Source organism: Peribacillus sp. FSL R5-0717 (assembly GCF_038002945.1).
Lineage (GTDB): Bacteria > Bacillota > Bacilli > Bacillales > DSM-1321 > Peribacillus > Peribacillus frigoritolerans.
The window spans coordinates 4780343-4838013 of the sequence record NZ_JBBOOF010000001.1 but is presented as its reverse complement, the minus strand read 5'-3'; the positions used below and the strand labels follow the sequence as shown (position 1 = coordinate 4838013).

51 protein-coding genes and 5 pseudogenes (2 of these 56 running past the window's edge) are annotated in these 57671 nt (G+C 39.0%); 15 read left to right on the top strand and 41 right to left on the bottom strand.

What is annotated here, in order from left to right; translation table 11 throughout:
- Window positions 1–893, bottom strand: the 5' portion of a protein-coding gene (locus NYE65_RS23230; RefSeq protein ID WP_095679607.1) for an alpha-ketoacid dehydrogenase subunit beta. 91 nt of this gene lie to the left of the window's left edge; the window shows 893 of its 984 coding nt (coding positions 1–893); the start codon lies at window positions 891–893; its stop codon lies off the left edge, out of view.
- A 12-nt stretch (window positions 894–905) separates the two neighbouring features.
- Window positions 906–1901, bottom strand: coding sequence for a thiamine pyrophosphate-dependent dehydrogenase E1 component subunit alpha (locus NYE65_RS23225; protein ID WP_340861815.1), 996 nt, complete (start codon window positions 1899–1901; stop codon window positions 906–908).
- A gap of 539 nt (window positions 1902–2440) precedes the next feature.
- On the opposite strand from NYE65_RS23225, the gene NYE65_RS23220 reads away from it, so the two are divergent.
- Genes NYE65_RS23220 through NYE65_RS23210 form a run of 3 tightly spaced genes read left to right on the top strand, consistent with a single transcriptional unit; the run spans window position 2441 to window position 6497 of the window.
- Window positions 2441–2920 carry a MarR family winged helix-turn-helix transcriptional regulator gene (locus tag NYE65_RS23220; protein WP_057275992.1) on the top strand — a complete coding sequence of 160 codons (480 nt, stop codon included), beginning with the start codon at window positions 2441–2443 and terminating at the stop codon, window positions 2918–2920.
- Window positions 2917–4641, top strand: a complete 1725-nt coding sequence (locus NYE65_RS23215) for an ABC transporter ATP-binding protein (RefSeq protein ID WP_340861814.1) — start codon at window positions 2917–2919, stop codon at window positions 4639–4641. The genes NYE65_RS23220 and NYE65_RS23215 overlap by 4 nt, the downstream gene beginning before the upstream one ends.
- Entirely contained in the window at window positions 4638–6497 is a 1860-nt protein-coding gene (locus NYE65_RS23210; RefSeq protein ID WP_340861813.1) for an ABC transporter ATP-binding protein, read from the top strand. Before NYE65_RS23215 ends, NYE65_RS23210 begins: the two co-directional genes overlap by 4 nt.
- Before the next feature lie 52 nt (window positions 6498–6549).
- Here the strand turns inward: NYE65_RS23210 and NYE65_RS23205 are convergent, their stop codons facing one another.
- On the bottom strand, window positions 6550–6975 hold the full coding sequence (locus NYE65_RS23205) for a MarR family winged helix-turn-helix transcriptional regulator (protein WP_340861812.1): 426 nt from the start codon (window positions 6973–6975) through the stop codon (window positions 6550–6552).
- Window positions 6976–7617: 642 nt separating this feature from the next.
- Between NYE65_RS23205 and NYE65_RS23200 the strand changes: the two genes are divergently transcribed.
- From NYE65_RS23200 to NYE65_RS23185, 4 genes are all read left to right on the top strand, one after another.
- Complete coding sequence (locus NYE65_RS23200; RefSeq protein ID WP_340861811.1) at window positions 7618–7782, top strand: hypothetical protein; 165 nt, start codon at window positions 7618–7620, stop codon at window positions 7780–7782.
- Window positions 7779–7979, top strand: coding sequence for a hypothetical protein (locus NYE65_RS23195; protein ID WP_340861810.1), 201 nt, complete (start codon window positions 7779–7781; stop codon window positions 7977–7979). The genes NYE65_RS23200 and NYE65_RS23195 overlap by 4 nt, the downstream gene beginning before the upstream one ends.
- Window positions 7980–8162: 183 nt before the next feature.
- Window positions 8163–8354: a hypothetical protein gene (locus NYE65_RS23190; protein ID WP_340861809.1), complete on the top strand. Its 192-nt coding sequence runs from the start codon at window positions 8163–8165 to the stop codon at window positions 8352–8354.
- Between the two features lie 857 nt (window positions 8355–9211).
- Window positions 9212–9364 carry a hypothetical protein gene (locus tag NYE65_RS23185; RefSeq protein ID WP_328177275.1) on the top strand — a complete coding sequence of 51 codons (153 nt, stop codon included), beginning with the start codon at window positions 9212–9214 and terminating at the stop codon, window positions 9362–9364.
- A gap of 172 nt (window positions 9365–9536) precedes the next feature.
- Here NYE65_RS23185 and NYE65_RS23180 read toward each other — a convergent pair.
- The 4 genes and pseudogenes from NYE65_RS23180 to NYE65_RS23165 form a co-directional block, all read right to left on the bottom strand.
- Window positions 9537–10220, bottom strand: a pseudogene (locus tag NYE65_RS23180) (IS110 family transposase); the annotation flags it as partial.
- Window positions 10221–10434: 214 nt separating this feature from the next.
- On the bottom strand, window positions 10435–11376 hold the full coding sequence (locus NYE65_RS23175; RefSeq protein WP_340861808.1) for an SMI1/KNR4 family protein: 942 nt from the start codon (window positions 11374–11376) through the stop codon (window positions 10435–10437).
- A 632-nt stretch (window positions 11377–12008) separates the two neighbouring features.
- Complete coding sequence (locus NYE65_RS23170; protein ID WP_340862174.1) at window positions 12009–13244, bottom strand: chloride channel protein; 1236 nt, start codon at window positions 13242–13244, stop codon at window positions 12009–12011.
- Window positions 13245–13801: 557 nt separating this feature from the next.
- Window positions 13802–14170, bottom strand: coding sequence for a DUF2750 domain-containing protein (locus NYE65_RS23165; RefSeq protein ID WP_340861807.1), 369 nt, complete (start codon window positions 14168–14170; stop codon window positions 13802–13804).
- A gap of 506 nt (window positions 14171–14676) precedes the next feature.
- Here NYE65_RS23165 and NYE65_RS23160 point away from each other — a divergent pair.
- A complete protein-coding gene (locus NYE65_RS23160) occupies window positions 14677–15000 on the top strand; it encodes a hypothetical protein (protein WP_340861806.1) in 324 nt (107 codons plus the stop codon).
- 127 nt (window positions 15001–15127) lie between these two features.
- The gene (locus NYE65_RS23155) at window positions 15128–15424 is read left to right on the top strand and encodes a hypothetical protein (RefSeq protein ID WP_340861805.1); all 297 of its coding nucleotides are present in this window, start codon (window positions 15128–15130) and stop codon (window positions 15422–15424) included.
- 288 nt (window positions 15425–15712) lie between these two features.
- Here the strand turns inward: NYE65_RS23155 and NYE65_RS23150 are convergent, their stop codons facing one another.
- The 11 genes and pseudogenes from NYE65_RS23150 to NYE65_RS23100 form a co-directional block, all read right to left on the bottom strand.
- The gene (locus NYE65_RS23150) at window positions 15713–15883 is read right to left on the bottom strand and encodes a hypothetical protein (protein WP_340861804.1); all 171 of its coding nucleotides are present in this window, start codon (window positions 15881–15883) and stop codon (window positions 15713–15715) included.
- Window positions 15884–16225: 342 nt separating this feature from the next.
- Window positions 16226–17896 (bottom strand): amidohydrolase, encoded by a 1671-nt coding sequence (locus tag NYE65_RS23145; RefSeq protein WP_340861803.1) that lies wholly within the window; start codon window positions 17894–17896, stop codon window positions 16226–16228.
- 59 nt (window positions 17897–17955) lie between these two features.
- On the bottom strand, window positions 17956–19368 hold the full coding sequence (locus tag NYE65_RS23140) for an MATE family efflux transporter (RefSeq protein WP_340861802.1): 1413 nt from the start codon (window positions 19366–19368) through the stop codon (window positions 17956–17958).
- Between the two features lie 154 nt (window positions 19369–19522).
- A pseudogene (locus tag NYE65_RS23135) lies at window positions 19523–19855 on the bottom strand (amidohydrolase family protein); the annotation flags it as partial.
- 103 nt (window positions 19856–19958) lie between these two features.
- A complete protein-coding gene (locus NYE65_RS23130; protein WP_340861801.1) occupies window positions 19959–21578 on the bottom strand; it encodes an amidohydrolase in 1620 nt (539 codons plus the stop codon).
- Between the two features lie 93 nt (window positions 21579–21671).
- Window positions 21672–21845 (bottom strand): annotated as a pseudogene (locus tag NYE65_RS23125) (aspartate aminotransferase family protein); the annotation flags it as partial.
- Window positions 21846–21850: 5 nt separating this feature from the next.
- Window positions 21851–22152, bottom strand: a pseudogene (locus NYE65_RS23120) (aldehyde dehydrogenase family protein); the annotation flags it as partial.
- 185 nt (window positions 22153–22337) lie between these two features.
- Window positions 22338–22619: a cupin domain-containing protein gene (locus tag NYE65_RS23115; protein ID WP_340861800.1), complete on the bottom strand. Its 282-nt coding sequence runs from the start codon at window positions 22617–22619 to the stop codon at window positions 22338–22340.
- Window positions 22620–22664: 45 nt separating this feature from the next.
- Window positions 22665–24083, bottom strand: a complete 1419-nt coding sequence (locus NYE65_RS23110) for an MATE family efflux transporter (protein WP_340861799.1) — start codon at window positions 24081–24083, stop codon at window positions 22665–22667.
- Between the two features lie 42 nt (window positions 24084–24125).
- Entirely contained in the window at window positions 24126–25598 is a 1473-nt protein-coding gene (locus tag NYE65_RS23105) for an aldehyde dehydrogenase family protein (protein ID WP_340861798.1), read from the bottom strand.
- Between the two features lie 13 nt (window positions 25599–25611).
- Window positions 25612–26898: an NAD(P)/FAD-dependent oxidoreductase gene (locus NYE65_RS23100; RefSeq protein ID WP_340861797.1), complete on the bottom strand. Its 1287-nt coding sequence runs from the start codon at window positions 26896–26898 to the stop codon at window positions 25612–25614.
- 187 nt (window positions 26899–27085) lie between these two features.
- Here NYE65_RS23100 and NYE65_RS23095 point away from each other — a divergent pair, with 187 nt between their 5' ends.
- Both NYE65_RS23095 and NYE65_RS23090 read left to right on the top strand, forming a co-directional pair.
- On the top strand, window positions 27086–28318 hold the full coding sequence (locus NYE65_RS23095) for a MerR family transcriptional regulator (protein WP_340861796.1): 1233 nt from the start codon (window positions 27086–27088) through the stop codon (window positions 28316–28318).
- 159 nt (window positions 28319–28477) lie between these two features.
- Window positions 28478–28761 (top strand): annotated as a pseudogene (locus tag NYE65_RS23090) (DDE-type integrase/transposase/recombinase); the annotation flags it as partial.
- 763 nt (window positions 28762–29524) lie between these two features.
- Here NYE65_RS23090 and NYE65_RS23085 read toward each other — a convergent pair.
- Together NYE65_RS23085 and NYE65_RS23080 are read right to left on the bottom strand one after the other, a co-directional pair.
- Window positions 29525–29839, bottom strand: coding sequence for an oxidoreductase (locus NYE65_RS23085; RefSeq protein WP_340861795.1), 315 nt, complete (start codon window positions 29837–29839; stop codon window positions 29525–29527).
- Window positions 29824–30033: an oxidoreductase gene (locus NYE65_RS23080; RefSeq protein WP_412762736.1), complete on the bottom strand. Its 210-nt coding sequence runs from the start codon at window positions 30031–30033 to the stop codon at window positions 29824–29826. The genes NYE65_RS23085 and NYE65_RS23080 overlap by 16 nt, the downstream gene beginning before the upstream one ends.
- A gap of 159 nt (window positions 30034–30192) precedes the next feature.
- Here NYE65_RS23080 and NYE65_RS23075 point away from each other — a divergent pair, with 159 nt between their 5' ends.
- Complete coding sequence (locus NYE65_RS23075) at window positions 30193–30633, top strand: GNAT family N-acetyltransferase (protein ID WP_328177815.1); 441 nt, start codon at window positions 30193–30195, stop codon at window positions 30631–30633.
- Between the two features lie 697 nt (window positions 30634–31330).
- Here NYE65_RS23075 and NYE65_RS23070 read toward each other — a convergent pair.
- Both NYE65_RS23070 and NYE65_RS23065 read right to left on the bottom strand, forming a co-directional pair.
- Window positions 31331–32599, bottom strand: coding sequence for an erythromycin esterase family protein (locus NYE65_RS23070; protein WP_328177816.1), 1269 nt, complete (start codon window positions 32597–32599; stop codon window positions 31331–31333).
- A gap of 28 nt (window positions 32600–32627) precedes the next feature.
- Window positions 32628–32981, bottom strand: a complete 354-nt coding sequence (locus tag NYE65_RS23065) for a hypothetical protein (RefSeq protein WP_095679613.1) — start codon at window positions 32979–32981, stop codon at window positions 32628–32630.
- 305 nt (window positions 32982–33286) lie between these two features.
- Between NYE65_RS23065 and NYE65_RS23060 the strand changes: the two genes are divergently transcribed.
- The gene (locus tag NYE65_RS23060; RefSeq protein ID WP_328177817.1) at window positions 33287–33775 is read left to right on the top strand and encodes a divergent PAP2 family protein; all 489 of its coding nucleotides are present in this window, start codon (window positions 33287–33289) and stop codon (window positions 33773–33775) included.
- A gap of 201 nt (window positions 33776–33976) precedes the next feature.
- Here NYE65_RS23060 and NYE65_RS23055 read toward each other — a convergent pair whose 3' ends face one another.
- The 12 genes from NYE65_RS23055 to NYE65_RS23000 all read right to left on the bottom strand — a co-directional run bounded on the left by NYE65_RS23055 (window position 33977) and on the right by NYE65_RS23000 (window position 47711).
- Entirely contained in the window at window positions 33977–34684 is a 708-nt protein-coding gene (locus NYE65_RS23055) for a GntR family transcriptional regulator (protein WP_328177818.1), read from the bottom strand.
- 250 nt (window positions 34685–34934) lie between these two features.
- On the bottom strand, window positions 34935–35987 hold the full coding sequence (locus NYE65_RS23050) for a YeiH family protein (RefSeq protein WP_340861794.1): 1053 nt from the start codon (window positions 35985–35987) through the stop codon (window positions 34935–34937).
- Between the two features lie 31 nt (window positions 35988–36018).
- Window positions 36019–36768, bottom strand: coding sequence for a PIG-L deacetylase family protein (locus tag NYE65_RS23045; protein ID WP_328177820.1), 750 nt, complete (start codon window positions 36766–36768; stop codon window positions 36019–36021).
- Window positions 36769–36920: 152 nt separating this feature from the next.
- Complete coding sequence (locus tag NYE65_RS23040; RefSeq protein WP_340862173.1) at window positions 36921–38273, bottom strand: aminotransferase; 1353 nt, start codon at window positions 38271–38273, stop codon at window positions 36921–36923.
- A gap of 144 nt (window positions 38274–38417) precedes the next feature.
- Window positions 38418–40181, bottom strand: coding sequence for a sulfoacetaldehyde acetyltransferase (xsc, locus tag NYE65_RS23035; protein WP_340861793.1), 1764 nt, complete (start codon window positions 40179–40181; stop codon window positions 38418–38420).
- A 175-nt stretch (window positions 40182–40356) separates the two neighbouring features.
- Window positions 40357–41187 (bottom strand): phosphonoacetaldehyde hydrolase, encoded by an 831-nt coding sequence (gene phnX / locus NYE65_RS23030; protein ID WP_264640961.1) that lies wholly within the window; start codon window positions 41185–41187, stop codon window positions 40357–40359.
- 70 nt (window positions 41188–41257) lie between these two features.
- Window positions 41258–41713 carry a hypothetical protein gene (locus NYE65_RS23025; protein WP_340861792.1) on the bottom strand — a complete coding sequence of 152 codons (456 nt, stop codon included), beginning with the start codon at window positions 41711–41713 and terminating at the stop codon, window positions 41258–41260.
- A 167-nt stretch (window positions 41714–41880) separates the two neighbouring features.
- Window positions 41881–43293, bottom strand: coding sequence for an amino acid permease (locus NYE65_RS23020; RefSeq protein WP_057276002.1), 1413 nt, complete (start codon window positions 43291–43293; stop codon window positions 41881–41883).
- Window positions 43294–43662: 369 nt separating this feature from the next.
- Entirely contained in the window at window positions 43663–44295 is a 633-nt protein-coding gene (locus tag NYE65_RS23015; protein ID WP_340861791.1) for a YitT family protein, read from the bottom strand.
- Between the two features lie 542 nt (window positions 44296–44837).
- A complete protein-coding gene (tatC, locus tag NYE65_RS23010) occupies window positions 44838–45539 on the bottom strand; it encodes a twin-arginine translocase subunit TatC (RefSeq protein ID WP_412762738.1) in 702 nt (233 codons plus the stop codon).
- A gap of 146 nt (window positions 45540–45685) precedes the next feature.
- Entirely contained in the window at window positions 45686–45898 is a 213-nt protein-coding gene (locus NYE65_RS23005; protein ID WP_034312740.1) for a twin-arginine translocase TatA/TatE family subunit, read from the bottom strand.
- A gap of 70 nt (window positions 45899–45968) precedes the next feature.
- Complete coding sequence (locus tag NYE65_RS23000; protein WP_057276004.1) at window positions 45969–47711, bottom strand: alkaline phosphatase D family protein; 1743 nt, start codon at window positions 47709–47711, stop codon at window positions 45969–45971.
- A 542-nt stretch (window positions 47712–48253) separates the two neighbouring features.
- Here NYE65_RS23000 and NYE65_RS22995 point away from each other — a divergent pair.
- Entirely contained in the window at window positions 48254–48421 is a 168-nt protein-coding gene (locus NYE65_RS22995; protein WP_082352106.1) for an aspartyl-phosphate phosphatase Spo0E family protein, read from the top strand.
- Window positions 48422–48680: 259 nt separating this feature from the next.
- On the opposite strand, the gene NYE65_RS22990 is transcribed toward NYE65_RS22995, so the two are convergent.
- From NYE65_RS22990 to NYE65_RS22980, 3 genes are all read right to left on the bottom strand, one after another.
- A complete protein-coding gene (locus tag NYE65_RS22990; protein WP_340861789.1) occupies window positions 48681–49667 on the bottom strand; it encodes a 2-hydroxyacid dehydrogenase in 987 nt (328 codons plus the stop codon).
- 21 nt (window positions 49668–49688) lie between these two features.
- A complete protein-coding gene (locus tag NYE65_RS22985) occupies window positions 49689–50987 on the bottom strand; it encodes an MFS transporter (protein ID WP_340861788.1) in 1299 nt (432 codons plus the stop codon).
- A 930-nt stretch (window positions 50988–51917) separates the two neighbouring features.
- Window positions 51918–52838: a patatin-like phospholipase family protein gene (locus NYE65_RS22980; protein WP_262868697.1), complete on the bottom strand. Its 921-nt coding sequence runs from the start codon at window positions 52836–52838 to the stop codon at window positions 51918–51920.
- 248 nt (window positions 52839–53086) lie between these two features.
- On the opposite strand from NYE65_RS22980, the gene NYE65_RS22975 reads away from it, so the two are divergent.
- Window positions 53087–53590: a DinB family protein gene (locus NYE65_RS22975; RefSeq protein WP_328177827.1), complete on the top strand. Its 504-nt coding sequence runs from the start codon at window positions 53087–53089 to the stop codon at window positions 53588–53590.
- A gap of 171 nt (window positions 53591–53761) precedes the next feature.
- Here the strand turns inward: NYE65_RS22975 and NYE65_RS22970 are convergent, their stop codons facing one another.
- The 4 genes from NYE65_RS22970 to NYE65_RS22955 all read right to left on the bottom strand — a co-directional run.
- On the bottom strand, window positions 53762–56176 hold the full coding sequence (locus NYE65_RS22970; protein ID WP_328177828.1) for a heavy metal translocating P-type ATPase: 2415 nt from the start codon (window positions 56174–56176) through the stop codon (window positions 53762–53764).
- Window positions 56177–56250: 74 nt separating this feature from the next.
- A complete protein-coding gene (gene copZ, locus NYE65_RS22965; RefSeq protein WP_340861787.1) occupies window positions 56251–56457 on the bottom strand; it encodes a copper chaperone CopZ in 207 nt (68 codons plus the stop codon).
- 16 nt (window positions 56458–56473) lie between these two features.
- On the bottom strand, window positions 56474–56812 hold the full coding sequence (locus tag NYE65_RS22960) for a metal-sensitive transcriptional regulator (protein WP_231892270.1): 339 nt from the start codon (window positions 56810–56812) through the stop codon (window positions 56474–56476).
- Between the two features lie 771 nt (window positions 56813–57583).
- Window positions 57584–57671, bottom strand: the final stretch of a protein-coding gene (locus NYE65_RS22955; RefSeq protein ID WP_063591383.1) for a LysR family transcriptional regulator. 809 nt of this gene lie beyond the right edge of the window; only the last 88 of its 897 coding nucleotides appear in the window; its start codon lies beyond the right edge, outside the window — the gene reads right to left on this strand; the stop codon is at window positions 57584–57586.

Sequence of the window (57671 nt, the reverse complement as noted above, 5' to 3'; positions counted from 1 at the left end):
GGAACATCCGGGCCAGCGAGTCTCATGATTGGGGCATCAAGATCGAAGAGGCAGTTTTCTGCAATGATCGCCGATACTTCACTAATGATGCTTCCTTCCTTATTATCTTCAGTAATCAATAGGACTTTTCCTGTTTTAGATGCAGCTTCCATTATGGCTTCTTGATCTAATGGATAAACGGTACGTAAATCAAGTATATGAACGGATATGCCATCACTGGCAAGCCTTTCAGCTGCCTGAAGCGCAAAATGAACACAAAGGCCATAAGTGATCACTGTAACGTCCTCGCCTTCACGTTTTACATCCGCTTTACCAATCGGTAAAACATAATCATCATCCGGCACTTCTTCTTTAATTAGGCGATAGGCTCTTTTATGTTCAAAGAAAAGGACCGGGTCATCATCGCGAATGGCAGCTTTCAATAATCCTTTCACGTCATAGGGTGTAGAGGGCATGACAATTTTAAGTCCCGGTTGATTCGCAAAAATGGCTTCAACGGATTGTGAATGGTATAACGCCCCATGTACACCTCCGCCGTATGGAGCTCTGATGACGATAGGACAATGCCAGTCATTATTGGAGCGATAACGGATTTTTGCAGCTTCCGAAATGATTTGGTTGATGGCTGGCATGATGAAATCAGCGAATTGCATTTCCGCAATCGGCCTCATTCCATACATGGCCGCGCCGATGCCGACTCCTGCGATTGCGGATTCAGCAAGCGGTGTATCAATGACACGCTGTTCACCGAATTGTTCGTATAACCCTGAAGTCGCTTTAAATACGCCGCCCTTTACCCCTACGTCCTCACCTAATACAAATACACGGGAATCACGTTCCATTTCTTCCCGCATCGCCATTATCACGGCATCTATATAAGATATCACTGCCATCTTCTTTCCTCCTTACCTTTCTGCATAAACGTATTTTGAGAGCGTGTCTTCATTTGCAAATGGAGCATTTTCCGCATAATCCGTCGCTTCGTTCACAACTTGCATTATTTCCTCGTTCAATTTTTTCTCCATTTGATCATCCATGATTCCCACTGCTTTTAAATAGGCACCAAAAGTAATGATTGAATCTATTTTTTTTGCCTCCGATACTTCCTCAGGCGACCTGTATTGACTATCATCATCATCGCTTGAATGTGGTGTAAGCCTGTATGAAACCGTTTCGATTAAGCTTGGGCCCTCACCACGCCTTCCTCTCTCAGCAGCTTCTTTCACCACCCGGTATACTTCGATCGGATCATTTCCATCAACCGTCACCCCTGGCATGCCGTAACCAATGGCCCGGTCGGACACTTTCCCGCAAGCCAATTGCTTTTCAATAGGGACGGAAATGGCATACTGATTATTTTCGCACATCAAGATGACCGGAAGTTTATGTACACCTGCGAAATTCGCTCCTTCATGAAAATCACCTTGGTTTGATGAACCCTCACCGAATGTAACGAATGAAACAATATCTTTTCCTTCCATTTTTGCAGCGAGTGCAATCCCCACTGCATGTGGCACTTGAGTCGTAACCGGGGAAGATCCCGTCACGATTCGATTCTTTTTTTGCCCAAAATGCCCAGGCATTTGACGTCCGCCTGAATTTGGATCTTCTGCCTTGGCAAAACTGGATAACATTAAATCCCTGGCGGTCATCCCAAACGCGAGCACCACTCCTAGATCCCTATAATAAGGAAGGACATAATCATTTTCACGATTCAACGCAAATGCTGCACCCACTTGAGCTGCTTCTTGCCCTTGACAAGAAACGACAAATGGAATTTTTCCAGATCTGTTCAACAGCCACATCCGTTCATCCACTCTTCTTGCCAACAACATAATTCTATACATCTCAAGCACCTGCTCATCACTCAGACCTGCCTGTAGATGGCGGTTTTCAACCATATGTCATCATCCCTCCTAATAATTAAAACGGTTTTCTGTTAAAACCAGAATGTTCTCCTCACGCTGTCACCCAATATAAATATGGGTCTTTATATCACAAATTACTAACCTTTCTTATTAGCTGTTTGTTTGTCTCGCAAACTTATATCCTTATGTATCTAAGGAAGGGAAAGCTCTTTTATGTATGCATGCTTGCCATTTAACACCCTCAAATGCGTTATCATCTACTATTATTACCTGGTACTAACTCAATGCAATATTATCCTACCACTTTTCATCTCACATTTTCAAGTTAATTTCACTTTGTATCGTTGTTTTCACGAGAAAACCTTTCTTTAACAAAAACACTATGGGTTTATCAGTTTTGGCCTGACCTGACTTTAACTCATTTCCATATAAGCACCAAAACTAGATAAAAGCCGGGGTGTTGAAGTTATTTATTTGTTGACTAAGCGGAAGAATAGCTGTAAATTAAAATGATTCATAAAATTAAATGTTCGAAATGGAACAGTTCAATACAGAAAGAATGGTGATGTTGAGTGGAGAATGAAAAACAATTAATGCGTTCCGTACAACTATTGCGTTCATTTTGGAACGTACAGAAAAATATCATGCGGTTCGTTCAAAAGACAGCCGCAGAAAATGGATTAACAGTTCCTCAATATTCCATTTTGATGACCATTACCCTTTACAAAGAGACCTCCCAGAAAAATGTCGGGGAGAAAACATTTCTTCCAAAAAGCACCTTGAGCCAAGCGGTCGATGGTCTGGTTCGCGGAGGTTTGCTCCATCGTGAGCCTGTGGAGGGCAACCGGCGTGAGATTCAATTGTCAATCACCGATAAGGGCGAAAATTTATTAAAAACGATTCATTTTCACGAAGGAAGCATTCACCAAGTCTTTCAAACCGCCATTGAAATGCTTTCCGAAGAACAGTTTGAGGAGTTGCTAAAAACACATCTTCAAATTACAAACTTTTTAGAAGCACAAGCAACCGAACAGGGAGAGTGTACAAAATGATAAAAATACTGAAAAATTTATCCGTTTATAAGTGGATTATTTTAGCAGTTATCGGTCTGGTTTTTATTCAGTCCATGTCGGACCTCTTTTTGCCTACATTAATGGCTGATATTATTGACAAAGGCGTTGTTCGAGGAGACACTTCTTATATTTGGAAAATCGGCGGTTTTATGCTGTTGGTTTCCGCACTTGGCGCTTGTGCATCCATAATCGCAAGTTACTATTCGTCCAAAGCGGCAATGGGAATGGGACGCGACCTCCGCCTGAAGGTCTTTAATCACGTTGAAAAATTTTCGTTACAAGAATTTGATGAAGTCGGTACGGCGTCATTGATTACACGTACGACCAATGATATAACACAAGTCCAGCAAGTGGTTATCATGATGCTTCGTATGGTTATCAGTGCACCTATCATGTTAATCGGCGGAGTAATCATGGCTGTATCCATGGATGCAAAATTATCACTTGTCATTGTTGTCACAATGCCTTTTTTGATTGGGTCAATCTTGCTTATTCTATATAAAGGTGTGCCGCTCTTTCAAACGGTTCAAAAACGATTAGACCGGTTGAACCTTGTATTACGAGAAAATTTAACTGGCATTCGCGTCATTCGTGCCTTCAATCGTGAAATACAAGAGAAAGAACGTCTAAAGAAAGCGAATAAAGAATTAACGGATGTCTCAATCAAAGTCAATAAAATCATGGCCTTCATGATGCCTGTAATGATGCTTGTCATGAACTTGACGGTTGTTGGTATCATTTGGTTTGGTGGAGTCCGTATTGATAACGGCGGTATGCAGATCGGGGACTTAATGGCATTTATCCAATATGTTATGCAAATTATGTTCGCTCTCGTTATGGCTTCCATGATGTTCGTTATGGTTCCACGAGCTTCCGTGTCGGCAACAAGGATAAACGAAGTCCTTGACATGAAACCTTCATTCCTGGATGAGGGGACAGAAAAGGCAGATCGTGTACACGGTACCCTTGAATTTGAACATGTTACGTTCAGTTACCCAGGAGCAGAAGAACCTGCATTATCGGATATTAGTTTTTCTGCAAATCCTGGTGAAATAACCGCAATAATCGGTGGAACAGGTTCCGGGAAAACGACTCTTGTCAATTTGATCCCTCGCTTCTATGATATTTCAAGCGGAACGATTCGCGTCAATGGTGTTGATATTCGTAAGTCATCACAAGATGAAGTCCGTTCAAAAATTGGCTTTGTACCACAAAAGGCCTCCCTCTTTACAGGTACTATCTCTGAAAACATTCGCTTTGGAAAACAAACAGCCACACAAGATGAAGTTGAGCATGCGGCTCGGATCGCACAGGCGGAGGATTTTATCAGCAATATGAAAGGCGGCTATGAGTCAGAAATCGATCAAGGCGGTTCAAACCTATCAGGAGGGCAAAAACAACGGCTTTCGATTGCAAGGGCACTCATTCGAAAACCGGATATTTATATATTCGATGATAGTTTTTCTGCACTGGACTACAAGACGGATGCCAACCTTCGCGCAGCCCTGAAAGATGAAACGAAAAATTCGACGGTACTACTCGTTGCACAGCGTGTCAGTACCGTCGTTGACGCTGACCGAATCATTGTGCTAGACGAAGGCCGCATTGTAGGCATAGGAACACACCAAGAGTTGCTTAGCACAAACCACATTTACCGTGAAATTGCCTTATCACAGCTCACAGAGGAGGAAATTGCATGAGTAATCAAAAAAAACCTCAAGGCGGCGGTCAGGTCGGGCATGGCCCTGGTGGCGGTAACATGATGATGATGGGTCAAAAAGCAAAAGATTTTAAAGGAACACTAAAACGTCTATTGACCTATCTAAAACCGAGGCGCAACAGATTGATTTCCGTGTTCTTAGCTGCAATCATGAGTACGATTTTTATGATTGTAGGACCGAAGATCATGGGAAATGCAATTACAGAATTATTCGAAGGAGCTTACGGGAAATTCCAGGGAATACCAGGAGCAGCTATTAACTTTGATAAAATTGGCCAGATTCTTCTACTCCTTGCCGGACTTTATGCTTTAAGCAGCCTTTTCAGCTATGTACAACAATACATTATGTCAAGTGTTGCACAAGACACGGTTTATGACCTTCGAGAAGATGTGAACAAAAAGCTCGAGAAACTCCCACTCAAATATTTTGAAGGACGTCCAAACGGTGAAACACTTAGCCGAATGACAAATGATATTGATACAATCGGGAGCACCCTTCAGCAAAGCTTAACGCAATTCATCACATCAATCGTAACGATTGTGGGAATTATCATCATGATGCTTTCGATAAGCCCATTATTGACATTAATCTCGATAATCAGCTTACCTTTGTCAATATTTGCAATCCGGCCTATTTTAAAAAGATCCCAAAAACATTTTGCCGATCAACAGCGTAAACTCGGACAATTAAATGGTCACATTGAAGAAATATATACCGGCCATCAAGTCATTAAAGCATTCGGATATGAAAAAAAGGCGAGTGCCCAGTTTACTGAAGTTAATGAAGAATTGTATAAAGCGGGAAGCAAAGCCCAGTTTATATCGGGTATCATCATGCCCGTAATGTTCTTTATCGGAAATTTGAGCTATGTCCTCATCAGCGTTGTCGGCGGAATATTGGTAACGCAACGTTCGATTTCAATTGGTGACATTCAAGCATTCATCACATATTCAAAGCAGTTCACCCAGCCAATCACACAAACGGCTAACATCGCTAACATTATTCAGTCGACGGTTGCAGCCGCTGAGCGTGTTTTTGAACTACTTGATGAAGAAGAGGAAATGAAAGAACAAACCACAGTTAATATAAAAAGGGCAAATGGTGCTGTCTCTTTTGAACATGTGGACTTTGGATATGGGGAAGGAATGTTAATTGAAGATATGAACATCGATGTCTTGCCTGGACAGACGGTCGCAATTGTTGGACCGACTGGTGCTGGAAAAACGACCATGATAAATCTCTTGATGAGATTTTATGAACTCAATGGCGGAAAGATTACGATTGATGGTCTTGATACACGGAATATGTCACGTAATGATCTTCGAAAGAATTTTGGTATGGTACTTCAAGATACCTGGCTCTTTAATGGTACGATTAAAGAAAATATCGCTTATGGCAAAAATGGAGCAACTGATGAAGAAATTTTTGCAGCTGCTCGGACGGCACATGCCGACCATTTCATTCGGACACTGCCAGATGGTTATGAGACAATCTTAAACGAAGAAGCTTCGAACATCTCACAAGGCCAAAAGCAGCTTTTGACAATCGCCCGGGCTGTTCTAGCAGATCCGCCAATCATGATATTGGATGAAGCGACGTCTAGTGTGGACACTCGGACAGAAGTCTTTATCCAAAAGGCCATGAGCCGACTGATGGAAGGACGAACCAGCTTTGTCATTGCCCATCGTCTCTCAACAATTAAGGATGCAGATTTGATTCTTGTTATGGAACAAGGAAAAGTAATAGAGAAAGGAACGCATTCAGACCTTTTAAGGGAGAATGGTTTCTACGCAGAGCTATACAATAGTCAGTTCACTGAAAATGTAGCTGGATAATTAGAAAGAGGCTCGATTCCGAAACGGAATCGAGCCTCTTTCTTATAATGTATCAATACCCCCTTTTATTTCCCTTTTTCACAAATTCCCAATCTACCTCAATATTTTTTCTGACTCTTTGAAGAAGATGAAGCATCGTTTCCGCTTCGTCCAAAGAAAATCCAGATAACGCAACCTTGTCAGTATACTCCCCTTCTTTTTTCAAAAAAGGATAGACCTTTTCACCTTTATCGGTTGCATATAGCTTTTTAATTTTTTTGTTTTCCTCATCATTTTTCTTCTCGATTAACCCTTGTATTTCAAGTTTTTTAATGGCACGAGCTGCTGTCGTTCGGTCAACCTTTATCATTTCTGCTAACTTTTCCTGAATGATACCTGGGTTTTCACATATTCGAACAAGATACAAATACTGCCCTTTTGTAAGGTCAAATTCTTTAAATTCGATATTACTTATAGAGTCCAATGCCCTTGCTATCATTCCAATTTCACGGAGTATTCCCTTCTTACAAAAAGCCCCTGACTTTTTTGTTGTATTTACAACAAAAATTATTTTATCGGAGGATCAACAATTGGATTAGTGGAGCTTAGGAATAACATTCACAGGATCTCCTATTCTGGATGACGCCACAAAGGATGTTGAAGATTTTGGAAATCGCTTAGGGCAATTCAAAGAAAACGAAGGAACATTTAAAGAGAAGATTAATGAACTAAAAAATAATGCTAATCATGAAATAGGATTAGCAAATGCTTCAATATCTGATCTAGAAGCTCCAAAAGTAGCACTAAACAATAAAATTACTGAACTAAATAATCAAATGTCAGATTTAAGTAAATAAATCGTCGCCATATAAACAAAATTAAATACTGAAACAGCTAACCACCAGGCTACAAAGGATCAGCTGGCATTTATGTAGTTTTTATTAGAAGGTAAACGAGTATTCAACCAGGAAATTGATGAAGTGCGGTATAACTTTTTACCAATCGGATTCAAAAGTACCGTTGTTTTTATAATGCTATCCTCATTAAAAAAGGTGACCTCCTTTTCCCTAGTAGATGGATTAATCATAAAGAGACTGTTTTAATTCCTTTAGAAACCTTTAATATAGAAGATTATGAATGTTTGTTCTTTCCTAATCTGCTTGTTAAGGACATGCAAAAGGCACTTGATCCAATTATAAATGTACGGGTGGACGAAGAATATACTAGCATACTAGCACTTAAGGAACTTCCTGCAGTTGCAGAACCAAGTACCAGAGAAGCATTAAAGAAAATGAGGGACCTATGATTATAGAAACATACATGCAGCCCGACGGCAGCTCTATTATATTAAACTACATAATGTCTGAACACGATATAGCAGAAGAATGTACAGATGATTTTGCGAAGATTCAAATTTCTAAAAGCTATGACCTGGAATCTAATAGCAAACAGCATATTTATAAAGGTATACCGATTGATGGTGAGGATCGAATACCTTTTTAATACCTCTTCTCTTCAGTGGTATCATAGTCAGTTTGATGAATCCACTGAGATTACTACATTAAAGGAACTTGATGATATAGAAGATATATTGCCTTTTACAAGATTTCAATTAGCTAAAATATAGTATGAGTATGGTCCATAATCATAGAAAAACAGCTTAGAATAAGGAGAAAAAGATACTTTATGAGTTATGTAGTCATTGCATTTTTATTATTGGTTTTTACTTCAATTCGGGCTTTTGTTTTAACAGGGAATTCCCAGCTTAAAGAGATAGAAATGAAACAAGAAATTGTTACTGGTACCCTTGATAAGGTGGTACTTGGCGGGTTTTTAGGTTTGTTAATTGCAGTGGTTTTCATTGGTTTAGTTTTCTAATTCCCGAAAAAGAGCCTTACCAAAGTGAAAGTGGGCTGGATGATGGTTCGCCTGGAAAATGTGTTCATTATGGTGGGGTTTGGGAAGATGGTAAGTGTCATTATGATGAATAATACATACCAAATAAAAAGGAGCATAACCATAATGGTTTGCTCCCTTCTTTTTTGCCTCAATTTAATTGGCCAGTTCTCTGTATCGGACCATCTTCCAGATGATTTATTATAGGTGAAGCCAATACTGAATTATTAAAAGTCACATCTGATATTGATGTTTCGTTATATGTGTGACCATATCTTGAAGTGGCTTCAACAGTGTCTCCTACACCTGTACCTTTGGCTTCAAATCTAACGGACATGGTAGCAATACCATAACCAGAGCTAAATGTCTCTATACTTTTTCCTGTTTTAGTTTGATCCCAGCGAATTCTGTCTTGCCATTTTTCAACCTACCACTCCTTAATAACGCATTATATTTCACCATTTGTTCACATATACCCCTACTAATTCCCCCCATTTTTTTATGTATTTCACCCTGGAATATTTGACAAAAAGTTACATAATAACCCATGGCCTCATGTTAGAATAAAATAAAATAATTAAGGGGGAGTTTAGATGCCAATAGATAAACACACGGAAATGCAAACTGAATTACATTCTGCACAAAATAAAAAATACGTCATACATGTGGAAGAAATATTTTGATACCTTTAGATGAACGATTTTTTATACTTAAAGTAGCTCTCATTGTAATTGCTGTATTGGTTGTCATTCCTGCCAAATGGATTCGTAAATGGTTCCGGAAGGACTAAAAATTTTATAGCAACAGTTTATGGCATATACATTTAAGGGGAGTTTTAAATGCCTATAGGATTAGCGATATTTTTATGGTTAATTGGAATGCTTATTCTTTATATTGTTATTGAAACTGCAGTTCGCAGAGGAATAGATAGTTCTAAGCTAAGTGAAAAAATTGAAATAATGAAGAGAGATAATTTTAATAAAAATAAATAGCAGAACCATTACGGCCTGCTCCTACTTTTTATATGATTTCTAATTCTTCATGACGATATGGTAATTCAATCTCGCGTAAGATTGGTACCTGATCCCCTGCTGTTTTTAAAAGTGTTTTTACATATACAGCTTGGATCGGCTGGAAGATGTCAGTTGAGAAATCAAATTGTTCCGGTTGTCGTTTCATTAAAGACTTCCAACCCCTCATGACATCTATTGTTTCTAGTGAAGATATTTCATCCGGTGTAGTAAATAAACGAAGGGTTGAGATCGCCCCTTTGCACGTTACATCTTTAAACACTTGTCTGAGTTCAGGAAAGACCACATCCACCCATCGATTTACTTGATTAATAGACATCACGAGACGTTTAACAATCACATCACGATTAGACATTAGAACTCTAAGCTTCTCAAAGGATTCTGATGATGGTGAATAAGGAATAGTAGCCGTTTTTGACCATATCCGCGATAATGAGCGCATCTTTTTTTATCACTCTTAGATTGGGTATTATCACGATTCTTTTTAGTCCTTTTTACTAAGTGGGGATTGACTGTTACAACCTCAATGTTTTGGTTATATAACCATTTTGAAAGGTTAATCCAGTAATGGCCTGTAGGCTCCATACCTACTATTCTGCATCTAAGTTTTTTAACCTTTTTAAAGATTGAATCCATGTTAATAGTTTAAGGAACCCTTCTTCATTTTCAAATGTAAGAGGGTCTCCAACTACAATTCCACGGAAGTTAACTGTCTTGCAACGTGTAGTTGCTGAGCGATATCCACACCAACAATAAGGTGTGGATCGGAAATTCTTCCTATTAGTTGATTTTGTTTGTCTTGCATTTTAAAATTCATAGTAGGGCTTCCTCCTTAAGACTCTGAGTTAGATTGGACTCTATACTCGTATCTTACTGAGAGGCTCTATTTTTTTTTAATAATCTACAGGAATGCTAAACTGCCCCGTTAGTTGCATAAAGAAAAAGCTGCCTTAAAGACAGCTCCATTTTCAGCTAAAGCACCCGTTAGTTGATTAAGAACAAGTGTACTTACTGTTTGTTGGTGAATAGCATTATTCCTCATCTCCAAAGTCAATCATCACTCCAACAACCTCTTTTGAAATGTTATATTTTACTTTCACTTTGTACATTCCGTCACCATAACCAGACATTGAAACCGCACCGCCTGGGACAACTCCCCCCTGTGCATCTGAAGCAACCATATCAGAACATGCAACATAATATTTTAATCCAACTTCATCAATCTCTATGTCATGGACATTTTCCACTTCAAATTGGATGGCATCGTCTCTACCAAATGTTTTAAGATCAAAAATTCCAGCTTGTGCAGAGTCAACTCCAATCAGCTTTTCGAAACAATGCCATTTTCCACTTGGTTTCTTTTCTCCATAAAATACGAGTAAACTTTCAACCACTTCTTCAGGGGTAAAAGATATGCAAGCTGTCCATTTCCCATTTTTCACATTTGTAAGTATGATTTGCAGGTCTTCTTCCTCATCTACCTGATAACATGGATCAGAAACAATTAACTTTCCACTTTCTACTGTAAAAGTACCAACTGTTTTGGGCTTATTAGTATTCACTTTCGGCACATACCAATCAATAAATTGGCTTAATGTGGATGCTTTACAATCGCTTATCCCAGTTTTATCATTCCAAAGAAAGATTAGTTCCTGCATAAATCTTTTTCTAATACGGTAGCAAAGTTTAGTACCATTGATATTTTCACCAATACAAATCATATCACTCGGTACATTTTTCGGTCTTTTCTCTCGATTTTGTTTTACAATATCAATTGTTAATGATGATTGTTGATTGGTTTGAATAGGGAACAACGTCCAATCACCAAATTTTACTCCATTCGCTTCTAAAAAAAGTTCCTTGTATTCATCTGGAAAAATAGCACCAAGTGCTTTTTCTGTTTTTTTCAATTCAAGTAACGATACTCCATCCATTCTCGAACTTGGATTAATCATGTTTATTACTTTCTTCATCTCTTCCTCCATGATCCATTCAGATATTATGACATCCTAAATTGCAAATTTACTAAGAGGGTTTTCGAGATTTATTATAAAAAAACCTTTATTTATTCAATAAAATAATGCCCCTTCTTATTCAACTAATGCTGCCCCGTTAGCCATCATGAATCGCAAAGAATGAAAATGGTTAGGAAGTGTCAATACTGATACTGACCTTAATCAACCCTAATTAACGCTCTCCTCTTTTTTTTTAACGATTGAGACATGGTAGTTGCATAAGAATAGGAGCTACTGATCAACTGCTGGTAATGAAGTAAAGAACCTGTTAGCTTAATAAGAATTATTTACTTAGTTGTTCATTATAAATACTAATAGAATGTACCTTCTCTTTTAATAAGTCATCTATTATTTGCTTTAGTACCCTTGGTTCACGTAGTTCTTCATTATCAAATTCCACAAGGTCATTCACCTTAATCCATCTACTGTCTAAAATTTCATCTTCTTCAAGATTTAACGAACCACTATTAACCTCACCAGTAAAATGAAATAGAATAACTTGATTGTTTGTATTGTAAGGAGAGAGTGTCCATATGACTATATTAATTTTATGTGTGTTGTTAAATTAATAGCAACTACTTTTTATCCAGCTATTCTGCATTTGCGACAGAATCGTTATTTATTCGCATATGATTAGGGAGTGGAAACGCATTACCAATGAACGCTGCGCCAAGCATTGGTAATAATAAATTAATTGGGAAGAACATCAGTAATAATACTGTAGCAGCGATTGGTTTCTGCAATGCGTAGCTTAAAATAGCGGTCGTCACAAGCGCTACAGAAGCAGTTGCATCCAGCGGTACAACAGTAGCGATGGCATATCCTATACTTGTTCCAGCAAATATAATCGGAAAAAGATGTCCACCACGCCAACCTGTAGTTAAACAAAATGCCGTTGTACATATTTTTAAAATGCCCACAATAAGCAGCAGCCAAAATGATATTTCTGTCCACTCATGCACTAATTCTTCTAATTCGTGAGCTCCTGAAAACATTGTATATGGGAATAAAGTTCCTACAATCCCTAAAAGAATACCACCTATAATCCCTAATGTCAGTTTATATTCTTTAAAAGGATGCACCACTTTTTCCAATATATATTCTATTTTGAAATAAAAATAACCAAAACCAGCTCCTATACAAACAAGGGGAAGAAAGGCAATCCACTCATTGAGTGCAAAAATCCCTTTCTCGAAATTAACAATAAAGGATCCACGATTATCTAACTTACTAAGCCATATAAAAACAAGAAAACCAGCAAAAGTAGTAGCAAGATATAAAATAGTCTTATTTCTTTTAGAAATTTCAGTAATTCGGTCTTTTTCATTTTCACTTGGGGCTAAGTAACCAAATAGCGGAGCATTAAAAATAACGCTTAAAGTAGCACCTATCCCGGCTTCTGTTAGTTCTCGTACTCCTTTTAAATTATATGTAAAGCGATCCCCGATCCACGTACAAAGTCCACCTATAATCCCAACGAGTGCTGCTTCCGGTCCTAGGCTTGCGCCAAATATTAAAGCGATCATAGCCGTTAACGTAGATTGATGCACAAAACGGTACTCAATTCTACCCGTCTTCTTATATTCAGACATTACCTCTGGCATTAAACGCGGGTATGTACCTAAGTACTTCTGTGCCAGTCCAATAAGAATACCACCAATCGTTGTTACACAAATTGTGTAATAAGTTGGTGATGCTAATTCTTCAGGCACATAGTCCCAAATAAACCAAATCCCAACATTTACCAAAGATAAAAATAACCAGGCCGTGGCACCAACTATAGAACCTAGAAACATACCATACATGATGAATAAATAGCCTCTCATAATAGTCACTCTTTATGCCTCCTTCATATTCTGTTATAAAAAAAATTAGAGATTGTTTTCATCAGCTCATCTAACCCCCCTTTTCATTTAATAACAATTATTTCAAATCCTCTAGAATTTCACATTGATTTATTCCACAATATGGCCCGTTAGCCATCCATGAATCGCAAAAATCGGCGATTCACCACAAAGAATGAAAATGGTTAGGAAGTGTCAATACTGATACTGACCTTAATCCAGTCAACCCTAACCTATAGACTAATTATTTAACGCTCTCCTCTTAAACGATTGAGCAGGGTTTTCTTAAGTATTGTCATTTTTCATTTTTAAAGAAACTTATTTTCATGGTAGTTCATTAAGAAAAGCGATTCTTATTAAAGAATCACGCCCGTTTGTTGAATAACATATTCAATTTCTACCAAAGAATTAACCTAATTATGATAGGCTTCTCTGTTATTGGTCTAAATGCGGTTTTATTCTTATAAATCATATAAAATGAATGTACGATCTTGTCTTACTTATTTATTTTCCAATTTAATGTGAGGAGCTCCTACTTACTATAAATTGCAAATCATTTCCTTAATTTCATCACGTTTTTGAATAGTTGTATCGTTTTCACTTGGGAAAATTGCTGTGGCACCACCGTCATTTTCAACATCAACTAGTAAATCGTCTAAAAAATTCGAAAGTGGCATGTTGAACGCTTCGTATGACTCATCTAAATTGGCAGCCTTCATTTCAGCAAAGCTTCGGCTTGGCCAAACAGGTAGTAAAAATGGATAGTCTCCATCATCCTCTAATAGTAATAAGTCGCCATTTTTTTCGCGTAGTAACCACACCTGTTCATCCGTTGCAACCATACCATAAAAATATGCAAGTCGCTTTTCAGCAGGACGGTTTAAAATAAATCGTTTAATTAATTTCATTTAGGTCATTCCTTTACGATAATTATTTAAAAATATACCAAATAAAATAGAGAGTTACTACATTTATTTAATTCCCAAGCATCGTTAATTGCATGATACATTCTGACTTATACAATTGAAGAACAAGTCATGATGAATGAATCCAAATTCAACTTAACTTCAGATCAAAATAAATATCCAGTTTTATTTTAAGATATTATTCAATTATTTGGCCCAATTGTTGAACAAAGTTCAAACGCACTCTTGAACTATCCTGCACCTTCGTATTATAAGGTCAGCCAGATATTTCTGGTTGAACAGTTTTTATATCGATATATGTTAACGGTAGCTGGGGTAGAACGTTCCTGCCCGTGGGGCTTAGCCCCCGTCAACTAAACAGTTCGCCCCCTACTTGCTTAAACTTGATTTGGCTGGTTGGGACCAAGATCTCGTATAACAAGCGAAGCTATGATACTGCAGGGTTACCGGCAATAATATGTTTTTGGAGGAGATAAAAAAGGAATCCAGTGGTTGGTCTGGATGTAGCGAAAGGTGAAAGTCAGGTTCAAGCGTTCTTGGATAAAAAGAAGCCTTATAAAAAACGAGGGATACAACTCTTAAATCTCTTAAATCTTCGTAATCTTTCAAGACAACATAATCGCATCCAAAAAGTGTTAGAGGGCGCAAATATTAAGCTAGGTTCTGTGGTTTCAGACATTATGGGTGTTTCAACTGGAGACCTGCTTAACGCAATTGCCGAATGTGAAGAAAATTCTGAAAAACTAGCAAACTTTGCTCGACGCACAATGAAAAAGAAGAAAGATGAACTAGAACTAGCCCTTAAAGGTTAGTTATATCAATTCGCATCAACGCCTCATGTTAATAACCATTTTAAAGCATATTGATTTTTTAACAGAGCAAATCGAGATGCTCGACCAATAGGTCGAGTTTGCCAATAGTGCAACGATGATGATTGTAATGATTTCCTTTGCTGCTATTGGATTGTATGGATTTGTAGGTGCTTTCTTCTCTTTTATGACACTGTTCTTTACAGAATCTACCGCCCCAGCCGGCATTGCAACTGTTAATGCATTTGCGAGTTTAGGAGGCTTTTTGGGCCCGATGATATTCGGACAGTTAGCCCTTTCAAACGGAATGTTCGTAATTGGTGCATTAGCGATTCTTGCTTGTGCGGTTATCCTATCGCTGAAACAAAAAGGATTAAATGTCGTAAGTGGAAAAGTGGATATAGAGAAAAATGCCATTAATCAGTAATACGGGGCGAACTGTAATCGTGACAGCAGCAACGCAAGGGAAGCAGATTTGAGATCGACAACATTACGCTGTTGCTACCAAGACCCCAATTACGAAATTGCTATTGTAAATTAAGATACAGAATTTAATGTGGATATTGACTAAATCAATAGGAATAGTTTTGAAATTCTACCAAAACATTCGAGATTAAAAGGACCACGACGTTGAGACAATGAACTCCAAAAGTCGTCCCCTAATATTGAATAGCCTTTGCTCCCTAAAGCAAAGGCTATTTTTTTGACGAATTTGTTAATCGAAATCTTCCACAACGATAGAGGCACTAATAGGATACGGCAAGCGCAAGACGTTTGTTGACTTGAATTTGAAGGAGATAGTCTTGAATCCCTCTTTTTTTAAATATTCGGTAATGGCTTCTTCTACTTCTTTGCTATCCAACTGAATTTCTTTAATTAATTCCATATCTCCGTAGCCTCCTCAGGCAAATTTAAAGTAGTCCTACACAAAAAACAATTCTAATTTCACTACAACTCGTCTCGGCAACATGAATTATACTTGAATGCTTCATACCCCCCTTGTATCTGTCACTATAATGTCGTTCTCTTTTCTATAATGTTTTTTACAAGACTTTCATTTCATTAGAATACTCCTTACCTATATAGAATACCCCACCTTAAAGGTGGGGCTTGGGTCATGATATTAGAAAATCTTTTTACGTTTTTAATAAATTACAATGCTTCTTTTTAAAATATCTGGGTTTGAGGCAAACTTGTTCGATGGCTGCATAGTCTTTTTTATAGCTGTCTACTTGACAGAGGTAAGTCCATCTTCATTCAGAAAGTAGTCTTTTTTAAATTTTTGTTCAAAAACGATGTTTCCGTTTATAATAGTCATTCCTACTTTGGCCTCTAAAATTTCCTTCTCTGGTACTTCGAATAAATTTCTATCTAACACTATAATATCTGCAAGTTTACCAACTTCTAATGTGCCAAGCTCTTTCTCTCTAAACGCTCCATACGCTGGACCATACGTATAAGCCTTTATAGCATCTGAAAGCGAAATTCGTTCATCTATATTCCATACATTTTCCTGAGAATCCATACTACAAGATCTTGTTACAGCACCATATATTTCCAACAAAGGATTCAGTGGCACAATTGGAAAGTCGCTACCAAATGCTAATTTCGCTCCAGCATTTTTCAGAGTATTCACCGCAGCAGTAAATTCATTTCTTTCTTCCCCTAATCGGGAATTAAACAGCTCTTTTACCTCTTCCCCTCCAACAAAATGAAAAGGTTGCATTGAAGCAATGACACCTAGTTGTTGAAAACGACTAATATCGTCTGGGTGAATGGTTTCAATATGCTCAATAGTATGTCGGGAGTCTCTTACACCATTTATTTTCTTTGCATCTTCAAATGCATCTAGCGCTAAGCGAACACTTCCATCACCAATTGCATGGAATCGAATTCTAAAACCTTCATGATCAGCTTCTAATACCCACTCTTTTATCAATTCCGGTGGAAAAGCTGTACTTCCTCTTGTTTCAGGTTTGTCCGAATAAGGTTCTAGTAAAAAAGCTGTGTATCCAGAAATAACTCCATCGATAAATTGTTTTAGTCCGGAAAATTGCAGCATCTCCGATCTATAAGCCTCTCTCAACTGTTTAGCGCGTGTTATATCACCGTTTAAAGCTGGAAAAATATGAATTCGAGCTGTTAATTCTCCTGTATCCTCTAATTCTTTAAATAATTCATAATCATCAATGATATCACTAAATGGAGCATACAGATCATTTACTGATGTAACACCCAACTCAGCAGCCATCTGAAGGAAATTTTTAACCATTTGTGCCTTCGTTTCTCGTGAAAAATCATATGCACCTTTCAAAACTAAATCCACTGCATTCTCGTAGAGTATTCCTGTCAATTCACCATTCTCATCCTTAGCAATTTCACCAAATGACGGATTTGGAGTATCGCTATTAATCCCCATTATTTCCAGAGCATTACTGTTTACCCAAGCATAATGACCTTCTGCATGGCTTAGAATAACTGGTCTATCTGGAAGCATACGATCTAGTGAAGAAACAGACGGTAACTGTTTATTTTTCCAATTTCCATGAAACCAAGAATGGCCTATAATCCAAGGAGCCTCAGGTCTTGTCTCAGCAAATTGACGAACCATTTCTGCAGCCTCTTCTTCAGATTTCGCATCTATTAAACTAATACTATCCATCTGTATACTTCCAGCCATAATGTGTAAATGAAAATCATGAAATCCAGGCATAATTAATTGATCTTCGAAGGAATATACTTTTGTATCCTTTCCTATATAAATATCAATCTCCTCATTAGATCCTATCGCTATAATTTTATTGTTTACTATTGCAATCGAAGCTGACTCAGGTTCATTGGTGAGTCCTGTAAAAACTGCATTACTCGAAACAACAATATCTGCTTTTTTAGTATTCATCATTCTTTCCTCCAATTAAAATGTTTTATTCTGTATATTCAGATAAATATATAGCTAGTTCAGTTTGAAATTTCTTTTGTACTTTTATAATCGATTTGTTTAAGTTGATTTAATCTATGAAACTCTCTATACATAAAATAAATAGCTATTGAAAATGCGAGTATGTCTGCAACGGGAATTGAGTACCATACACCATTTACCCCAAATAATTTTGGAAGAATATAGAACAATGGTATCAAAAAAAGAAAAGATCTCCCTATCGCTATAAAGGTTGCTTTTGTAGTTTGTTCAATTGATTGAAAGTAACATGATATAAATAAGACGATTGCTGCAAGAGGGAAAGTTACGTTAAACACTCTAGTTGACCATACACCAAGTTTTTGAAAAGCTGGGTCTCCACCGGTAAAAAAATTAACTATTGAATCAGTAAAGAAATATATTAATAAGGTTAAAAATAAAGTAATTATGAAAGTGAATTTCATTCCTAATGAAGTAATTTTATTTACTCGTTCATAAAGTTTAGCACCGTAATTATAACTAATTAATGGTTGAATCCCAGTCGTTATTCCTATAACTACAAACATAAGAAAATTGGTTATATATACATTTTGTATTGTAAAAGCAGATACATGTAACTCACCCCCTAACGAAACTAATAAATTATTAATAAAAATAATAGAGATAAACATAGTTATTTGAATTGAGAATGTTGGAAAACCTGTAGCACTTACTTCTTTAAGAGTATTCAACTTGATTCTAATATCTTTAAGTTTAGGTTTTAATAAAGACTTACTAAATATAAAATAAAGTATCAACAGACTTGGAACCGCTGGACCGATACTTCCAGCCCAAGCAGAAGCTGCTACCCCAAAATGGAATTTATGATAAAGTATTAGTTCAATAATGGCAGCTAAAATTCCACCACCTAGCCAACTTATCATACTTAGTGCAGGGCGATCATCAAGAATAGTAAGAATACCAAGAATAAGTGCTAAGACTTGAAAAGGAAAAGCAATCCAAATGTATTCCCCAAATTGCATTGCAAATGGTAGTGTCATATCATTCGCCCCAAAAAAACGCATAATGGATTCATTATTGATATAACCTAGTATGCCTATAACCGTCGACAAAATAACACCAAACCATATTAATTGACCTGCTATACCTCTTGCTTCCTCAACTTTTCCTGCCCCTAATCTTAGAGCAGCAACAGCCCCGGTACCAACTCCAATAAACGTACCTATAGCACGAGAAAGGACTAGAATTGTTATACCAATACCAACACCTGCCATTTTTTCTGGTCCCAACTGACCTAGGATATTCCCATCTATAAATGAAGGTAATACCAAAAAAACGTTACCTAAAATAGCGAAAGTAATATAACGATAAAATAAACTACTAATGTTTTTGCTACCTAATTCCCTATTTTCAAGTACTTTAGGATCTTGATCTTGAACACCTATTGTTTCCATTTTACCCCTCCAACCATCCGTATATTTTACTTGAAGAATCAGGCTTACTGTTTATTTTTCTAATTTAGAGTAACTGATTGGATGTTACCAAAAAGTATCGCCATTTTATATATTTCCATTTTTGCATTCTTAGCTACCTTCTTTACGACAGATAAATATTCGCAATCGTTGGATACCGCATTTCCTTTATTGTAGTTTCATTAAACCCCCAAGCTCTAATCCATTCACCTTTTGGGGTTTCCAACGATTTTATCTTAAGCTCATTCAACAAAGCTGCAACAGAGTCGATGTGACTTTCTTTACAACTGATATTCAACTGAAACCCCCCATATAAAACCAGGTGTGTGTGAGAATCAATAAATCCAGGAAGAAGGGATTTGCCTGCTAAGTTAATGACTTCAGTCTTCTCCCCAATGAAATTCTTCATTTCTAAATTTGAACCGATCCCAATTATTCGATTATCCTTTATTGCTTCAGATTCTACTATTGAGTTTAGTCTGACTTATGTAATAACTTCACCATTGATAAATACTAGATTTGCATTCATAAAAACACCATCCTTTTTTCATTTTTATACAAACTATGAAATATTAAATTTTCAGTGATTGTTCTTCTTGATAGATAATTTCACCATCAATAATAGTTGTTTCTACTATTAAATCTTTAATTTGGTTTGGGTTGACACTTAAAATGCTGTCATTTAATATAACTAGATCCGCCAACTTTCCTACCTCTATGCTTCCTTTTATCTCTTCTTCAAAACTCGCATAAGCACCATTCCAGGTGTATAGTTTAATAGCTTCCAATACGCTTATAGATTGATCAGCACCAAACTCCATTCCAGACTGGCTTTTTCTATTGACAGCAACATGAATCCCTAATAAAGGATTATAGTCAGTAACTGGCGCGTCCGATCCACCTGCTGCCATGATGCCACAATCAATAAAATCACGAACAGCGTACATGTGATTAACACGATCACCATAGTGTTGGACATATATCTCTCCGAATTCATATGGAAATGGGGGATTTGGAATAGGAACCATCTCGAGTTTTTTCATTCTCTCTTGTAAATCTGGTGAAGAAATTCCCGCGTGCTCAATCCGATGACGATGGTTTTTTCTTGGTGATTCCTCCAACGCCTTTTCTACACAATTTAAATACATTTCAATGGCTTTATCACCTTGTGCATGTACAGTGATTTGATAGCCTTTTTTATGTGCTTCACCTAAAACCTGGTAGATTTCTTCCTCACTATAATAAAGAATGCCATAATTGTTAGAGTCACTGGTGTACGACTCACGGGTTGCAATTGTAGGCCCGGTGCTACTTCCATCTGTAAACAATTTAACTGGTCCAACTTTGAATCTCTCATCTCCGGTACCAGTTAGTACACCAGCTTCGACCATTTTCTTAACAAATTCATGGGAATTATTTACCTGACATATCATTGCATATATTCGGACACGAATATCCTTACTCTTCACAGCTTGTTGAAGTAAACGGTAACTCTCAGGACCATTTCCACCTGCCTCATGTATACTTGTAATGCCCGCTGCAACGAAATGATCTGATGCAATTTTCACAGCCTTCATCAGTTCACTTTCTGTATAACTCGCAACCTCGTTCATACCCATATTTGCTGCTTCAATTAACTTTCCTGTAAGCCTTCCTGTCTGGTTCTTTTCAATAACTCCCCCATTAGGATCCGGTGTGTTCTCGTTAATTTGCGCAATTGCTAATGCTTTGCTGTTCACCACGCTTATATGGTTGCAAGTCCGGGATACAATAATGGGGTGTTCAACTGAAATTTCATCCAGCTCAGCGATTGTTGGATAGCGCTTTTCCTTCACAGCGGTTTCATTAAAGCCCCAAGCACGTATCCATTCACCTTTAGGAGTTTCTAAGGCTTTCTTTTTCAGGTCATCTAACAAAGCCTCGATAGAATCGATATGTTCAGCTTTACAACTTACCGCCAACTGATTCACCCCATAAAAAATGAGGTGAATATGAGAATCAATGAATCCAGGAAGAAGAGTTTTTCCTTGCAGGTCAATTACATCCGTTTTTTCTCCTATAAAACTCTTAACCTCCTGATTTGAACCAACAACCGCGATACGATTATCTTTTATTGCTACAGCTTCGACTACTGTATTCTTTTGGTCTACTGTAATAACTTCTCCATTTATCAATACAACATCAGCTTTCATAAACTCATCCCTTTCGTAATTACTCTTTTAGAGTGATCAGTTCAGTATTAAAAGCTATATCTCTCAGCATGCTATTTCTTTATCAATAATTAGTTAAAGTTGAGATAAACATTCTTTTATTGTTTTAACAATAAAAGTAAAGTCTTCTTCTGTGATGCTTAATGGAGGAGAAAGCTGCAAAATATTATTGTAACCTGCAACAGTGTCACCATTTTTACCAATAATTAAACCTTTTTCTTTACAAGCATTGATGACTTTTTTTACCTTTTTCAATAACTTTTTCCGTTTTCTAGCGTAACGAGTTTAGCTAATTCATCCCAGTTTTCAACTAATAATTGTTGATAGCGAAATAGAATACGAGCACGTCGAGGTACAGCGCCTTCCTCCATGTTTTGAATGCTTAATTAGCAGTTGTAACAGCTCTATCTAAATCTTTTCTAGTCGAAAGCGGTACACGAGCAATGATCTCTCCTGTTGCTGGATTTGGTACATCTTCAACTTGTTTACTTGTGGATTCTATCCATTGTCCGCCAATATAATTTTTCAACGTTTGTACATTTTTCGGTACTGCCATGGTGAAACCTCCTATTTTTAGATAACCGCCGTATGTATTTATTGCACCTTTTAAGGAAAGCGCATTCATCAGACGGTATGTAAATTTTATTCACTTTAATTTCACTACATTTCGTCAACATCTAGTATAAATATTGACAACAGGAGCAGTCATCTGCTTAGCATTTACCCACTCCCCATTTCAAATTATTTCAGTTTGATCTCATGGTTCATTTTATAATTCTTTTTCAAAAATACTGGACAATCCCATTCACAGACAAGGTCCTTAGCCAAGGAAACGACCCAGTCCTTTGTAATATGATACTTTTCTCCATCAACAGTAATAAACACTTCACCGTCTGTCACAAAGAAAACTTCCTGTTCTTCTAAATGCCACGTTCCTTTATCCGGTTCACCTACCCATGGTTCCCACGTGTCAATACCTAGTTGTTGTGCTTCTTCTGCCGTAAGTTTTTTCGCAAAAAACATGATGATCCTCTCTCTTTCTTATAGGTAATTTTGAAGGAATAGGTTTTATAAACGTACTGTCTTAACATTTGTATCATTTAAACGTTTGAACTCTTTTTTCATAAAGTATATGGCAATGAGAAGGCCTGGAATTTCTGCAGCAGGAGCTGCGTACCATATACCTTCTACACCCCAGAATTTCGGGAAAATAAATAGAAACGGGAACATGAACAACAGCATTTTGCTAACACTAATAAACGTTGCGGTCCAGTTTCTCTCTTGTGCTTCGAAATAACCGGAGATAAGCAAGCTGACTGCATTAAGCGTAAACAAAGAATTGAATACAACTGTCGTCCAAATCCCCAGTTTCTGCAATTCAGGATTACCAACGGAAAAAAATGACACAATTGGATCTGCAAAAATGATTAGTATAGCTGTCACTATCATAAAGAAGGCAACCGTAAAAATGAGTCCCATCTTAATTGCTTGTTTAACACGATCAAGGTTGCATGCACCGTAATTATAACTAATGATCGGTTGAAGTCCTGTCATCCCACCGAGCGCTGCTAAGGCGAGCATATTTGTAATGTAACCGTTTTGAATCGTGAAAGCGGCAACGTGCAGCCCACCACCGTAGCTTTGCAGCATGTTGTTGAAGAAAATAATGGCAAAAAACATCATGAACAGACTCGAGAAAGATGCAAAGCCCGTCCAAGCCACTTCACCGATGGACTTGAGATTAATCATCATATCTTTCATTTTTGGCTTAAGTTTTGTTTTACCAAACCAGAAATAAAAAATCAGGAAAACAGGAATCGATTGCGAAATCGTATTGGCCCATGAGGAACCCATCATCCCCATCTCATACTTCGTTACCATAATCCATTCTGTAATCCCACCAACAACTGCTGCGACTAACCAACAGTTCATTGATAATACAGGTTTTTCATCGATATTTGTCAAAACACTTAATACAACGGCCAATATCGTTAATGGCAATGAAATCCAGAGTAGTCGGCTATATTTCACCGCATATGGAAGCGCTTCATCACTTGCTCCGAATAAGGTCATAATTTGATTTTCAAATACCACTCCAAATACAGCTAGCAAAATGGAGAAGAAAAGAGTAAACCATAATGTTTGTCCCATAATACCTCTAGCTTCCTCGATTTTCCCTTTACCAAGTCGAAGTGAAATGACCGCTCCGGCTCCCACACCCAAAAGAACGCCAAGCATACGGGTAATAACCATTACCGTAAATCCAATACCAATCCCTTCGACTTCCCGCTCCTGAAAGCCACTGACGAAATAGCCATCGACAACCGCTGCAATCCCTAGAATCGCATTAGCCATAATTCCTGCCAAAGCAAATCGTAAATATAGTAACGGAATACTTTTGGTTCCCAGCACTGAATTATACGCTGGCTTATTCATTACATCTACTTGCTCTTTCTTCGATGACGGACCGTTGCCTGCTATTTCCATGAGCATGTCCCCCTATAAATAATTGATGTAAGTTAAGCTCAATTAATTCGCATACCAACCTACAGGCTTGGCATGCTGGTGGATATTGATTTGCTTCGTTTCCATAAAGTGCTCCAGCCCAGCAGCACCTAGCGCTCGGCCGATTCCACTTTGCTTATATCCTCCCCATGGACCTTCAACATAAGCGAGATGATAACTATTAATCCAAGTAATTCCCGCACGCAATTTACTAATGACACGTTTTGCTCGATCCATATCTTCAGTAAATACAGCACCTGCTAATCCATAAATGGAATCATTCGCTTTTTGGATGGCATCTTCCTCATTTATAAATTTCTGTACAACAAGGACAGGACCAAAGATCTCTTCCTTAACAATACGCATATTCGCATTTACGTCAGCAAAGATCGTTGGCGCAATAAAAAATCCTCGATCAAGCCCATTTTCTGTTAAGCGCTTACCACCACAAACTAATTTTGCACCCTCTTCGATTCCGCTCTTGATGTAATGCAAAACTTCATTCATATGAGACTCGTTTGTGAGGGCTCCCATTTCAATGTTTTCGCTTTCCCCGTTGCCAACTACAATTTTGCTTGCACGCTCGGCCAATCTTTCAACAAACTTATCGTAAATCGACTCCTGTACAAGCAAACGAGATGCAGCTGAACAAACTTGCCCAGCATTGTGGAAAATACCAAACATCGCATTCTCGACTGCAGTTTCAAAATCCACATCGTCGAACACAATAAGTGGAGATTTACCACCCAGTTCAAGTGTGATTTTTTTCATATTGCCCGCAGCTGCGCGCATAATGCTTTGGCCTGTTTTTGTTCCGCCGGTAAAGGCAACTTTGTCAACATCATGGCTCTCGGCAAGCTCATTCCCAACTTTTGATCCAGGTCCCAATACCAAGTTTGCCACTCCGGCTGGAAGTCCAATCTCTTCGATAATTTCAAATAATTTGAATACGCTTACAGGAGTGACCTCAGCAGGCTTAAGTACAATTGTATTTCCTCCGGCGAGTGCAGGAGCAATTTGCCAAACAGCTAACATAAGCGGGAAGTTCCAAGGTACAATAAGTCCACAAACACCAATCGGTTCATGAATAATAATTGTTTCCGAAGAATCAGCACGAGTGTAAGATTCCTTTTTCATGCTTTTGATCAAGTCAGCATAATATCGGAAGCATTGAATCGATACCGGAATATCCGCATAAGTGGTTGCGCGAATAACCTTACCGTTATTTGCAGTTTCTAAACGTGCAATTTCAGCTGCCTTCTCTTCAAGACGGTCTGCAATCTTATAGAGATAGTCAGCTCTTTCATTAGCTGATAAATTCGACCAGATCCCGCTGTCAAACGCTTTACGAGCCGCCTTGATTGCAATCTTCGTATCGTCTGCTGATCCATCAGCAGACGTTGCGATCATCTCTCCGGTTGCAGGATTGATAATGTTTCGTCTAGCACCGGATATCGCTTCTACCCATTTCCCGTCAATGAACATGTTAATTTTCATAAACAAGTCTCCTTTACGCAATAATATCTTTCAGTTTGAAACCAATATGTGCTAGATTTACCAGCATAGTTTTCTGATTATAGAACGGGAATGATTTGAGGCGTTCCTTTTCAAATCGATAACCACCTGCACTCCCCGTAACGATCCATTGTGCCAATAACTTACCAAACAATGTCGAGAGGGAAGCGCCGTGGCCCGTATAACCCGTTGCGAAATATGCTCCTTCTTTGGATCTGCCGATGACCGGGAACGTATCAATTGTAACCCCGATAAAACCACCCCAACGGAAATCAATCTTGCTTCCTGCTAGTTTTGGCATTATTTTAGCCATGGCATCGTAAACACTTTGATAAACGGTATCGCCTAAGTTTGGACGAATATCGCCACCGCCAAATACGATCCGATTATCTGGTGTACGTCGGAAATAGTAAAGGAAATTGCTTGTATCAAAAACCATGCGATCTTTAGGAATGACGGTACTCAACAGTGATTCTGGAAGCTGTTCAGTAGCGATAATACGTGCCGATATTGGCAGTACGCCTTTGTTCAATTCATTCATGATTTTTCCGGAGTAACCATCTGTAGCGACAATAATGTCTTTCGCAGTAACAGTACCTTTTTCTGTTACAACTTTCACACTGTTTTGACCGTACTCAATAGATAGTGCTTTCGAATGCTCAAAGATTTTTGCACCAATCGATTTAGCTGCTTCTCCCAAACCAATTGCATAGTTCAGTGGCTGGAACGAGTAACTCGAGTTGTCGACTAAGCAGCCATAATAAAGTGGGGAATCAATCTCTTGATGCAACTGACTTCGATCTAGCACGCTTGATTCGTACCCGAAATTTTTGTTTAAGTATTCGCTTTCATGTTTCAATCCTTCAAAATGCTTGACTTTGTAAGCCGCCACAATGTGACCTGTCTTTCTAAAGTTACAGTTGATTTGATGCTCGTCAATGATTTTTTTAACCAGTTCAACACTAAACAGGGAGAGATCGTTAAGCTGTCTCGCCTCGTCGACACCATACTTTTTGGCAAGCTCCTGCACCGTTGGCTTATAGCCTGGCAATACCATCCCGCCGTTACGACCGCTGGCGCCATATCCGATCGTTTCTTGCTCAAGGACAATGACACTCTTCCCTAATTTTTGCAAATGATAAGCAGAAGAAAGACCTGTGAAACCTGCGCCAATAATGACAACATCCGCCTCTTCATTTCCTTCAAGAAGCTTTTCTTTTTCATAGCTGTTTGCAGTCGCTGCCCACAATGAGAGAGCATCCATTCGATCCATCTTATCCATAGCTAGTTCTTCTCCTTTTGTGACATGTATGCTATAATACAGTCAAATTTTTTTCGCAATATTCACACTTATTTAGCCCATCATATGATTAGGAGTTTCCTCCATGTCAATAGCCATTTGAGAGTTTTTTGAATTCATTTTCGTAAGAAAGTGGAGTAACTCCACTTTCTTCATTGGGGGGGCATCTATGAAAATTGGACCATTTGCAAAGCTTTTTCATGTTACGACCGATACCGTTCGTTATTACATTGAACAGGGATTATTAATACCAGACAAAAAAAACACCCAGTATCAAATGAACCAATTGTGTCTAGACGACATGGCTTTTATTACTGAGCTAAAAAAATTTCAGTTTACACTGCTAGAGATTCAACAAATTTTATCGTATCGGCGTGTTACAAACTTCTCTGACCATGAGGATATCGACTACTACAACAACATACTCATTGATAAAAAAAACTCGCTGACCAAGAAAAAAGAAGACATTTCAAAAGCTATCCAATTGATTGAAAAGGCGGTTCAAACCAGCTCTCCTTCATCCAAAGAAGAGAATTTTACAGGGATCCCACTTTCCTTTGTAAATCTGCTATATTGTCCGAAGTGCCACATTCCACTTGAAATGAAAGATATAACGATTAAAAAAGTCTACATTCAAACCGGGAGTTTAACTTGTACCTGTGGATACGAGGCAGTTATCGAGGAAGGTATTATCATTACCGCGAACTTGTACGAGACGTCTCCTTATCCATCTTATTTTTACGATAAAGAAACGATTAAAGAGATCAATCCCAAAATGATTAACTTATTTGAAAAAAGTAATTTTTGGTTTCAGAAAGTTCTACAAAATGTAGATTTAAAAAACAAGTTAATCGTGGAAACAAACGTTGACGCTTTTGTGTCACTACCCAAATATATCGATGTTATTGAAACGAGCGCATCCTATGTATTCAGTGGCTATTCGCTTGCGATGCTCAAGAAGGTTAGAAAAAGAATTGAGCGTATGAATCCGAAGCCAAATGTCCTTTATATTTTGAATTCTGATTTAAATCTTCCATTGAAACCGCTTAGCATAGATGTTTTTTTGGATAGTTTTACAGCAAATGATTTTTCACTGCTCAATCCGCAGTTCCCAATTCATGTTCTAAAAAACTATTTCCATAGCAGTTCAACAATTGTCGGCGGGTACTCCTATTATGATAGCTCAGCCACATCCTTGAAAAATATTTCAGCCTTATATCCAAATTCCCACGAGCATATTTTATATCCAAAATACATAGAAGAAAATATATCAGTCAACGGATTTCAAATTACGCAATGTGAAAATATCGGTTTCTGTACAGATCCAGGATCTTTTTTTGATTATCATGTAATAAACGAAAAATTCCACATGCTAATGTATTTGGCTAGTACGAAAAAATAGCACACAAAAAGAGGCTGTCCGAAAAGTAGGCTAGTTCACGGATGAGACAGCTCCCTTTTAGCTAAAATAGTTCTGGTACGAAAACTTCAAGATTATTGCAAGTAATCTCTAAATCTTGGACATACTGATACTATTACTCTAAAAAGGTGCGTGATTAGTATGGAAAAGCGAAATTTATTTGAATGGAAACATGATCATCATGACAAACGAATCCGTCGTCATCTCAAGCAAACCAATGACTATTGGAGAGTCGATGAAACATATATCAAAGTAAAAAGTCAATGGATGTACCTTAACGTGCTGTCGATTCGAAAGGCAATACCATCGATTTTCACCTAAGCAAAACAAGTAACCACAAGTCTGCAAAGCTATTCTTCAAAGAAGCTTTACAGACTTTTCATATTTCTGAGCCTCGTGTCGTGACAGTTGATAAGAATCCATCTTAACCTATAGCAGTTGAAGAATTGAGAAAGACAATTGGGGATAGAGACATATTGTGGGATACCAAGAGTGTAACAACACCGTTATTTGGAAAAAGAAGGAGTAATGAAAGTGGAATGAAAGAAAAATCAATTTAATATAATTGTGATACCAACCCCTGTTCGCCAATTGAAAGGCAAAGCAATTCATGTTGTGAAGACATTGCTTAGGAAACCGGATGTCGATGAAATCAAAACAAGAACTGTATGGATAACAGTTCTTGTTTCAGTTAAGCACTCAAATCTAGAATCAAAGAATTAATTATTTATAAAATGGGTAATCAGTATATCCTTTACTATCGCCACTGAAGAATGTTGTACGATCTGGTTCATTTAGTGGTACAAAAGCTTTTTAAGCGTGCAACTAAATCTGGGTTTGCTAATGCCCAAGCGCCAACCGGTGCTACATCGCAAGGTTTACTTCAATGTCTTCATCAATCTTTTCAAGAGGGCGACCAGAACGGTTTACTAGTAATGAATTTGGCCACATATCGCGAACTTCTTTTAAGAAATCGTCATTTCCTAAGTGCAGAACATGTAATTAAGCTAAATTTAATTTTGCTAATTCAGGAATTAGATATCGATATACATCCAGGCCGTTTTCACCTTCATCAATTCCCACATAGTCTAGTTTTCCCGGAGAAATACGGAATCCTGTACGATCTGCACCGATTTCATCTGCAACCGCAGCTGCGGCTTCAATGGCAAAGCGAGCACGATTTTCAATTTATCCACCATATTCATCTGTACGTGTATTGGCATTTTCTGAAATAAATTGATGAACTAAATAACCGTTAGCAACATGAATTTCAACACCGTCTGCTCTTGCCTCAATAGCACAAGCTACTGCTTTTCGGAAATCATCGATTGTTGTTTGAATTTCTTCTACAGATAATTCACGAGGTACAGGTGCATTTTGCATACCCGCTTTTGTAAACATTGGTACACCAGGCGCATTGGCAGAAGGATCAACTGGTTGGCGGTGTTGAGGTGTATTGTCAGGATGAGACATACGACCAGCATGCATTAATTGAATGTACATGTAGCCACAACGCCATGCACAGCATCCGTAACCTTTTTCCAACCTTCGACTTGTTCCTTGTTATAAATACCTGGTGACCATAAATAAGCTTGACCACCTTCAGAAGGTTGTGTTCCTTCACTAATAATTAATCCCATTGAAGCTAGTTGTGCATAGTAATGCCATACTCCAATAGCAATACTTGAATCCAACATCTTTAAAATATTTTCTTCACTACTTTCTGCCCACCAGCCTACATGGTTATAAAGTTTCTTTGTAGAATTGGGATCAATAGGATAAAATTATACTTAAAAAGGATATACATTCTTTATGACTAGTCTTTTTATATAAATCTAGAAAAGGGATGAAGAACATTGGATTCAAAAAGAATAACTACTGAAAATGATTTAAAAATGGCCTTTCATATCAGAAAAGAAGTATTTGTCGAGGAACAAGGTTTCCCATTAGAATTTGAATTTGATGAATTTGATACACTTAATGCTTTATCTGAACACATATTAGTCTATTATAATGAAAAGCCAGTCGGAACTGGAAGATTGAGAGTTGTTGATGGGTTAGGTAAATTGGAGAGAATTTGCATCTTGGAGCCTTACCGTAAATTTGGTCTCGGGAAAATAATACTTAAAACGTTGGAAGAAATTGCAAAGGAACAAGGTATTACTCAGGTTAAATTACATGGGCAAACACAGGCAGAGGGCTTTTATAAAAAACTCGGCTATCGGACTTCATCCGATGTCTTTATGGAAGATGGCGGTCCACATCTATTAATGATAAAGGAACTGGTTAACGAATAAGTGTTAAATGTGAGTAAAACAAACATTAACAAACTGGAATGAATACACTATATTCAAAAACATTCATTTATCTTTCTTCTTGGTTTTGGCAATCACTTACAGTGGACCAATAGGTATCGGAACTTTATTAACCATCTGTTTAGGAGGCCCGATTCTTAATTACTTCATATTATTAATTGGCAGTTTATATAAAAAAAACAGTCCATCCTTAAATAGATATCAAGATAAAAACCATCTTATAGAATGGTTTCAGACTGTAGACAAAATCAGTGAAAATTGATTTTTTTAGGGGATTGTATAATTTGAACGTTGATTTCCACTCCTGGCACGCGCTTTCCGCGGTCGGTCCGGGAGCCTCCTCGGCGCCTTTCGCCTGCGGGGTCTCCCCTGGACGCGCTTTTCCCGCAGGAGTCTCGTACCCTCCGTTCCAATCAACTTTGTTTTACTTTTAGAAAGAACCCTTTTGTCTAACTGAACCATTATTTATGAAATGGTTTTTAATTTAAAAATTAAATCGCTTTGCACATAACGATTCATTAGATTTTCATTAATCTCAAATAAAAATAGAAATGATCAAACCAATAAATTTGGTTTCCGTCGCGCTAATATCTCCAACATTGGGTAGCATTAAGAATAAGCACGAACAAAAAGACGAAGCCGTTTATAACACGAAATGTTATAAACGGCTTCGTCTTTATTACATAACGGGTGCTTTTTCTTGAACGAGCGGGTGAAGGGCCTGGGTTTCATCAATATAAATAAAAGCATCATATCTATCTGACATCACAGAAGGTACATAGTTACCATATTGTTCATATTCCGGTCTGTATACAACCCCAATCGCCCGATGTCCAATCCTCCCTTGGAATAGCTGACGATTTTCATCAGTGAAAATTAGCAACTTATCATAAGCCCCCGAAAGGTGCATCGCCTCCTCCCAACTTCCCTTCATTGCCGGGGGTACTGTTTTAATTTCGAAATCCACGCCCCACTCCTCTGCTGCTATGACAGTTCCTCTGTAGGTTCCGAAACCTGTGATAAATACATCTTCAGTCGGGTTTTGCTCTCGAATGACCTGGCCGACATTAATCATCCCGGAATCTTTCATATCAGTAGCGCTGGCGTCACCAACATGGGTATTATGTTCCCATACAATCGCCTTGCCTTCAGAGCCGTAAAAATCCATAATTTCATTAAGTGCATCAACCATATGCATATCTCGAATATTCCATGATTTATCATCATGGACGACCATGGTCCTGTAATAATTTTCGGCATTGTATGCTACCAATGCATTCACTTGAAGATTCAAATTCAATTCTTCGTGATGGGGGTATTTTTCTTTTTTTCGTTGAATAGTCGTCAGTAATTTGGCTACTTCCTCTATACAGTCTTCCGAAAAAATACCTGCAGAAACTGCGTACTCCTCGTTATTCCGATTGAATGGCTCAAAACAAGTGAACGCCTGTCTGGCAGCTTCAAGGTCAGTTGAATCAATTTGTTTTAAGTAACGGATAACTTCATCCATGGATTCCCAAAGACTGTAGATATCTATTCCATAAAATCCAACTTTCGTTTGATTTTGCCCAGACTCATTGTATTCTTTCATCCATTCAATCAGGTCGATCATTTCCTCGTTTGCCCACATCCAGGTCGGCCAGCGGTCAAAACTTTTTAGCACATCCTTTGCGGATTTAGTCACTAGGTCATAGCCTTTAACATACCTATTTATTGCCTGGCATGCGGGCCAATCGCCTTCAACGGCTACAAAGGTGAACCTTTTTTCTTGAATCAGCTTTTTTGTTATTTCAACTCGGGCCGTGTAAAACTCGGATGTCCCATGTGATGCCTCACCCAGCAAAACAAATTTTGCATTATGAACATGTTGAATGAGCTTATCCCAATCTGCTTTACTTGTAAGCATGACTGATTGTTCGACTATTGACTGAACAAGATTATGTTTCACCGTTTTCCCTCCTTGTTATCTTACGATATTATCGTTTGTACTCGGCATTATAAGAATTGGAACCTGCGTGTACGGACAGTAAAGTATCAGCGTATCCCACTAGACGATTTATAAGTTCATCACAAATAGAGTAAACCAGCTGAAAATTTTCTTCCTCAAATAAAACAGGGTCATCCAGTATGACCGTTGTGTTAATGAACATATCTTTGTTTCCATATAGGTTGTAGTGAACGATAGCCTTTCCAGCAGCTCCCCCTGTACCTGGATCATTGAAGCCTGGTATGAATACGAACCATTCTTCTGCAGTAGCGGACCTGAAATTTTTTGTGAAAGACATTCTCTCGGTTACCGTCATGATCTTTTTTAACTCTTTCGGATTCATATCCTTGATCTTGTTCATTCCATTTCCACCTTAAAACCATGTTAATTATCTTCCGTTATATATTTTCCTTAAGGTTCCCATCCTATAAATATTATTATGAAATAGTGACCTTTTCCGAAAAAAATAAGCCTGAACCCACCTCGGATATGATGCTTCAGCTGAACTCGGACCCAGCAAAAAGTGATATCATGATTCATTCATCATGGAACTGCTGCATATAAAAAATATTTTTGGGGTATCAAAAGAGGGAAGATAAATTCCCGGATTAGGTTGGGTTGGACTGGTCTGGAGTGGAGGAGTTGCTCATGGAAAAGATGAATCGGGGAATTTTAACGGCGCTGTCGGCGATTGGCATTGCGCAAGGGCTGAAAATTTTAACGCATTATAAGCTGACGGGAAAGTGGGACTCGAAGCAGGCTTTCTCAACGGGTGGCATGCCCAGTTCGCACTCTGCGGGGGTGGCCGCCCTGGCAGCGTATGTAGCAGCAAATAAAGGATGGCTGCATACGGAAACATCGCTTGCGACAGTGTTTGGCGTGATTGTGATGTATGATGCTCAGGGGATTCGCCGCCATACAGGTGAAATCGCTAAGCTCGTGAATGATCTTGAAGATAATATGGCCAAATTTTCCGGAGAGTTTCCGAGCTTTGAGTATGTTGAGCGTGAGAAGGAACTGAATGAACTGCTCGGACATCAGCCTGTGGAAGTGGGAGCAGGTGCGTTGCTGGGAGTTGCCCTTGGGCTTATTTCGGCTAAAATGGAGGATGGCAAGCCCTCAAAACCGAACGGCTGAAAACGGTGGGCAAGCCTTGATCCTTTAGCTCTTGAGATAAGTAAATAATTTGAATATAACAATAGGTTATTTTAAACATGCCTATGCTATTAACATCGGCATACTCTCCAATAAAAATCGTATTATTGGATCCCGGTAGATTTGAAAATGACCTAGGCCTCTCAACTCTCTTAGAAAGGCTTAGGTCACTTTATATGGAATTCAATTCTTCCGGGACATTTTCATTGCGAATGAATACATATCCGACCGGAATAACCCTTTATAATATTCTACTAAGTTACCATCAGAATCAAAAATCATTCGTTCTGTAATCAGTAAGCACATCGTTTCGGCTATACCCAAATGTTCTGCATCTTCTTTTGTTGGAAAGCCGCAGGTTATGATTTGTTCCGCTTCACAAAAGTCAATGTTTAATTCACCTTCGAGTGCATCATACAATACGGTTGTACTTAAATCGAATTTCGTCAATTTTTTTCCTAGGTCCAAAGAATAATAATGCAATTCAATGGCTATTGGGACATCCCCCTGTAACCGCAGCCTTTTAATATGGTAAGATTCATCCTCAAACCCATTTGCATCAGCTATATTTTCAGGTGTAATTACACGGCCATGATCTAGTAGTTTAATCCCCATGCTTTTAGTGGTTTCCGTAAAACTTATCATCTTAAGCCATTCTTGCACAGGTTTAAGGGAGACGAACGTTCCCTTCCCATGTCTCTTTTCCAATATTCCCTCACGAACCAGGATGGAAACGGCTTCCCGTACAGTGCTCCTGCTGACAGAATACATATCCATCAGTTCCCTTTCACTCGGGATTTTGTCTTTATAATAACCTTCCAAAATCTGATTTTCCAATATGGTTTTCAATTGAGCATGTAAAGGGATTGGATTTTTAAAGTCTAGCTCCATAAAATTTCCTCCAAACAGAAAAAGACATCGTAATGTTCGTATCAGTTCTTATATTGTAAACCAAATAGTTATAATATTCAAACATGCCAGCGTTCATTTTTTCCCTTAAATTAGGATTATGTTGAGTTTCCAGCGTTCAAATACCGTTTTTCTTCGAGTAAATAAAAAAAACCTGAATAGCTCTATGTATTCAGGGCTTATCCTATATGCAACCTTCATCACATTTCAGGCATATATGAAAGCTTATATATTAAATGATAAAGTACGAAATTATGGAAAGCAGCAAAGAGGTAATGGTCATGGCTAAAAGAGGACGCATGGCTTTTGTTCTCAGTGCCTGCAGGCTAACATTCAGTCCAAGACCAATCATGGCCATAGTCAATATAAATGTGGTCGCTTTGGAAATGCCATCCATTATGAGAGGTGAAACCGTAATAAAACTTCCAAACACATAACTTCCTATTAGGCTCATGATTATAAAACCCACGAGGAACCATGGAAAATCAATTTTGGCATCATGGCCCATTTTCCCGGATGTTCTCTTTTTCATCCAATACATAAAAATGAAACATAAAGGAATTAGTAAAAAGACACGTCCCAATTTGGCGAGGAGTGCAATCGCTAGCGCATCTTCACCAGCCGGTGCTCCTGCCAAAGCAACATGGGCGATTTCATGAAGACTGATCCCTGACCAGATTCCATAATCCAAAGCAGATATTGGAAGGATCGGACGTAAAAGTGTATAAACAATGGAGAAAAGAGTTCCCATTAAAGCGATTATCCCGACGCCTATGGCTGTATCCTCTTCCTTCGCTTTCACGATTGGAGATATTGCCGCGATGGCTGCTGCACCGCATATCCCGGTTCCTACAGCAAGAAGAAGGGAAATGGAAGCATCTGCCTTAATCCACTTTGCAATCAGGACCATCACGACTATGGCAAATGTTACTGTCCCTATGTCACGTACCAATAATGGCAGTCCCTGATTGAAAATCACATCGATATTTAATTTCAACCCGTATAAAATAATGGCAAAACGCAATAGTTTTTTTGCGGAAAATTCGATTCCCGTCCGGAACTTTTCTGGATATCCCGCAATTTGACGATAAATCACGGCAATGATGATCGAGCATGCAAGTGGACCGATTCGATCGAATCCCGAAATCTTCGACAGCCCCAATCCTAAGATGGCAATGAAAAAGGTGAATGCGATACCGCTCAGCCACAAAAGCACCTTATTTTGAAGTGGGTTTTGCTGTGCCTGAGGTGCTTCTTCCAGTGGCTCATATTTTTCTAATTCCATACATTCCTTCCCCCTTTCCAGATAAACTAAATCATCCCATCCTTTCAATCGTTTGAAAAAAATCGGTTTCTTCTAGATTAGGAAGTGAATTCCCTTTGATAAAATACTCGGATTCCTTTAAAAAAGGCAAGCTTGGATTTTGATTCGTCCACAATTCAGGAACCGCTAAAGTCTGGGAACGATGTGACCTTAAGGCACGGATCTTTTTCTTTAAAGTCCCTGCTATATTGACTTCTGTGATACTGCCCAGTCCGTTTTCCTTTAACCATTCATCATAAAAGGCATGCCAAAGGACAAAGTACAAACTATGAACCTTAAAAGCTGGAAATACTGGATCTGGATAAAAATCGGGATCACCGGAGTTTAAGAAAGCAAATGCAGCAGCACGGCCAATCGCACAATGGTCTGGATGCCCGCCGTATTTCTCATGGAATGTAACTAGTGCATCCGGTTGAACTTCACGAATCACCTTTACGATTCTCTCGGCCAATAAATCGAGGCTTTCAAATTCAATCATTTTATCCCTTACGTTTAAAAATCGCAAATCACTGATCCCCAATTCTTCACAAGCTCTTTTTAACTCCTCCACCCTTAGTCCTGGCAATGCCTCCCTTGTTGTTACAATGGGATTTCCCATTCGTCTGCCCATTTCGCCTTTTGTCGCACATAGTAAAGTTATCTGAACACCTCGCTCAGACATTTTAGCAATGGTTCCCCCACACAGGAATGACTCATCATCGGGATGTGCCAGAACCACCAATAACCTTTGTTGTGATTGCATATTTCCTCCTGTTTTGGATTCCCCAGTTTTCCCACACTGTTAGACTCAATATGAAAAAATGGACATGGATGTCAAATCAGCTAGACATATCATGCCCATCTTCATTTTTTTCTTCTATATAGATAGCACCCTAAAGCTAATCATCTTTTTGATTAGCATAATTCACATAAAACCGATTTAACCGTTTCTATGACAAAGCGTAAATCTTCAATGGTCGAAGTTAAAGGCGGTGCAATGATGAGTACATTACCATATCCAGGAACCGTATCACCATTGCGTCCGATGATAAGACCCTTTGCCTTGCAAGTCCCGATTATTTTACCCATGAACTCTTCGGAAACAGGCGTTTTTGTCTTTTTATCTTCCACTAATTCAATGCCATATAAAAACCCAACTCCCCGAACCTCCCCTACTTTATCCAGGGCTGTCAATTCAAAGAGCGCGCTTAGTGTCGATTCACTAAGTTCAGATACTCGTTGAACGATGTTTTCATTTTCCAAGATTTCAATGTTCTTTAGCGCAACTGCGCAAGATGCAGGGTGGCCTCCATATGTTGACACATGCCTGAAATGATTTAAATTTCCGTTGTCTTTGAACTTCTCATAAATCCTGGAATTCACTGCCGTTGCCCCAAGTGGAAGATAACCGCTGGTCAAACCCTTTGCCATCGTAACAATATCCGGTTGAACCCCATCTGAGTGCATGAACCCAAACATTTTTCCGGTTCTTCCAAAACCTGAAACCACTTCATCCACAATTAATAGAACATCATGCTTCTTACAGATTTCCGAAACCCTCGTTAAGTATTCTTTTGAAGGAATAAGGACCCCGCCACCAGAGATGAATGGTTCAAGGATAACGCCCGCTACCGTTTCAGCTCCTTCAAAGTTAATGACCTGATCGATATATTCAGCTGCAAGCAAATCGGAGTTTTCAACGTTTTCCCCAAACGGGCTTCGATAACTGTACGGGGGTGGAACATGCAGGAAACCCGGAACCGCCGGATCATATTTCACTCTCCGATTAGCCTGTGCAGTTGCGCTGAGCGCGCCAAAAGTATTGCCATGATAAGCTCTATACCTTGAGATGAACTTGTATTTACCCTGATTTCCATTTTGGGAATGATATTGCCTGGCTATTTTAAAAGCTGTCTCATTCGCCTCAGAGCCACTGTTCGTAAAAAAAGTTGTATAAGGGCCCTTTAAATGTTCACTTATTTTTGCAGATAATTCGATTGCCGGCCTATGACTTAATGTTAAAGGGAAGTAAGATAAGTTAATCATTTGTTCATAGGCTGCCTGGGCAATCTCTTTTCGTCCGTGACCAAGGTTCAAGCACCATAAACCGGAAACACCATCTAAATATTTATCCCCTTTAGCATCTGTGAACCATGAGCCGGATCCTTCTGTAGCCATCATGGGAGCATCCTTTTCATTATAGCGATGCATCGCATGCCATAAATGGTCTTTATCCATTTGAACAAGGTCTTTCGTTTCAGTTTCCATCTTCACTTTTGAAACCCCCTTATTTTTCATCGAATGCAACTAAGTTAAGTTCCCATGCTGTTACAGACCTTTTAAAGCGAATTGGTGATGGTGCGATGACCCAAACCGTTCGTCAAGTCATCGCAGCTGTCCTATCACCTTTTTTTATTTATCCCAGTTTTTATGATCTAAATGAGAATATTTTTCTAATAATCTAGTAGGCATTTTTAATGCATCCTTTCTAAATGGCGGAGCCAATTGTGTTCCATCCACTTGTATATCAATGACAGTCGGTTTGTTTGACTTTATTGCTTTTTCAATGACAGCGCCTAACTCGTCTGCTTTTTCCACCCTAATGCCTACAGCACCCATTGATCGGGCAACTTCTGCAAAATCAGGATTTTGGATATCCGCGCCTACAAAGCGGTTATTATAAAAATCGACCTGATTCTTTTTCTCAGCGCACCAAGCATTATTATTGAAGACACATGCTATGACCGGTATGTTTTCTTCCACGGCCGTACTCACTTCATGTAAGCTCATGCCCCACGCGCCATCTCCAACAATGGCTATAACAGGCGTATTTGGCTCAGCTAATTTGGCACCAAGTGCGGATGGGTAAGCAAATCCAGTATTCCCGAATGTAAGCGCAGCGATATGCCTGCGTCCCTGATTGAATTTCAAGTAAGCGTTTGCAGTTGAAGATACATTACCGATATCTGTAGTAACGATGGCATTTTCAGGCAACACTTTTGTCAATTCCAATAGGGCCCGACGCGGATTGATCGGGGTTCCATCGATCATCGCAAGATTCACCAATTCTTCTTCCCATTTTTGTTTTTCATTCGTAACTTCTACTATCCGCTCTTTTTCTTGTTTTAGGTTTGGTTTATTAGCCTTCAACCGTTTCAAGATTTCACGACTCGCTTCGCGGGCATCTCCGATGATCCCCACTTCCACAGGGTGCGTCCTCGCTATTTGTCTTGGGTTAATATCAATTTGGATGATTTGCGCATCTTTAGGGAAATAATCAATGTCATAGCATGGTAACGTTCCAAATACCGATAATCTTGTGCCTATCGCCAATATGACGTCCGCTTTCTTAAGTGTATTCATCGCAGCCTTTGAACCCATGTAACCGATTGGGCCGACTGACAATGGATGATCGGCAGGAAAAGCATCATTATGCATATATGAGACAGCTACCGGAGCCGTTAAATATTCTGCCATATTCTTAATTTCCTCAATGCCATCTGAATCAACCGTTCCCCTACCGGAAATGATCACCGGATACTGTGCCTCGGCTAAAATTTCTGCCGCTCTATCCAAGGATTCAGAAGACCCGCAGCCCCTTTCATCCACGCGATATTGATGTGGTTGAAGTATTTGATCTTCCACTTCACCATAGAAGTAATCACGAGGGATATCGAATAAAACCGGTCCCCTCTCGGCATAGGCAATCCGAAACGCTGTCCTTAGGCAATCAGCGACCCTGCCTGGGTGTGTCACTCTAACTGTTTCTTTCGTGATTGCCTTGAAGATGGAAACCTGATCGCATTCCTGAAAACCATCCCATCCAACTGTTGGTGTACCAGCTGAAGGTGATATGACCACCATTGGAGTATGAGCTTGATTGGCCGCTGCGACAGAGGTGACCATATTCGTCATTCCTGGTCCGTTTTGCCCGATGACAACTCCTGCAACACCAGAGACACGACAATAAGCATCTTCCATATGTGCTGCACTTTGTTCATGGCGGACACCAATGAAACGAATGCCTGCAGTTGGCAATAAATCAAGCATATCCATGAAAGCAGATCCCAAAATTCCCGAGATATGTTTAACTCCCTCGGCCACTAATGTCTCAACGATGGCTTCACTTGGTGTCATTTTTACTTTCGTACCTCTTAACATTTTTGTTTCGACCATAGCACATTCTCCTTAATTAAAATTTATTTCTGATAATGACGTTGCGACGTCCGTACCAGTTATAAGATGTATAATACTACCATTATACGTAACAGTCAATAAATAATTTGAATATTTCGAATTAATTTAAAATCTCTGTCCAGCATAGGCACTAACACATGTATTTGACTCTTTTTTAACCAATAAATATATCCTTTTTTTCAGTCAATCTGTAGTTGATTCTATCGATGATCTCCAATAAATCACCTATTTCATCAATTACGAAATCGGCACCTGCATTTAAAAAACGGTTTTCTGCATGCTTCATCCGTTTTTGCAGATCATAAGGGTCCATTTCACTGATTTCTGCTTCTGAAAGTCCGATTTCACTGCCGCCCTTCAATACGGCAACAGTCCACATTCCCGCAGAAATTCCTTCTTTGATGTCACTGATCGTATCACCCACTTTAACGATTTTGCTGAGTGGATACACTTGGAGATTCATCGCCGTCTTAAAGCACATCCAAGGAGCAGGCCTACCTGTAGGCACTTCGGTGGACGCAACGATGGAATCGGGTTGATAGCCCCATTTTTCCGCCTCTTCTTTAACAACATCAATCATTTCACGAGTATACCCCGTTGTCGAACCGATTTTTATTCCTTGCTGCCTTAAACGGCTGACTAATTCAATTACACCGGGTATTGGCTTGGCATTATCCTTTAGAACTTTAAAAAGCAAAGCCTCAAAGTCTTTATATAATGAATTTAGATCTCTTTCGTCCGGTTCTTTCCCGAATTTAGCACTCCACAAATTAGAGATTCGTTTCATTTTCAGGAGTTCCATAATATGATCCATTTTCAATAAACCCATAGGTTCCCTTGCTTCCTTAATGGTAATATCAATCCCCCTTATCCTGAATATCTCGACAAATGCTTGAACCGGTGCAAAACAACCATAATCCACCGTCGTTCCTGCCCAATCGAATATCACTGCTTGAACCTCTTTGCATTCTTTTGCCCTTTCCAATCTATGCTCCCCTCCTCATCTTACCTCCTCCAAAATCACCAAACTTGCTAAACCAGGGTATAAAGAGAATTCAATTAACTTCTTCCAAAAATAACTGTAAATCTTCCTTTGTAGCTTCAGAGAGTCGTTTAATCTTTTCAAGGTCCTTTTCTGGATTCCCTGACTCCCCAATTAATGGGTAAAGGTTTTTCTCAATCCTTTCATACCAATCCGGGTATTCATCTTCCACTTGCTTTTCTATCGAATCCCAAATAGAACTCATATCTTTTCCCATTTCTTGAATTCTCTCTGGATCCGCTTCCGCACTTAATTCTGATTCCAATTCTTTTATGGATTGAATCACATCGCCGACACCTTTTTTAATGACCTCCGGATTTTGGGTTTCACCCGTATTTGATTCCGGATTTTCATTCATGATTGGACTTTTTTCTTGTTGAGCCTCGTCCGGTTCAGCTGAATTGCTGCAGCCTGACAGCAATATGGCTCCAAGGACAACTCCACTGGTTATTTCACGGAAACCATTCAATATACCCCCTCCTTCATGATTTAAAAGACAGATGGCACCAAGCACTTATTGGCACAATTCTCTTTTTCTATGGGAATCATATTCTAGCTGATTAGTGAATTGAAGAATTTTGTCTGAGGAATTCCATAGAAGTAACCTTAAATTAAACCAATGGGGTAGAGTCAAAGCTAAAACTTTTCAGAATTAGGGGAACCAGAAGCAATATTTAATTCATTCTCCAAATACTTCGCTTTTTTTCGCCGAATGAAAAAGAATGAACAAATAACGATCAAGCTAAATAGCATGGTAAATATGAACTGCGGACGCTGCGAATCGATAAAAGCCATTAATATTAACACTGAAATCATGGAAATGATGGTTGCATAAGTCAAATACGGGAATAACCACATCTTGATCTTGAATATTCCAGGATTCTCCTTCTCCATTCTCTTCCTTAATCGGAGATGGGAAACCGCAATGGCCAGATAAACAAGAATTCCGACTCCCCCCGAGGAATTCACTAAAAAGAAAAAGATTTTATCTGGTGAAACATAACTGAAAATGGTGCTGATAAAGGCGAATATAGTAGAGCCGACTACAGCAAATATAGGGACACCGTTCTTGCTCACTTTAGAAAATAGCTTTGGGGCGTCACCCTTTTGTGCAAGTGAAAATAACATGCGTGAACTCGTATATAATCCCGAATTCAAACAGGATAGCAATGCAATGAGAATCACTATATTCATGATCAGGGCAGCAGAAGGGATTCCCAGCATTTCAAGTACGGCGACAAATGGACTTTTCAGCAAAGAAGCCGAATTCCAAGGTAATAGCGTCACCAGTATGGCGATGGACCCGATATAGAAAATCAGGATTCGCCAAACCACACTATTCAATGCACTTCTAACTGATTTGACCGGATCACTGGTTTCACCCGCGGCAATCGCTGGTATCTCCACTCCAACAAATGCATGAAAAACGATTGCAACACCAACAAGCACAGAACTTAGACCATTTGGAATAAACCCGCCAAAGTTTAAAAGATTGGAAGTGCCAGGTGGTTTTATCGTTGGGATAAACCCTAATATCACTGCCACCCCCAGGCACAAGAATAGTATGATACTGATTATTTTAATGATTGAAAACCAGTATTCGAACTCACCAAACGATTTCACGGAAAAAATATTCGTCATTTTCAATAGGATGATCAATGATAGACTTATGACCCAGACGGGAACGGAAGGAAGCCAGCTGTGAATGATTGCTGCTCCGGCCGTTGCTTCCAAAGCAATTACGATAACCCAAAAGAACCAATATAACCAACCTGTTGTAAAACCGGCCCATTCACCTATCCCTTCTCTTGCATAAACCGCAAAAGATCCAGTATTAGGATTCACTGTGGCCATTTCCCCAAGCATCCTCATGACTAAAACAACGATCAAGCCTGCCAAAACATATGATAATATCGCCCCGGGGCCCGTTTGACCAATAATGATACCGCTTCCTACGAATAAACCAGCGCCTATGACACCACTCAAAGATATCATCGTTAAATGTCTTTGTTTCAGACCTGGTTTCAGTTCTTCCTGTTGATGTTTCATACCCTCCACCAACTTTCAATAATTTGGGGAATCAACTAAGATAATCGCTACTTGAATGTAAAGCAGGCTTTTCAGCTGCCTGTCCTTTACACTTTCACAAAGATAGTGGGAACTGGAAACATGGCATTTTAAAAACAACACAGGGTATGACGCTATGAACTTAAGATTCTATATTACTAGTCCTCCTTCCTTAAGGCTATTTTGGAAAACGAAGCGAATCTAACATCACTACGTCATGATGTTAGTACCACTTTCTATGTGTATAATACACTCTGATTTTTTTAAAGTCAATTTAAAAATCAGAATATTTAGATAACAAAATGAACATTTTCATATAAAAAACGATGTCCATTAAGTCTGCAATTTTAGTTATTTTACTTCATTTACCTTTGGTGTTTCATCCAACACACTTTCCGTAGCTGACGTTACTGCCTTCTGCTTCCTATCCAGCATTTTCTTTAAAAGATATGAAAAAAGCAATGTAAAAGCAATTCCCTTAACAATCGATGCATAACCATAAACCAGAAGGCCCAATATCAGTACGATAAGATTAATAATCCGTATTGTCGCAGCAATATCTATTTTTTCATTTTTGTGATGTAAAATTAAGGCGATCACGTCAAAGCCAACAGTGGAGGCATTTGCAGTTATACATAAATAATATCCTATCGATATAAAAATCGACGAAATGAAAATCACTAAAACGATATTCATATCAAAATGAAAGTTCAATGAATAAAAAAAATTAAAAAAAACCATATAGCTAAGGGAACTTACGATCGACTTAAAAAAGTACTCTTTCCCTAGAAACACTAAACAAATGATTAACAGTATTCCTGTAACCAAATTGGCGAGCATGGCAATGTTATAGCCCAATAATGCATTCAATAATAATGCCGAGCTAGTTACCCCTCCATTGATGATTTCATTGGGGACGATTAAATAAGCATAGGCAAAGGTCATGGAAATGTTTCCTGCGATAATTTTCAATAAATCCTTCATACATTCTCACCATCCTGTTCGATATTTTGATAATGCTCTCCCCCCTAAATATATATTTATACTTGAACGATAATAAGATTCGAACCTTTCACCTTTCGATATTTTGGAATGTTATTACAAAGAATGCATTTTTCAATTCAAGTGATTACAATTATTCGCTAACCAGAATCCTCTTTCCTTCTAAATAAAAAAAATAAAACACCCCCTTAAAACTAGAAGATGTTCATGGTCCTACATAATCATTTAGACATTGCAGAGTTTATATTCAACCTATGTAACTTGTGATTAGTTGACAAAAACTTTGATTTAAATAATTTAAATTCCACAGGATTGGACAAATAGAAGGCTTTTACAGGTTAAAACTTCGTCCCCTTACATAATCATATTGGTTAGAAGGCAAAGGTAAATGCAAAAGCATCCCCCTAATCATTCCCAAAAAGTATTATCCCACAATAAAAAGCTGAGGGGGCCCCTCAACTTTTTATTGTTCCATTAATTATTTCCCAAGAAATGTTACTTTCAATAGGCTGTGATTATCCTTTTCATGTCACGGATAATGCTGACTCAGCCTTCATTAGCCTTTTACGATAAACCATATTGGACAGCTGGACACTCACTTCATAAAGCACAAGTAAAGGGACGATAACCAAAATGTCCGAAATTATATCTGGAGGCGTAATCAGGATCGAGATGATGACCAGGACGAAATAAGAAATCTTGCGAGACTTTTTCAACACTGCTGGATTGATGATGCCTAATCTGGTCAGGAACATGACCACAAGCGGCATCTCGAATAAAATCCCGAAAGGTAAGATCAAATTAATCATGAAACGAAAATACTTTTCCGCAGTGAACATCATCTCGAACTGCCCGGCCGATAGGGAAGTTAGGAAACCCAGAACTATTGGAAACAACACAAAATATCCAAATGAGATACCTGTGATGAATAGAATGAACAGTCCGGGTATGAAGCGAAATGTAACCCTTCTCTCTTCCGGTTTCAAAGCTGGAGCCACAAAGCGCCATAACTGATAGGCTGCAAGCGGAATCGTTGCAGCAATTGCGCAAACCCCAGCGATAATCATATATACCCATAGGACCTCACTCGGCCCGAGCACGGCAAGCTTTCCTTCCAAATCTTTAATAAGTAAATTATAAATATCCTGTACGAATATGAAGCTCATTATGAAAAAGGCCACAAAGCCTATCAGTGTTTTAATGATTCTGCTTCGGAGTTCCTCCATATGCTCAATAACGTGTAAATCCTTACTCTCCACTTTCACTCCCCCTTTTTAGACATATTATTTGCCATTTTGCAAATAGCGTCCCCTCTAACCTTTCTCATGAAAAGAAGCAGGCGAGTCTTTCCGCCCGCTCTATCTCATTTACTTCATCCCTCTTTTTTAACAGCTCTTAATGCAGCTTTATTCTCATTTTCTTCTTCTTTTTCTGTATCATTCACCAATCCTTTGGTTGCACTTTTGAATTCGGATAATGTCCGGCCAAATGCACGGCCTATTTCCGGAAGTTTGGACGGTCCAAAAATAATCAGTGCAATCACAAGGACAATCACCAAACCGGGTATTCCTATATTTGAAAGCATTCCTACTCACTCCTCTGTTCTTCTCATTTTTCTTCGCTACATTCCTGTCAAGCATCATAAGGATTCCCTATCAATTAGTCACTTTCCCCTGACTTTTCATTCTTTGTTTTTCATGTGCGCGATTATGGGCACGTGTCCGATCCTCCTCGACTTCGTTCGTTTTTTGTACACCTTCCATAACCGCTGCTGATGCAACCTTTCGCAGCCCTGTTTGATCCTTATCAAAAACAAAGGATGCTCTTGTCGATATATCCGCACCTGGTTCTGTCACGAATGGGACTACACGGTAATCCGCCTTCCATTGTTCTGGTGTTACTTTGCACCGGACATATCCCCTGTAATCATTAAAGAACTTTATATGCGGATTCTGACTTAGTATTTTATCCGTGTCCGCACGCTTATCCGCACCATTTCCACCAGATGTGATCGAAGTGCCGACAAACTCCACTCCGAAAATCTTTGAATTTGGATCATCGAAATCCGCCTTTAAATTGGCGGCCCAGCTCGCATGTACATCACCGGTCAATACGACCAGATTTTCCAGGTTGTTGCTTTTGATTACATCAATTAAGCGATCGCGTGCTGCCGGGTAACCATCCCAGGAATCCATACTGAATTTTGGGGCGGTTGGTGTTCCATAATTCCGTTGTGCAAAGAAAATCTGCTGTGGCAGAACATTCCACTTCGTTTTTGATTTTGATAGATTGTCAGTTAGCCACTGTTCCTGCTCTGGACCTAGTAATGTCCGTTTCGGATCAAGTGACTCAGGCGTTTGCGGTGAACTTCCATCACCGTTTGCCTGATCATCCCGGTATTGACGTGAATCCAATACAAAGAAAGAGGCCAGGTCGCCATATGTGAAATTTCGGTATAACCTCATATCCGCTCCCTTAGGCAAAGATGATTTACGAAGGGGCATGTGCTCATAGTAAGCCTGATAAGCGGCGGCCCTTCTCTTGATGAAAGCTTCTACCGATTGTCCTTTTTCCGGGATGACATTTGCATAATTGTTTTCAACTTCATGATCATCCCAAGTCACGACCCATGGGAAAGCTGCATGTGCCGCTTTTAAATGGGTATCAGAGCGATATTGTGCGTATCTATTCCGATAATCTTCAAGTGTAATGATCTCTGGTCCACTATGTACACGGACATTACCTGTAGAAGAAACATATTCATTTGGTCCATATTCATATATATAATCGCCAAGGTGGAAGACAATATCCAGATCTTCCTTTGCCAAATGTTTATAGGCCGTATAATAACCATGCTCAAATTGCTGGCATGAAACAAACGCGAATGACAAGCTCGAAACACTTGAACCTATTGGCGGAAGTGTTTTCGTTTTCCCAGTCTGACTTACTTCCCCACCGCTTTTAAAACGGTAAAAATAGACTTTATCAGGTTTTAACCCGCTTACTTCCACATGTACGGAGTGGCCAAGTTCAGGCCTGGCTATTTCCTTGCCTTGCTGGACAATCTTTCTGAAATTCTCGTCCTTTGCCACTTCCCATTTAACCGAAATGGCTTCTTTTGGCATTCCTCCTCCATTCAACGGATCCGGTGCCAACCTTGTCCATAAAACGACACTGTCCGAGAGCGGATCTCCTGAAGCTACACCGAGAGTAAATGGATAATCACTGAATTTCGGGGCAGCATTCACTTCAATCCCGCCCATTGATTGGGCAAGAGCAAGACCTAATGAAAGTCCGGCAAGCTTACTCGCTCCCTGGATAAAATTTCGGCGGTCCATATTCTTACCTAATTCGCTCCAATTCTTAATTAAATCATCCATTGCTCTTTCATTATTCATTGATCTTTCCCTCCTATTATTTGAATCTGGTTCAAGTATAGAAGGCCATTTTTAAAGGGGTATGAAGATGTGTAAATCAATAAATCAATAAATTAGGGATTTTTAGGCAGGTCTTATGATACCCATTGAATACAAAAAGAGTTTTGATTCACTCATGCATTTACATAGCCCTACAAACTTTTACATATAACGACAGTCTTTCAGCCTAGTTCTCTTAACGAATCATTTATTTAATCGTTACAAATAACTTCCATGGGCTATTTTTACAATAAACCTTTAAAACTATAAAAGCCTAAACAAGCCAGCGAAATAATGGAATAAAAGAAAGATCGCCATCACTTGGTTGGATCCCACCGCAGTAAGGAAACCTTGATTCAAAGGAAGGTTTAGAAATCATCATGGTTTTCTGAAATCGGGCTAATAATACTTCAGTAATAATTTTATAAGTGAATACTCACTTTTAATTTAAAAACATCCTAATTTATGTAATAATAGTTTCATAACAAAAAAAGAAAGCACTTGAGGATTCGGCATTGGAGAGTATGGAAGCATTATTTGAAAAAATTGAGATATTGAGGAAAGAACTAATAACCACCGGATTGATTTATGGATTTACTGCCCCAAAAACATTACATAAAAGCCAGGAACTAGATGAACTGTTGAATTTACTTACAAATGAAAAAGAACCAAATGATTTAGAATATGTCTAAAAAGCGGAATGAAGCCTGATTGATTTTTCTACTAATACTTCATGGAACCATCATGTGTAGTTCATGCTTCTCTTACTTCTTATATTTTTCTTGGACTCGTGGTCTAATTTTTATGTAATATCCGCTAAATCATTAGAGTAATTGTTAACATCATCACTCTTCCTAATTAAAAAGCATCCAAAATGAATGGATGCCTTTTTTATCAAAGATTCTTTTAAATGGGTCAACCTAATATTACCGCTGTGTTAATGATTCATTACTATTTTAGTGACTGAAATCCTTTCAATTCAGGGACAACATTGCTTATCTCCCTTCCTGTAACAACTGCAACGAGGTTCTTCGCCGCAAGCATGGCCATATCAAATCGTGTTTGATGAGTTGCTGAACCTATATGGGGCAGGGTTACCACGTTAGGCATGGCTAAAAGCGGATTGTCATGCGAAATGGGTTCCTTTTCAAATACATCCAAACCGCCTGCAAGAATTTCCTTATTTCGCAGTGCTTCTATGAGGGCCTTTTCGTCCACCGTCTGACCCCGGGATGTATTGATAAAGATCGCTGATTTTTTCATCAGTGCGAACTGCTCCCGTCCCATAAGATGCCTCGTCTCCGGAGTATAAGGGACCATTAATAGAACGAAATCTGATTCCCGTAAAAGGTGATCTAAAGAAGAATAGGTTGTACTGAGCGTTTCCTCCACTTCGGATTTCCTTCGCCGATTATGATACAAAACTTCCATGTTAAAACCGAATTTGGCTCGTCTTGCAATAGATTCCCCAATCCTCCCCATACCGATGATGCCCAATGTTTTTCCATGAACATCAACGCCAAAGAGGAGTTCATCGCTTTTATTTCCCCACTTGCCATCCTTTACAAGCTTGTCCATTTCCGGAATACGACGGGCTGCTGAGAGCATTAAGGCTAAAGCTAAATCGGCCACAGTTTCATCGAGAACACCAGGTGTATTAGTACCGATTATGCTTCTCTTTTTCATTGCCTCCAGATCAAAGTTGTTGTAGCCTACCGAGATATTGCTGACAGCCTTTAGACGTGGTGCATGGTCCAGAAATTCATCATCTATTTTTTCTCCTGTGATGAGCAGTCCCTCCGCATCAGAAATTTGCTTTAACAGTTGGCTTCTGGTAATGGGTTCAGGGCCGTTCCATTTTTCATACTGGCAATACTTCGAAATAAATGCCTCTACCTCGGCCGGTACTGGTCTTGCTATATACACTTTTGGCTTCAATTTATTTCCTCCTCGATAATACTATTCTTGAATAGGATGTTTTACAATAAACCAATAGCAGATTGCTGCGCATCCGGCGATTAAACCGCCAGATATAAAGGCGAGAGAGTAAGAACCAGTTGTATCCACTATCATGCCTGCCACAACAGGGGAAAAGGCTCCACCAAAATAACCGCCAAAATTCTGAATTGCTCCTACGGAAGCAACCATAGAAGGAGGGGCAATGTCGCCGGCGAGTGCCCATGCGCTGCCTGTAATGGCAGAAATAAAACAAAGAGCAAGGGTCAGTAAAAGTAAGGTAATAGCGAGCCCTTTAACAAGTGGAACTGCACACACAACAATAGCGGCCAAGATGGCACATATACTAATTAAGGCACGCTTTGCTTTAATAGGTGTAGTAATTCCCTTGTCGACCCATTTTTTAGTAAGATATCCTCCGAAAATATTGCCAAAGATTCCGCCAAGCCAAGGAATACCAGCATATATACCCATTTCTTTAAGTGAGACATGATGGACATCAAACAAATAAAGGGGAAGGAATACAAGGAAAATATTCCAGATCCAGATGGTACAGAAGAAGCCTAGAATCATCCCCCATACGCTTCGATATTTAAATAACGAACCCCATTTTATTTTTGATGATTGAATGCCTTGCTCCACTCCACCACCTTCCGACTTAATGTATTCAAATTCCTCCTCGGAAAGTTTTTGGCTTTTTTCAGGATTTTTATAAAAAATAACAAAACCGATCGCGAAAATGATGCCTATTACACCCGTAATATAAAACAACGCTCTCCACCCAAAAGTCACCATAATGAAAACGAGAAGTGGCGGTGCAATGGCAGGTCCCCATTTGGAAGAAGAATCCCAAATTCCAGTTGCCAGGCCGCGTTCCTTTTTTGGGAACCAATACGATGTAATCTTAGCCATTGTAGGAAAACACGGTGCTTCACCCACTCCAAGTAAAATCCTTGCAGCAATAAATGAACCCATTTTATGAACGGCTCCCGTTAAAATGGTCGCACCACTCCACCAAATAAGCGCGATTGTATACACCTTTTTGGTCCCGAACCGATCGATCAGCCAGCCTGAAGGAAGCTGCATTAATGCATAACTCCAAGAAAAAAAGGTTCCTAATAACCCGATTTCGGTCACGCTTAGCCCGAGTTCCTTCATCATTTCGGGAGCTGCAATGGAGAGATTGGCACGATCTAGATAGTTGATTATTCCCCCAATCAATAACCAGATGACGACTGTCCAGCGAAATTTCCGGCCAAAATTTAATGGCTTTTCTTGCTTTGTTTCCATTCTTGCTTCCATACCTTATCCCCCCTTGTTATATAAAACGCCTAAATTGGCAGCGCTTCCAAAATAAGAAAAAGCCCAGTTCACTCTTGGAGAATATGTATATACAAGGAGGTTTTTGTTTTATAATATAAAACTAAGTTTTGGTTTTATAACAAAAAAATAAAAAGATAATTCCTATTATTCTGTAAAGTATCGTATTATGAGGATGTGTGAATGTCAATCTTTATTCTTATTTTCAGGATTATATTCCTAGTAAATGTTATATGCCAAGTGGGGAAAATTGATAGACGTTTTTTTTAGTAGTAAAATCTTAACAGACTTTATCCCACAATCCATTTCATTTCTATCTCTAGCTTTGCTGCCGGGATGGTTGAGAGCCCATTCTATCTCTCATAAATCTCAGACAACGTTAAACGACGGTTAAGCTTTTATTATTTTTCTATAAGAAAAGCAAGCGCTCCTGATACATGTGGGCCGACCATAGACGTACCTGTTAAGGCAGCTGAAATCTACCAGATAAGTGGGATATTAATTGTTCGCTTGGCGCAACTGTATCCACTTTTCTATTTGACTTACTAACCCTAATGAAAGCCGGGATGTTTAACGAAGATCCCATTCTTTCTCACTACATCTATATTTTTTGTCTCATTCTCCGCTCCTCACAGTGCATTGAGATACGCCAACTACTTCTCCTTGAGGATCTATTCATTGAATTTCATAATCTTTATTCCAACTTTGTTTTCTTCTTTTATTCTTTGTTTTCCGTTTATTCATTTAGATAATTATAAAATAATATATTATATTAATTTTTTATGATTGTAATTCCACTTATTGCTTTTGAATTAAACGATTGGTTCGTTCATTCAATAAGAAAAAGAGCCGTTGTAGCAGCTCCTTGTCCCCTCTTTCCCCCTTTTGGACCGAATGATAGAGGAGTTTCTCCTACTCTTTTTTGACTCTTTGCAAGCGTTTGACCTTATATTGTTCAAAATCCCAATTCGACAAAAATTCTTTTGCAGAAGTATAGCCTGATTTATAGAGAAAGTTGATTTCTTCCTCATTCAGTTCAAAATCCGTTGCATTGATGCCGCCAACAGGAATTTGAATCGTGCGTTCAATCGTTTCTTCGTTCATATGTCGTAAATCATGGGCTTGGAGCATCGTTTTAAATATATTTTTGAAAAGGTGGATGGGCGTTGGGATAACCCCGCCTATGTTAACTTCATCTTTCACAAAATGGAATCCGAATGTTGGAAAACGAGGATTGTCGGTATCAAATATCCATATCGGGAAGTTACTAAGTAAACCACCATCTAAAATGTAGGATTTTTTCCGGTCTTTTGATTTCCAAATAACCGGACGGAAGAAAAATGGTAAGGAGGCACTCATCATTACGGCAGTTGAAACTTTTAAATCAGCAGGAGACATACCATAGCGGTCCAAATCATCTGGCAAAATAAGCATCTTTCCATTCGAAACATCAGAAGCAATGATCTTCAACTTTCCATCTGGAAGATCCGCGAATGTCTTTATCCCTTTTTCTGAAAGAAGTGAATCCACCCATGTCTCCAAATAATCGTTTTTGTAAATCCCAAGATGAACCATGAGTTCCAAAAAGAAGCCCAAAATGGGAATTCGATTCAGAATTGTCCTGCCTCGAATCTTTGAGTAATTGATTTCACTAAACTGTTTTCTAATTTCATGGCTTTTATAGCCACTAGCCAAAAGAGCAGCTATTATTGCTCCTGCTGATGTCCCAGCAAGTCTTTCCCATTCGACATTTTCCTCTTCCATTGCTTGAATTGCCCCAATAAAAGCAATTCCCCTGACCCCCCCACCTTCAAAAACAGCATCTGCTCTCATTTTTTTCCACCTCTCGATAAGAGTTACTATCATATTAACAACATTTGAAAATAAAGTGAATTTTCACACTCCTGGACTCTTTGATGGCAATCAAACGTAATAACAATAGTAGGATAGCATCTATTATCATGGTATGTAGAAAACGAAGCATTTGCATGGACAAATTATCAGATTAGGAAGCAGCCTTTGATAAAGGAATTCTTTAAATGATGTCGAAAAGGATATGTAACAATTGAAGGAGTGAAAAAATGGAAAATAACCGTGCCAAGAAAATGTATGATTACCATGTTTGGGCTAATCAGCAAGTGTTCCAAAAACTAAAACAATTACCGGAAGGAGTCTATGAAGACACGATAAAAAGTGTCTTTCCATCAGTCAAGGAAGTCCTTGTTCACCTTTACGCAACAGATATTACCTGGTTGGAGATAATGAAAGGAAGCACAGTTCAAGAAACTTTTAAGAAAGTTGAACAGCGGCGGAAAGAAGTGGAAGGAATCACATTAAATGAACTGGAATCCTCATATGATGAACTTGCAAAGGATTACGACAATTTCCTTACTTCGCAGCCTGATCTTGAACGGACCATTGTAACCGAACATCCGAAAATGGGGGCTTGTGAGTTTGTACTTGCCGACCTCATCCATCATGTAGTGAATCATGGAACCTATCATCGCGGTAATGTATCAGCGATGCTCCATCAACAAGGCGAAAATGGCACACCTACAGATTATGTTTTTTACTGTTTAAAATAAGCTGTTTGACAACCTATAAGAGTTGCAGTAACATTGCCGCTCATTCCAGATGAAAGCCGATGATCCTCTTGCCAAGGAATCATCGGCTTTATTTGGATGATTATAATTCATACGCCCGTAGAATGGTATATGCAGTCAGTACAACTGCCTTCTATATATGTTACATGATCTTTAAAGCTTTATCCGTTGAAGCCGAAGTGCATTCAATACGACTGACACTGAACTGAAGGCCATGGCAGCACCCGCTAACCACGGGGCAAGAAATCCGATGGCCGCAATTGGTATTCCGATTACATTATAGGCAAAAGCCCAGAATAGGTTTTGTTTGATGTTTTTCATCGTCTTCCTGCTCATGAGGATGGCATCTGCAATACTGTTCAAATCACCCCGGATCAAAGTGATATCGGCAGCTTCCATGGCTATGTCCGTCCCGGTTCCTATTGCCATTCCTATATCGGCTAGTGCCAGCGCGGGCGCATCATTTATCCCATCGCCGACCATTGCCACTGTTTTACCGGCGGCCTGCAGTTTTTTCACTTCTTCGGCTTTCCCTTCAGGTAGGACTTCTGCGATTACATGGTCAATGCCAACTTGATGTCCGATGGCATTTGCTGTTCTTTGATTATCCCCGGTTATCATGATGACCTGGATATCCATTGCTTTTAACCTTTTAATCGCCTCAAGCGAGCTTTCTTTTATCGTATCCGCAACAGCAATGAGTCCGGCATATTCCCCTTCAATGCTAGCGAGCATTGCAGTCTTCCCTTGCTCTTCAAATTCTTCCATCGCTGTTAGCGCCTTAGTGATATCCACGTTATTTTGCTTCATCAATTTACGGGTTCCGATGAATATCACTTTTTGATCCGCCACAGCTCTAATCCCGTATCCAGGCATCGCTTCAAATTCCTCAACCGCTGCAAGTGAAAGCTGTCTTGCTTGAATTCCTTGAACGATTGATTGAGCAAGAGGGTGTTCAGATTGTTTTTCAGCTGCACCGATTAATGATAAAAACTGTTCTTCCTCCATACCATTCTCAATGAGGACATCTGTCAACACAGGGGTACCATTCGTTACCGTTCCCGTTTTATCCAAGATGACCGTATCGATATGGTGGGTGGTTTCCAGATGTTCCCCGCCTTTAAATAAGATGCCGAATTCGGCAGCCCTTCCAGACCCTGCCATGATAGAGGTGGGAGTGGCCAGGCCTAAAGCACATGGGCAGGCTATGACTAGCACTGCAATCATCGCTTCAAAAGCAGGTGTGAATTCTCCAGGGTTAACCCAAATCATCCAAACCAGAAAAGTTAAAAGAGCGATTCCGACAACAATGGGAACGAAAACACCGGAAATTTGGTCAGCAAGCCGTTGAATCGGCGCTTTCGAACCTTGAGCATCTTCGACGACTTTGATGATTTGGGAAAGAGCTGTATCCCTTCCTATTTTCGTCGCTTTCATTTTGATAAACCCATTCTTATTCAATGTTGAACCTATAACAGTATCACCGTTTGTTTTATCGACCGGAATGCTCTCACCCGTTAACATGGATTCATCGACGGCAGAGTTCCCCTCGATTACCTTGCCATCGACAGGGATCTTCTCACCCGGCTTCACCAAAATCGTATCCCCTACGATGACTTCTTCAAGTGGTATTTCCCGTTCCTCCCCATTTCTTAAAACCAATGCCGTTTTGGCCTGAAGCCCCATCAATTTTTTGATGGCCTCGGAAGAACGTCCTTTTGCTTTTGCTTCAAACAGCTTCCCCAATAGAATGAGGGTGATAAGAATCGAACTAGTTTCGAAATAAAGTTGTGCCGTATTGTGATGCGACCCCATCGAGATGATTGCCTGATAAACACTGTAAAAATAGGCAGCGGATGTTCCCATCGCGACTAATACATCCATATTGGCACTTTTATTTCTCAAGGCTTTATAAGCTCCAACATAGAACTGCTTTCCAATCAAAAATTGAACGGGGGTTGCGAATGCCATCTGCACCCAAGGATTCATGAGGAAATCAGGCATATAGATAAACGAAGTAAAACTAAAATGGCTTACCATCGCCCATAACAATGGAAAAGATAAAATGACCGAAAAGATGAATGTATTCTTTTGTTTTTGTATTTCTTTTTGACGGAAATTCACGGATTCCACTTTATCTTCCTTGATGATCGCCCCATACCCCAGCTTCTCAACCCGTTGAATGATATCAATTGGGGAAGCTTGGGAAGGATCATATTCGACGGTCGCATTTTCAAGCGCTAGATTGACATTAGCCATGCTCACCCCATCCATCTTATTTAACCCTTTTTCTATTCGGTTAGCACAGGCAGCACAGGTCATGCCAGTAATCGTAAATTCCTTTTTCTCTTTTACTACAGCATAGCCAAGATCTTGAATTTTCTTTTCAAAGTCCTGGTTGCTTACTTTTTCCGAATCATATTTAATAACCGATTTCTCAAGTGCCAAATTAACGGTGGCTTCCTCAACGCCTTCCATTTTGTTTAACCCTTTTTCAATTCGGTTTGCACAGGCAGCGCAAGTCATTCCAGAAATCTGTAAACTTGTTTCTTTTATTTGGCTGCTCACTTCATCCCGCCTCCCTATACCACTATGGGGTATATTTCTTTGTAAAAAAAAGTGCTTAACAGCACTCTTATAACTTACTCGACATCGTAGCCTTGATCATCGATTGTTTCTTTTATTTTCTCAAGTGATACTTTTTCCTTGTCAAACGCTACATCTACTTTTCCTGCATCCAAATGCACCTTTACGCTTTCAACACCTGTAAGTTTGGCTACATTCCCTTCAACTGCATTCACACAATGACCACAAGACATTCCACTAACATTCAATGTTACATTTTCCATTTTATCCACTGCTCCTTTATTTTTTCATTAATTTTTGTATCGTTACAAGCACTTCATCTATAACCTCTGTATCCCCTTCATTCAGGCGTTCCACCACACAATTCCTTAGATGGCCTTCCAATAAAATCTTGGCCACACTATTCATCGCGCTTTGTGTAGCTGCTATTTGGGTGATCACATCATCACAGTACGTATCTTTTTCAATAAGACCCTTTATACCGCGAATTTGACCTTCAATCCGATTTAACCTGGTCGTTAAGTTCTTTTTTACTGCTTCTGAGTGATGACTCTTTCGGCCGTGGGAAGAGGTCGTACAGCATTCTTCTTCATTCACCGCATCTTGCCCATTCATCATTTCATCCATTTGCCCATCCCTCCTCAAAATTAAATATACCATACCCTCCTACCCTATGCAAAGAGAAAGATTTATGTGCATCATTTATTACTATCTGTATTTTTATCATTTTTTATTCTTAAGCTCAGAGCCTGCTCCCTATCTGCCAAGTCTCGCAGGGGCTCGGCTAGCCAGTCATTTCGGCAGGAGTGTCGCAAATTTCTTCAATCTCTGTGTGGTATCATCTTTTTTTATGTAGGTTTTGACATCTTCATTAATAAATGAAGCATATTCATCTGATCCACTAACAGATTTAGAAAATATGATTTTTATAACCATTTTAAGGATAATCCATATCAAATCCACGAATGACATCATAAGTTCCTTTTCTCATAACAACGGTGTCTATTCTTTCGAGGATTGAATTGTAGCCAGAATCTCCTTCTACTTCTGTTGATCCTAACCACTCTAATATATCATCCTCATTTGCAATATAGCCATCAATCGAAGTCCAATGTATAATATAACGTTACGCTGTATTTACATTAACCAACTGATTCCCCGTCGGAACATGACCTTAATATTTCTTCATATAAACCATCTTGTTATGCCTTTAATACTTCCTCAGGTGAGATACCAATGTAACAATATTATCTTACTAAAATTGATTCTCCTTCTTTCATTCCATTCTCATTCTACCTATTGAAACATAAAAAAACCCGGATAAGGGACACTTTTTTATGTGTGTCCTTAACCGGGGTTTTTATATTTTTGTTAATATATCAAATAGATCTATTGCAATAATTGGTTCTTTAGATATTTTTCTATTAATTCAATAAATAAGTTCATAGATTTCGTATGCAATTCCTCAGATTCTGTT

Bases quoted from the DNA above. Each gene is read 5' to 3' on its own strand.
- NYE65_RS23225 (WP_340861815.1), bottom strand. From the start codon at position 1,901: ATGGTTGAAAACCGCCATCTACAGGCAGGTCTGAGTGATGAGCAGGTG.
- NYE65_RS23215 (WP_340861814.1), top strand. From the start codon at position 2,917: ATGATAAAAATACTGAAAAATTTATCCGTTTATAAGTGGATTATTTTA.
- NYE65_RS23210 (WP_340861813.1), top strand. From the start codon at position 4,638: ATGAGTAATCAAAAAAAACCTCAAGGCGGCGGTCAGGTCGGGCATGGC.
- NYE65_RS23205 (WP_340861812.1), bottom strand. From the start codon at position 6,975: ATGATAGCAAGGGCATTGGACTCTATAAGTAATATCGAATTTAAAGAA.
- NYE65_RS23195 (WP_340861810.1), top strand. From the start codon at position 7,779: ATGATTATAGAAACATACATGCAGCCCGACGGCAGCTCTATTATATTA.
- NYE65_RS23190 (WP_340861809.1), top strand. From the start codon at position 8,163: ATGAGTTATGTAGTCATTGCATTTTTATTATTGGTTTTTACTTCAATT.
- NYE65_RS23185 (WP_328177275.1), top strand. From the start codon at position 9,212: ATGCCTATAGGATTAGCGATATTTTTATGGTTAATTGGAATGCTTATT.
- NYE65_RS23175 (WP_340861808.1), bottom strand. From the start codon at position 11,376: ATGAAGAAAGTAATAAACATGATTAATCCAAGTTCGAGAATGGATGGA.
- NYE65_RS23170 (WP_340862174.1), bottom strand. From the start codon at position 13,244: ATGAGAGGCTATTTATTCATCATGTATGGTATGTTTCTAGGTTCTATA.
- NYE65_RS23165 (WP_340861807.1), bottom strand. From the start codon at position 14,170: ATGAAATTAATTAAACGATTTATTTTAAACCGTCCTGCTGAAAAGCGA.
- NYE65_RS23155 (WP_340861805.1), top strand. From the start codon at position 15,128: ATGATTTCCTTTGCTGCTATTGGATTGTATGGATTTGTAGGTGCTTTC.
- NYE65_RS23150 (WP_340861804.1), bottom strand. From the start codon at position 15,883: ATGGAATTAATTAAAGAAATTCAGTTGGATAGCAAAGAAGTAGAAGAA.
- NYE65_RS23145 (WP_340861803.1), bottom strand. From the start codon at position 17,896: ATGAATACTAAAAAAGCAGATATTGTTGTTTCGAGTAATGCAGTTTTT.
- NYE65_RS23140 (WP_340861802.1), bottom strand. From the start codon at position 19,368: ATGGAAACAATAGGTGTTCAAGATCAAGATCCTAAAGTACTTGAAAAT.
- NYE65_RS23130 (WP_340861801.1), bottom strand. From the start codon at position 21,578: ATGAAAGCTGATGTTGTATTGATAAATGGAGAAGTTATTACAGTAGAC.
- NYE65_RS23115 (WP_340861800.1), bottom strand. From the start codon at position 22,619: ATGTTTTTTGCGAAAAAACTTACGGCAGAAGAAGCACAACAACTAGGT.
- NYE65_RS23110 (WP_340861799.1), bottom strand. From the start codon at position 24,083: ATGGAAATAGCAGGCAACGGTCCGTCATCGAAGAAAGAGCAAGTAGAT.
- NYE65_RS23105 (WP_340861798.1), bottom strand. From the start codon at position 25,598: ATGAAAATTAACATGTTCATTGACGGGAAATGGGTAGAAGCGATATCC.
- NYE65_RS23100 (WP_340861797.1), bottom strand. From the start codon at position 26,898: ATGGATAAGATGGATCGAATGGATGCTCTCTCATTGTGGGCAGCGACT.
- NYE65_RS23095 (WP_340861796.1), top strand. From the start codon at position 27,086: ATGAAAATTGGACCATTTGCAAAGCTTTTTCATGTTACGACCGATACC.
- NYE65_RS23085 (WP_340861795.1), bottom strand. From the start codon at position 29,839: ATGTACATTCAATTAATGCATGCTGGTCGTATGTCTCATCCTGACAAT.
- NYE65_RS23080 (WP_412762736.1), bottom strand. From the start codon at position 30,033: ATGTTGGATTCAAGTATTGCTATTGGAGTATGGCATTACTATGCACAA.
- NYE65_RS23065 (WP_095679613.1), bottom strand. From the start codon at position 32,981: ATGAATCCGAAAGAGTTAAAAAAGATCATGACGGTAACCGAGAGAATG.
- NYE65_RS23060 (WP_328177817.1), top strand. From the start codon at position 33,287: ATGGAAAAGATGAATCGGGGAATTTTAACGGCGCTGTCGGCGATTGGC.
- NYE65_RS23055 (WP_328177818.1), bottom strand. From the start codon at position 34,684: ATGGAGCTAGACTTTAAAAATCCAATCCCTTTACATGCTCAATTGAAA.
- NYE65_RS23050 (WP_340861794.1), bottom strand. From the start codon at position 35,987: ATGGAATTAGAAAAATATGAGCCACTGGAAGAAGCACCTCAGGCACAG.
- NYE65_RS23045 (WP_328177820.1), bottom strand. From the start codon at position 36,768: ATGCAATCACAACAAAGGTTATTGGTGGTTCTGGCACATCCCGATGAT.
- NYE65_RS23040 (WP_340862173.1), bottom strand. From the start codon at position 38,273: ATGGAAACTGAAACGAAAGACCTTGTTCAAATGGATAAAGACCATTTA.
- xsc (WP_340861793.1), bottom strand. From the start codon at position 40,181: ATGGTCGAAACAAAAATGTTAAGAGGTACGAAAGTAAAAATGACACCA.
- NYE65_RS23020 (WP_057276002.1), bottom strand. From the start codon at position 43,293: ATGAAACATCAACAGGAAGAACTGAAACCAGGTCTGAAACAAAGACAT.
- NYE65_RS23015 (WP_340861791.1), bottom strand. From the start codon at position 44,295: ATGAAGGATTTATTGAAAATTATCGCAGGAAACATTTCCATGACCTTT.
- tatC (WP_412762738.1), bottom strand. From the start codon at position 45,539: ATGGAGGAACTCCGAAGCAGAATCATTAAAACACTGATAGGCTTTGTG.
- NYE65_RS23005 (WP_034312740.1), bottom strand. From the start codon at position 45,898: ATGCTTTCAAATATAGGAATACCCGGTTTGGTGATTGTCCTTGTGATT.
- NYE65_RS23000 (WP_057276004.1), bottom strand. From the start codon at position 47,711: ATGAATAATGAAAGAGCAATGGATGATTTAATTAAGAATTGGAGCGAA.
- NYE65_RS22995 (WP_082352106.1), top strand. From the start codon at position 48,254: ATGGAAGCATTATTTGAAAAAATTGAGATATTGAGGAAAGAACTAATA.
- NYE65_RS22985 (WP_340861788.1), bottom strand. From the start codon at position 50,987: ATGGAAGCAAGAATGGAAACAAAGCAAGAAAAGCCATTAAATTTTGGC.
- NYE65_RS22980 (WP_262868697.1), bottom strand. From the start codon at position 52,838: ATGAGAGCAGATGCTGTTTTTGAAGGTGGGGGGGTCAGGGGAATTGCT.
- NYE65_RS22975 (WP_328177827.1), top strand. From the start codon at position 53,087: ATGGAAAATAACCGTGCCAAGAAAATGTATGATTACCATGTTTGGGCT.
- copZ (WP_340861787.1), bottom strand. From the start codon at position 56,457: ATGGAAAATGTAACATTGAATGTTAGTGGAATGTCTTGTGGTCATTGT.
- NYE65_RS22960 (WP_231892270.1), bottom strand. From the start codon at position 56,812: ATGATGAATGGGCAAGATGCGGTGAATGAAGAAGAATGCTGTACGACC.